Here is a 57,671-nt window from a genome sequence, read left to right on the forward strand (position 1 = left end):
GCAAAATCGCTGGTTTCGGCAAAGGTCGCCTTCGTGCCCGGTAAGGCGTTTTTTGCCGATGGCTCTGGCGCCAACACCCTTCGCGTCAGCTTCTCCTGCGCCGACGAGGCGATGATCAAGGAGGGGATTTCCCGCCTCGGTAGCCTGATCGGCGAAGAAGCCGCAGTGCTTGCCGCCTAATTATGAGAAGCTCTGCTGCGGGTTTGAGGCAGAGATAGAGATCGTGCGATAAAGAGCAGTTGCGTGGCTGTTTTAAGCTGCGTGGCTGTTCTAAATGCCGGGTTGGATACCCCACAATTTGTCGCGCAAGTCACGATCGGACAAAATTGCGTCGTTCAACCGGTCGAGACCCACTTGGCCGACAAGTGTTTTACGGCCTGACAAAAGCGAGACACCGAGCCCCGCACTTCCATTCGGCAGTGTGTAGCCGAGAGCCTCCAGGAGGGTCGGGTAAGCATCGACCATTGTCGCAGCAGTTGCATTCAAACTCGGGGTGATCCCATCCTTGAGGATGATGAAGGTGTTTCGGCGCTCCTTACTCTTCAATTGACGGAAGATTTCGTTGCGCATGGCAAGGTGGTCGCTCTGGACAACGACAACGGTGTTCTCAAGCAGGCCAGCCTTGGCCGCTTTGTCGATAAAAGCTTCGGTGAGCTTGTTTGTGCAGTAGAACGCCTGCAGTGTTTGATTTGGAAGCGACATGACGTCAGCATCGGCGAGGCAACTGCGCGAGATGTAGCCTTTGGGGCTATGCCCTCCAATTGTCGTCACCGTTAAACCAAAGGGTTTTTTTCCGCTGGAAAGAGTCGTGATTTCCTTGAATGCGGCATCGAACAAATCCTCGTCGTCGATTCCCCAAGGATTGATTCGCATTCCGAACGTGGTGACTGGTGTTGGGTAATGTGCGCCAATTTCTCCATATCCAAGACCCTTGTGATAATTGTGTGCAGCCACAAATCCATCGGTGCCTGCGAACTCCAGCATTGCGCCTTTCATGAACGTCAGCGCGTAGCCATCGCGCGCTAGAATATCGCTGAGGCACACGGCCTCTGGAAGCAGGGCGTTGACATGACCAAAGTCATTGCGGTCGATCGTGCCCAGACCAAGCAGAGGCGTGCCGCAGTAACTGGCGACATGACCGGCTAGCGTCCAGTTTGTTTTTTCCGATTCAGTGATACCGGTGGCGGAGAACCCAAGGGCTTCCAAACGTTTCAAAGGCGTCGACGTCTTTCCAAAAAGGCTTTCATCCCAAAGGGTTCTTTCAGTACTTTCAAGATAAATATGGATGAGATTTGGTTGCCGGCCTTGCGGCTTGATTGCCATTGATGGTTCGCTGAAATGGTGTATCAGGCTCAACTGATCTGACGCGTACGCGCGCATCAGATAGTTGCCAATGCCAATGCCAAAGGTAAAGGGATTGAATACAAGAAGCGGAACAGCAATCAGACCACCAAACATCTGCATTCGACGATGACCACGCGCGGCCTGCCGCCAGCAAACATAAATCAGGGCGAACGGGAGCATTTCTAGCAGAATCTGGAAAGCGACCGAAATCATGACGCCTTTTGATTCCATCTCATATTGAAAGTGAAACAGAATGGGTGCGGGGGAGAAGTGGCCGAAAATCTGGATGAAAACGCACCAGATCATCAGCATCGCCACCGGGATAAGTGGAAGCCACCATCCTATGGTCGGATGTCCGTTTGCAAATCGGCGGCCAAAGCCCAGCGCTAGCAGGATCAGAAATAGAGGTGGGAACCCGTAAAAGATAAGATTCGGGTCTTCATCAACAACCTTCAAGGCGATGTTCAAGACGGCAATTGTAAAAATTGCCGCCCAGATCATCCAATAGGAACGGGTAGGCTCGGATCGATCTGATCCCCACAGCTTGAGCATTATGAAATTTTCCGCAATCTCAGATGGTCTTTATGTTGCGGGAATGTATGTGGTGATTACTAACGATAGGTTGAAATTTCAACCGGAAATATTTCGTTGAGCGGAGAGGTGGTAGAATGTAACAGCCCAGGCTGCTCTGGCGCAGGATACGGCAGGCGTGATGTTCGGCCTGCCCTAACGCCGCATTGGAGTCGGCCCGGTTTCTCCTGATGCTGATAAGCCCACACTGGATGAGAAAGCCGTCGATATACCAGTCCTTTCGTCGCTAGTCCGCCGATACTTAGTCTCCATCTGCGAGGCAGGCGATCGCCGCCTCGTAGATCACGTCCGGCAAAACTTCGAATGTATAGGGCATGTGGACGCGCTCCCATTTCTGATGGTAGTCGCGTCCCCATGGCCCGATATTGACCACCGGGTAGGACAGAAGCCCGTCCGGTGCCTTGTCGGTGAACGCCGAGCAGGGGGTGTTGCCAGACAGAAGCTCAGTCTGTCCAGCCGCCGGACGGTGGCCGAAGAAGCTCATGTCCGAGATGCCGGCGAAGAACTGTTTGGCTTTGATGCTTGTCCCATGCCGGTTCGCGCAGGTTTCGGCGGCGGCCATGATGTTTCGTTCGAAGATTGTTCCCTGATCCCCGGCACTGTCCAGATGCACGCGCGGATAGTGCAGAGTCGAGAACCCGACAATAACCAGCGGTCCTTCGAGACCGGCTTCCGTCAGCGTCGCTGCGACGATCTGACGGGTGATCGAGAGCGGGTCTTCACCACTCGCCAGGGATTGATCGAGCGCCTTCAGACGGCTGGCGGCAGCCTCTCCGCCGTGGGAGACCGCGAGTTCGTATAGCTCGGCGTAAGTAAGGATCTGTCCCTCATGTCTTTCCGCGCGGCCTGAGCCTTGACGCTCGAAGAAGGCCTTAGCATTCCTTTCCTGAGCATCGAGCGCTGTGCGCATGGCGGATGCGGCAAGCACTTGGAATTCGGACAGAACATCTTCCGGTGTGCGTCGGTGTGTCAGCCAGTTGAACGACAGCCAGACATGGGCCGGTGTCGTCACTTCATAACCGTGGCGCACGTCCTTTGCCTCGAGGCAAACCGGCGCCGGTGAAATTTCGCCATGCGCCTCGTCACAAAGGGTGCTGTTGGTTTCCATGGCTCGCATGATCTCGGCGCTGATCAGATGGGCGCTGACGCCATCGAAGGCATAACCGGCATGGGTGGGGCGGCCGGCGACGAAGGCAAAAGGCGAGAATTTACCGACCGAGCCGAGATAGACGGCGCGGCCTTCTTCGCCATCACCGTCATCGCCGCTGGCATCCAGATTGATGCCGCCGATAATGTCGATGTCGAATTTTTCCGCGATCGCGGGCAGGGCGTCACGCAAGGCCCGCATGCCGCGCGAACGGTTCTCTTCATCCGGCGTCGCAACGAACAGCAGATTGCCGGGCGCGTCAGCCAGTTCGACAAAACGCTCCAATGCGGCGATGCCGGCGGCAAGGCCGCTCTTCATGTCGAGCAAGCCACGGCCAGCCAGGAAGTCGCCGCTCACGAGATCGGTCAATGCCTTGTCTTCAGCCGGATTGCGGGTTTTGGCCGTCAGTTCGTCGATCAATGCCTTTGTCAGCGCCTCTGGCTCACAGGCAAGCGATACCAGCGAACTGTAGTTGGCAATCGATACGGTATCGAAATGGCCTGCGAGAACCAGGCAGCGCCGGCCCTTGCCACGCACCAGCGCCAGCACGTTTTGCCGGGCGGGAGTGCCGTGGCTGTCGAGCGCCAGCAGGTTTTCCGGGTTCTGGCGGAAATAGGGTGTAGCGCCAAACAGCGCCATCAAGCGGCCCGAGAACGCGGCTTCGCCATCGCTTTCCGTGACGCTCGGCCACCGGGTCATTTCGATGGAAAGCTCGCCGGTCCGTGACAGGCTGTTGCGGAGAGGTGAGCGGTCGGCAGACGGCATTTCGGGCGATCCTCTAGCGATTCGAATAGACCCCGGCGAAGAGGTTGACGAACTCTAGCGGGCGGCTCGATGAAGCGAAATGGCAAGATTATGGAAATTTGCTTGATATTTTTGACGAAATGACAGGATATGTTGGCATAATGATCAATGGATTGATGTCATGGACAGTACCGACCGCCGTTTGCTGGCGATCCTCAGAACCGACGGCCGGGCCTCGATCTCGAAACTGGCCGAGCTGTTGAAAATATCACGCGGCACGGTGCAGAACCGCATCGACCGGTTGACTGCCGAGGGCGTCATCGCCGGCTTCACCGTGCGGATCGCCGCAGCCGAGGACCCGCACGCGGTCCGCGCCGTCATGCTGATCGAGATCACCGGCCAGAAAACCGTTTCGGTGGTCAAGACGTTGCGCGGTATCGCGGAAATTCGTGCCTTGCATACGACCAACGGTGCCTGGGATCTGGTTGCCGAAATCGAAACGGAGAACCTTGCCGAATTCGATCGCGTCCTGCGCCATGTCCGGGCGCTGGAGGGGGTGTCCAAGTCGGAAACCAGCCTGTTGCTGACAACGATTTGAGGCTGGGCCCTCCTATGCGTATGGCCCCAGCAGCGACAGGTCGGCTTCTCCCAATCTGTCCTTGGCGGTGCGGACTTGATGCCAGTAGGGATAGAGAACCGGCGGCGCGCTGACCTTGTCGAGACGTTCGCGCTCCTCGGCGGTCAGGACAAGTTCGGCGCTGGCAAGATTATCCTTGAACTGTGCTTCAGTCCGGCCACCGATGATGACGGAGGTAACGCCCTTGCGGCCAATCAGCCAGGCGAGCGCCACCTGAGCACCCGAGACATTGCGGCTTTCGGCTATATCGACGAGAACATCGACGATATTCCACAGGCGGTCCTCGTCACGGATCGGCGGTTCGTCCCAGCCGGCCAGTTGGCGCGAGCCTTCCGCTGTCTTGTCGCGCCGGTGCTTGCCGGAGAGCAGGCCGCCAGCCAGCGGGCTCCAGACAAGCACCCCAAGGCCTTGATCGATCGAGATCGGCAAAAGCTCATATTCGGCGTCGCGCGATTCCAGCGTGTAGTGGATCTGCTGACTGACGAAACGCTGGCGGTGGTCTGCCGCACTGACGCCAAGCGCCTTCATGATATGCCAGCCCGAGAAATTCGAGCAGCCGATATAGCGGACCTTGCCCTGGCGCACGAGCATATCGAGCGCGTCCATGGTTTCTTCCAACGGGGTCTGACCATCCCATTCATGCAGCTGGTAAAGGTCGATCACATCGGTCTTCAGGCGCTTCAAGCTCGCTTCGCAGGCGCGAACGAGATGATGGCGCGAAGAGCCCGCATCGTTCGGGCCGTCGCCCATCGGGAAACGGGCCTTGGTTGCGATCAGCACACCGTCCTTGCGATTTGCGCCCAGAATCTCGCCAATGATTTCCTCCGAAACACCTTGCGAATAGACGTCGGCGGTATCGATCAGATTGACGCCGGCATCCAGAGACATATCGACAAGTTTCCTGGCCTCATTGACACCAAGATCACCGACGGTCTTGGCCCAGCCCTTGCCGCCGAAGGTCATGGTGCCGACGGTCAGCGTCGAGACCTTGAGGCCGGATCGGCCAAGAAGACGATATTCCATGATGATTTCCCGATTTGTTTGGCGTGCGGAGCGTCAGCTAAGCTAGCGGCTGGCCATCAAAAAGAAAGGGGCGGCCGGACGGCCACCCCTTGATTTTGCGGACTTGGTTCAATCCCTTGCTAGCACGATGATGCGGTCGGCGGCGGTATAGAGCAGCTTTTCCGATTTGGGCGGATTGACGGTCACACCGCCCAAACGGCGCTGATCGGCATCACCTTCCCGCTGGCGGCGATAGCCGATCGCGATCTCGCCGCGCCGCAGGGCGGCAAGGCAAATGGTGTAAAAGGTGATGGGTTCGCCGATGGCGACATAGTCGCTGACCGGGCGCATGTAGATTTCCGACCCGTCCTCATCAAGAAGCTCGTCGAAAATCGCAGCCATGCGTTCGTTTTCGGAAGCCTGCGCCAGCATCAGGCTGACCAGCTTGTTGCTGACGACGAAATCGTCGGCGCGGGTGACTTCGGCCAGTTCCCGGTTGCGCACGTCAGTCATCTCGCTGACGACGCTGATGTGGCGGCCGGCGTGTTCGGCGATCTTGCGCAACTGCAGCAGCGTCACCAAAGTGCGGGTATCGGCCGGCTGCGGCGCCATGTGATCGCTGTAACCGAGAACGAGGACGTGATCGTAGCTTGGAATATCCAGCGCATCGAGTTCGGTGCGGTTGCTGGTGTCGATGACGCGGTAGTCGACCGACATGTTGCCGTTTGCTACCCGAAGTGCGGCGATTTCCTTCTCAAGCTCCGGCGTGTCCGCTGCAATCGTCAATAGTGAGTCGGGCGCGACGTAGCGCGAAAGTTCGAACGAGATGATCGGGCCGCGACGATTCCAGCCGAGAAGCAGGGTTCGTTCCGGGCCTTGTTCGCGCATTTCCGCCGGAAGGATGGCATCTTTTTCGATATGGATTTCGCTGCCCCCGAATTTGATCGCGGCATCGTCCTCGGCGATGATGACGGCGCTTTCGCCGGGCTTGAAGATACGGCCGGGCGGCGGGTTGAGATGCACCTTGCCGTCCTCGTCGCACAGACCGATCAGCGACGATGTCTCGTAGGCCATGACAGCGGCAGCAAAACTCTTGCCGGTGATATCCGGTTGTTCCAGCGTATAGATCTCGCAGCCGTCGAAATCGAGAAGCTCGGAATAGACCGCGCTCAAGCCCGACTGGCGGCTGGAATGCACGACAATGCGGGAAATCAGATCATCGGCCAGAATGAGCTGCAGCTCGTTGCCACCGACGATGCGGGCAACTTCGGCGTTCTTGCTGTCGCGGATTTCCGCCGCGATCTGGTAGGGCTTGGCACGGCGATTGGGGGCGTTCACCAGTGCCAGCACGCTCTTGATCACTTGCGAGTCCGGATCGTCGCCTTCGGGCGACAGGACGATCACGGAACGCGAGGTTTCCGGATTGACGATGTTCAGGTCGTAGAGATCAGTCGGGTCGCCGCTACGGCAGATGATCTTGGTGTTCTTGAGGTTGGCCACTTTGGTGGCGATCTCGTCCTCCATCTCCACCTTGTCCTTGTGGGCCATGATGACGATGCGCGGCTTCTTTCGACTGGTATTGGCGATGACCAATTCGGAAATCACGTCGAAGATCGATGGCGACCAGTTCAGAATGATCGTGTGATCGTTTTCCAGCACCTGCGAGCGGCCCTTGCGTAGGTCGTCCAGCTTGTTTTCAAGGCCCGAACTCAAAACGCCGATCAAGGCCGAGAACACGAAAATGCCGGCGATGGTGACGAAAAGCGAGACGCCGCGAAAGCTCCAGCCGAGATCGCCGCCCATCGTGCCGGCATCCATGGTGCGCATCAGCGATTCCCAGGCGCCTTCGATGAAACTGACTGGCTGACCGCCCTCCGGGGCAATCTGGGTGAGCGCCAGGAACGCACCGGCGATGATGATGACGACCAGCGATATGATTGCCAGCCAGCCGATCAGCGCGATCGACCCGCCGGCCATGCTCTTATCGAACTCATAGCGCAGCCGCGCGCCCCATGACGTTGTCTTGCTCATAATTTCCCCTTAGCCCCGCCATATGCGCTTCGAGCGGATCGCAGATATTTCTAATATATTCAACAGCTTTAGACGGCCGGGTGCCAATGCACCCAGTAATGTTCATCTGGCAATCCGGCTATCTATCGACATCACGCTTGGGGTCGGCTGTTTATTCTCCGCCCGCTGCGCCGGAAGTGTCATATGGCTGTCAATTGCCGCAACTATCCATCACCCCATCTGTTCACTTGGGATTAAGACGATGAAGACGTTGCTCGGTGCGTTCACTGCACTTGTTGCCGCCAGCCTGATTGCCGTTTCGGCCCATGCCGAAAATCTGGTGCTCTACACCAGCCAGCCGAACGAAGACGCCCAGGCGACAGTCGATGCCTTCAAGGCCGCCAATCCTGGCGTTGACGTCGAGTGGGTGCGCGATGGCACGACCAAGATCATGGCCAAGCTGATGGCCGAGATCGAAGCCGGCAATCCTGTTGCCGACGTGCTTCTGATTGCCGACACCGTGACGCTGCAGCGGATGAAGGAAGCCGGCCAGCTCCTGAACTACAAGTCACCGGAAGCTGCCAATTATGACACGGCGCTCTACGATGCCGATGGCGCCTATTACTCGACCAAGATGATCACCACCGGTATCATCTATAACACGTCGGCATCGATGAAGCCGGCCGGCTGGAAGGATCTTACCAAGCCAGAGGCCAAGGGCCTGATGACGATGCCGAGCCCGCTGACCTCGGGGGCTGCCCTGATCCATGCGCAGACGCTGACGGGTATCGATGGTTTCGGCTGGGACTATTACAAGTCTCTTGCCGAAAACGGCGCCACCGCTTCGGGCGGCAATGGCGGTGTGCTGAAGGCCGTCGCCACCGGCGAGAAGGCCTATGGCATGGTTGTCGATTTCATGGCCATCCGCGAAAAGGCCAAGGGCGCACCGGTCGAGTTCGTCTTCCCGGCTGAGGGCGTCAGTGCCGTGACCGAACCGGTCGCGATCCTGAAGACCGCCAAGAATGCCGATACGGCCAAGAAATTCGTCGATTTCCTCCTGTCTGAACCCGGCCAGCAGGTTTCCGTCAAGCTCGGCTACATCCCGGCCCGCAACGGTGTAGCGCTCCCGGAAGGCTTTCCGGCCCGTGACAGCATCAAGGTACTGCCGATCGATGCGGCTGCCGCCGTCAAGAATTCCGACGGCGATCTGAAGACGTTCTCCGGTATCTTCGGGACCAACTGATCAATTCTCATGCCCAGATCGTCCGCCAATCGAAGCAGCCAGCCAGCCTGGCTGCTTCCTTTCGTCATCATTGCCGTCTGCCTGTTGAGCGGGCTGCCGCTTGCACGGCTGCTTTATGCCGGTTTGCGGTTTTCGATCGAGGGGAAGGCCACCGGCCTCTTTTCCGAGCCTTCGACCTGGTTTGCCATTCGCAACACGCTAACGACCGCGACCGGGGGCATGCTGATTGCCGTTCTGCTCGGCGCCACTTTTGCGTTTATCGTCACACTTACCGATATCCGCGCAAAGGGTTTCTTCAGCTTTGCCTTCGTGCTGCCGATGATGATCCCGCCGCAGGTAACGGCGCTCGCCTGGGTGCAGATGTCAGGTCCGGCCAGTCCGCTCTTGAAGACACTCGGCATTGCGCCGCCGCTCGGCAGCCCGCAACCGCTTTACTCGCTTGGTGGTATCGCGCTGCTTTTGGGTGTCCAGCATGCGCCGCTGGTGTTTCTCGCTTTGAAGGCGGGACTTGCTGCCTTGCCGCGCGATGGCGTCGAGGCGGCACGCCTGGCCGGTGCCTCGCCGATGCGGGTGTTTCACGACATCATCTTTCCACTGGCGGTACCCGGCTTGATTGCGGGTGCGGCGATTGCCTTCGTTTCCGGCGTCGGCAATTTCGGCATTCCGGCCATTCTTGGAATTCCCGCATCGATTTTCGTCCTGCCGACGTTGATCTATAGCCGCCTTTCGAGTTTCGGGGCAGGCACGTTTGCCGAAATGTCGCAACTCTCCATGGTGATCGCCGTCATCGCCGGGCTTGGCCTCGTTGTCCAGCAACGGGCGCTGAGGGGCAGGGATTACCGCATCATCGGTCTTTCCGGCGAGAACGCTGCCTTTTCGTTCGGCCTCTGGCGCGTTGTTGCTGAAGCCGGATTTTCGGTCGTCCTGTTCGTTGTTCTCGTGGCGCCGGTCGCAGCACTGGTCGCCAGTTCGCTGGTGCCTGCCTATGGCGTGCCGTTGAATTTTCAGACCATGTCGCTCCATGCCTATAGCGAAATCCTGTTTCGTCAGTCGGTTACGCTGACAGCGTTTGCCAATTCGCTGTTCCTGGCCGGGACGACGGCGTGCGGGCTGCTGCTGTTTACTGTTTTAACCGCCTATCTGCTGACCCGCCGTCCGGGAAAACTGGCCGATATCATCACCGGCCTGATCGAAATTCCCTATGCCCTTCCGGGCATCGTTCTCGCCGTCGCCTTCATCCTGTTGTTTGCAGCTCCGCTGCCTTTGGTGAACGTGTCGATCTACGGAACGATCTGGATCATCCTGATCGCTTATTTTTCCAGCTTCTTTGCCGTCAGCTTGAAGCCGGTGGCCAGTGCCTTCCTGCAACTCGATCCGTCGCTGGAAGAGGCGGCCCGGCTTTTCGGCGCAGGCTTTTTCCGCCGCCTGCGCGACATTCTCGTTCCGCTGATTGCACCGGCGGCGGGCGCTTCCGTTATTCTCGTCTTCCTGATTGCCTGCAGCGAATTGACAGTTTCGGCACTGCTCTGGTCGGCGGGCACGCAGACGCTCGGGGTGGCAATCTTCAATCTCGACGACAGTGGCAGCTCCGATCTGGCCTCGGCCCTGTCGGTACTGGTCGTCACCATGGTGGTCATCCTGATGCTGCTTCTGGAACTGCTGGCGAAACACCTTCCGAAGGGCGTGCTGCCATGGCGCAATTGATCCTCAATCACCTCAGCAAGGATTTTGGCACAGGCCGGGCGGCGGTCTCCGATGTGTCCCTGACCGTGCGCGACGGCGGTTTCCTGGCGCTGCTCGGACCATCCGGCTGCGGTAAGACGACGGTGCTTCGCATGATCGCCGGTTTCGAACAACCGACCGATGGTTCGATCGTGCTGGGTGAACGCACGCTGGCGGATGCCAGTGGGGCGTTGCCTCCGGAAAAGCGCAACATGGCGATGGTGTTTCAATCCTATGCGCTCTGGCCGCACATGACTGTGGCGCAGAATGTCGGTTATCCGTTGAAAGTTCGTGGCATCACCGCCGCCACCTGGCAATCCCGCGTCAAGGATGCCCTGTCGGTCGTCCGGCTTGAAGAGTTTGCCGATCGGCGTCCGGCTGATCTTTCCGGCGGCCAGAGACAGCGCGTGGCGCTGGCCCGCTGCCTCGTCACCTCGCCGGACGTGGTGTTGCTGGACGAGCCGCTGGCCAATCTCGATCGTCACCTGAAGGCGGCGATGGAGGAGACCTTCCGCGAATTCCATGCCCGTTCCGGGGCGACGATGATCTACGTCACCCACGATCAGGGTGAGGCGATGGCGCTGGCGACCGACATTGCCGTGATGTCGGAGGGGCGGTTGATGCAGGTCGCGTCGCCGCAGGACATTTATGCCCGGCCGGAAGGAAGGGTCGTCGGCGGCCAAGTCGGGCAGGGGGCCATTCTTGATCTGGCGCTGCCGGATCATGGCCCGCGCCTGCTGTCCTGGTCGGTGATCGAGGTCGCCTTCCACCAGACAGCAGGGCCGAGCCGTCCGGTCCTCGTGCGCCCCGAACACGTCGTGGCCGATCCCGAGGGCGTCATGCTGCAGGTGACATCCTGTGTGTTCGAGGGCGAACGATTTTCTCTGTCGCTACGCACGGCAGGCGGGCAGCATCTCCGCGCCTACTCCCCGCATGCCCTCGACTGCGGTGTGCTGCAGCCGTTCGTCATTCGCCAGGGTTGGATGCTCTGAGGTTTCGGTTGGCGCCCAGGGGGCAGCGGATTGCTTTGGGGAGAAAGGCATTCGACTTTTGTCACCGATTGGCTAAAGTCGCCTCAATTGCATACGGAAATTGTTGATGACCCTTCGCCTTGCCACCTTCAATGTCGAAAACCTGATGAGCAGGTTCGATTTCTCCGGCTTTCGCAACCACCTCAAGCAGGATCGCGTTCTCAGGCTCTTCGACGTCAAGAACGAGGCAGAATATCAGCGGCTCGAGGAAGCCCGCACCATCGCCTATACCGATGACACGCGGCAGATGTCGGCGCTCGCCATTGCCGATTGCGATGCCGATATCCTCTGCCTGCAGGAGGCCGACAACATGGTGGCGCTGCAGGCGTTCGAATACGGCTATCTCTTTCGTATGGTCGGCAATGGCTACCGGCAAAAATACCTGATCGAGGGTAATGACAGCCGTGGCATCGATGTTGCCGTTCTGGTGCGGGAGGAAACCCGCGATGGCCAGAAGATCGAATGCGTCGATGTCAAATCGCACGCCGGCGTCACCTATGCCGATTTCGATCTTTTCAATGATGCTTTGGCGTCGACCAACGTGCCCGGCGATCGAATTTTCAAGCGCGATTGCCTGGAACTGGATTTCCGGATCGGCGGCCGGCCGTTCACGCTGTTCGTCGTTCATTTCAAGTCGATGGGGCCGGCGCGCGACGGGCTGGATGGGCGCTCGGCGACGATGCCGGTGCGGGCGGCCGAAGCCGCTGCTGTCCGCCGCATCGTCGAAAACCGGTTCGGAGCGGATAATCTGGATAACAAGATGTTCGCCATCTGCGGCGACATGAATGATTATCAGGAACGCGTCGATGTGCTCGGCGACCGGCGCAACGGCTATAGTTTCGTGCCACGGCAGGAGACGCAAAGCGCGCTTGATGTGCTGAGCCATGACGGCTTTGTCGAAAATGTCATGCGCCGGCGCCCGGAACTCGACCGCTGGACGCTGTTTCACAGCCGCGGGCCGGAGGAACGGCATCTTTGCCAGCTCGACTATATCTGGCTGTCGCAGGCTCTCGCCCAGCGTAACCCAGCCAGCGTGCCGGAGATCATCCGGGGCGGCCAGCCTTTCCGGACGATCTTTCCGCAAGGGCAGGAGGTCGAGCGCTATCCCAGAACCGGCTGGGACCGGCCGAAAGCCTCCGACCATTGCCCTGTCGTCATCTCCCTCAATGTGTGAAATTTCCGAGGCACGATTTTATGCCGCAACTGACCAGCACAACCTCTGAATGGCCCGATGAAGGCGTGATTTTTCCCGTGACCAGCATCAATGTGCGCGTCAGCGGCGCGCCGCATCCCTATTGCCTTTCCCATCAGACAGAGGTCGCTGCCAATTGGGAACGGGAGGTTGCTGCAAATCCCGCCTTGTTTGACGGCCGTATGTTGCTGATGCGAAAGGTTGAGGTGACGAACGGCGCGTTGTCGGGCGAGTGCCACATCGTTCCCTTCTCTGCGTTTTTGCTGTGGCGCAAAACTAAGCCGGCCGGGGCGGCCCTCCATCTGTTCGGCTTGCCGGTGATCGTGTCCTCCGACGGTGCCGTCATCGCCATCCGCATGGGGCAGCACACGGCCAATCCCGGCCGTGTCTATTGTGCTGCGGGGTCGCTCGATCCGGATGATGTCCGGGATGGATATTGCGATATTGACGGCAACATGGCGCGCGAGGTGCTGGAGGAGACTGGGCTGTCACTGTTGGACGCCACGCGTGTATCCGAATTTCACGGATTGCACAGCCAGGGCGTCGTCACGGTTTTTCGCGTCTATCATTTTTCCGAGACTGCGGCGGAACTGATCGAGCTTATCGATGCCCATATCGTTGCCGACCCGGAGCCGGAAATCGACGCCGCTCTTGCTATCCGCACCGCCGATCCGGGGCAACATGCCTATCCTGCCTTCATGCCACCGGTCCTGAAATGGGTTTTCAACACGATACGGTGATGCTTTTGCGCTTGCCGCCAGCTATCTGCCATGCAAGGTCTGATGGCTGAAAACAGCAAAGGAGATCCTCGTGGCGCGTCGCTATGCAATCTACGACGTTTTCACCGCCAACAGGCTGGAGGGAAATCCGCTCGCCGTTGTCTTTGACGGCGATGGCCTGAGCGATGCGGCGATGCAGGCAATTGCCGGCGAATTCAATCTGTCGGAGACGGTGTTTCTGCTGCAACCGCAGAAAGCCGGGCATGCTGCAAAGCTGCGGATTTTCACGCCCGGCTATGAATTGCCCTTTGCCGGTCATCCGACAGTGGGTGCTGCCATCGCGCTGGCCGAAGCCGGGCGCTCTTCTGAAAACGAAGACTATGACCTCGTGCAGATGCTTGAGGAAAATGTCGGTCCGGTGCGTTGCGCCGTGCGTGGCAGGCCAGGAGAGGCTACTTTCGCCGAATTCGACGTGCCGCGCAAATCGGTGCAGCTCGACGCCAAGTTCGACCGGCAGGCGATTGCCGATGCATTCAGCCTGAAGGCAACGCAGATCGGGTTTGAAAACCACGTGCCTTCGTTCTGGAGCGCTGGTGTTCCATTCGTGATGATTCCTGTTCACGATGTCAGCGCGGCAGGTGCTGTGGAGTTCGATCCAGCCTTGTGGGAGCAGATCACCCCGATTGCCGAGGGCCGGCTCGCTGCCGCCTACATCTATTGCCGTGGCGGCGTCAATCATGTCGCTCGCTTCCATACGCGGATGTTCGCGCCGGCCATGGGCATTGTCGAGGACCCGGCGACGGGTGCCGCCGTTGCCGCCTTTTCCGGTGCCATCCACTGTTTTGACAGGCTGATCGACGGGCATCACCCGTTCCTGATCGAACAGGGCGTGGAGATGGGGCGTCCATCGCTGCTGCACCTTCACATCGACGTCTCCGGCGGGGAAATCGGCACGGCCCGGATCGGCGGGCAGGCGGTGAAGATTGCGGCTGGTGAACTTTATCTTTGAAAAACAGCCTCTAAACAGCTCACACAGATTTTTTTGAGAAATCCGAAAGAAAATCGCCCGAGGAACTAGACAAGCCCTGCGAACCCCATTATACGCCGCATCACACCACAGCAATGTGGTTCTAGAGGCCGCAGACGAAGCGGTTCTGGCGGGTGATTAGCTCAGTTGGTAGAGCAGCTGACTCTTAATCAGCGGGTCGTAGGTTCGAACCCTACATCACCCACCATCTCTCTTTTGAGATCAATGAATTACGTTGATTTCCTTTATCATAAGATAAGTCGCGTATACACCGCCTAATGCTCATTAGAGCACGAATGGTAAGTCTCTGTTTCTCCCTACTGTTTTCTTTCCACGTCAACAGATTTGTGGGTAACGATGTGGCGCGCGAATTCGAACCGCCGCTCCGTGTGGAGGCGGGATGTAGCTGGGGTCTTTGCGATCGTTAAAGGCCAAGCTTCGGCGCAAGATGGCTGCGCAGGTCGCTGTAGCACTTTTGGACCTTCTTGAACGAGTCTGGCATGACATCGTTCACCGCCCGAAAGAGAATTTCCGCAGCGTCATCAATGATGCGGTCGCCGCCGGCTCTTCCGCTGTAGGTTTCCTTGTAAGGGTCTTTTCCATCATTGACGGCTTTTTCAAAAGTCCGAATGAAGTAACTATACCACGTCTCAGATTTAACGGGGTCAAGGGGACTGGCGGAATTCAGGTAATGCTCATACGCGAAAACGTACATCGAGAACAATTGCTTGAATTCGGACGGTTTTTTCGAACTCTTCGGGAAAGGATTTTGAGGCATTACGTGGTCTCTGAGACCCTTGATCAGCGTCGCAGCCTCAGTCCGGTCCATCAGGTTCCGCGGCCGCTCTATCCGGAGCAATTCTACAACCTTCCGGACGTCGCCACGCTCTTCCAGCAGTGCTGCCGCTTCCTGAAACTTGGCAATATAATCCCGGTGAATCCTCCCCAGTAGCTCGTAGGATGGGGTGACATGATCTTTGAAGAACGCTTGTCGTCGTGCCTGTGGTATTCCAACCGCACTGAGAACCAGCTTGATACCCTCAAACAACGCTCCAATTTCAAATCCGCTCATTGCCATTTACCTCCCGTAGGTTACCCCAGTAAGAGAGGGGCCAGCCGTCCAGTTCCTTCACTTCGGAAGGGACAACGTGACTGCCTACCTCAAGTGAATAATCGTAGAAAATAAGGTCACCCCTGCTGTCGATGCAGACATGAAGTTCGTCGAAAACCCTGAATGGTATCGACGCAGATGTCCCGTCTTCCCATTCAATCGCCAGTTGGTGTTCCTGAATCGAATACAGGAAATAACCTTGAGTAAAATTCGGAGCGATGTCGCGAAAACCCCATGAAGCAAAACTCCAGTAACCTTCGCCACTCGGGTCGAATAGGAGGCGAACCAATGTCCTGGTGAAGGTGTAGCCAACGAGCTGCCAGTCACAAGCTAACACCTGAAGGCGTGCTTTCTCATCGTCAATTATCGGAACAGCAGGCCTCGCAATTTTGGGACACGCGGAAGGATCAAGAACGTCCCATCCTCCAGTGCCGTCTGGCCGGACGAGTTTCTTTTGGTTTCGGTAGTTCGCGGGAACAAAGCCGAAGCGGTTCATGTATCCAAGGATGATCCTCTCGTCGCCGGTGACGGAAAGCCGCGATTGCCCGTCCTCTGGACGTCTTAACCAGAGCAGTTCGACACACGGAATGTGCCAATCGTCGCACACAGGACCGATCCTCCCATCGGAATTGTCGTAAACACAAGATATGCCATGATGTGACCGAAGTCATTTCGTCCATTGAGACTGTGTGTCACCTTCGAAAGAATGAGCAACTCAAGACAATCACTGATTATGTAGCTGCGACTGAAACCCTGCGGCAGCTATATCAAGGGCGATCTGGCTTTCGGATACGATCAATCTCGCTCGCGAGCGATGCTCTTAGGGGTAAGGTTGCATCCTTGCTGTCCGGTAAGGTTGGCTATTCTGGATGCAGCGCTCACAAGAGACCGCGCTCGCAATTACCCAGGAAAGTGCGACTTTCTGCGGTCCGCCGCGATTTGTTTGTTGGCGCGCCATACATCGGGCCGCTGGTTTTCAGCCAGCGGCCGATCGAAGACCTTGATGCCGCCTCAGACGGCGACGCGCACGATCAGTTTGCCAAAATTCTTTCTGTCGAGAAGACCGATGAAGGCGTTTGGCGCGTTTTCCAGCCCTTCAACGATGTCTTCCCGGTATTTCAGCCGGCCATCGGAAATCCAGGCTGAGGCTTCCCGGTAAAAATCGGGGCGTTGATCTGCGAATTCGCGCTGGATGAAGCCTCTGATGGTCAGGCTCTTGCGCAAGATGGCCCGCATGACGGCCGGGAGTTGGTCCTGTGTACCGGCGGCCGAACCTGCTTCGTTGTAATGCGCGATCAGGCCGCAGACCGGGATGCGGGCGAAATCGTTGAGGAGGGGAAACACCGCGCTCCAGACGTGGCCGCCGACATTTTCGAAGTAGACGTCTATACCATCAGGGCAGGCGGCTGCGAGTTCATCGGCGAAATTGCTCGAACGGTGGTCAATCGCCGCGTCAAAACCAAGCTCGCCGCGCACATAGTCGCATTTCTCACTTCCACCGGCGATACCGACAGCGCGGGCGCCAAAAATCCGGGCGATCTGGCCGACGGCTGACCCGACGGCACCGCTTGCGGCAGCGACCACGACGGTTTCTCCGGCCTTCGGTTTGCCGATATTGCGCAATCCGGCATAGGCGGTGAAGCCGGGCATGCCGAGAATGCCGAGCGCCGTTGTCACCGGAGCCTGCTGCGGGTCGAGTTTTCGCAGGTCGCTGCCATTCGAGATCGCATGGCTCTGCCAGCCGGAATGGGACAGGACGATATCGCCCGGATTGTAAGCAGCGTTGCGCGACCGCAGCACCCTTGCCACCGTACCGCCCTCTATGACCCCACCGATCTCGACCGGCTTGGCATAGGATTTGGCGTCGTCCATGCGCCCGCGCATATAAGGATCAAGGGAAAGATAGAGGATTTGCAGAAGCACTTCGCCTTCTGCGGGATCGGCAATCACCTTTTTCTCCAGCCGGAAATTTCCCGATTCCGGCTTGCCGGACGGCCGCGACGCAAGGACGATGCGGGTAGAGGTGAACTGGTCGGACATTGGTCTATCCTCACTTCTTCGAATATAAAATGTTTGTTTCAATTGGTTAGCGGATCTTGATCGTACCGCCTCCGGCGTTTCAGGCGAGGTGACTTTTTCTCCATACCTCACGCCAAAAAGAATGGCGTTTCTTATAAATCATTTTGTCTACTGATTTTATAGACTAAGTTTTCCAACTTAGCGAAGGGATCAGTGGCCCATGCCCTACCTCCTCAGTCTTCTGGACAAGAGCCCAATCGAAGAGGGCGGTACTGCTGCGGATGCCTTGCGCACCACGGTCAGGCTCGCTCAAAGGGCCGAAGAGCTTGGTTACCACCGTTTCTGGGTCGCCGAGCATCATAGCATGGCCAATCTCGCAAGTTCAGCCCCGGAAACGCTGATTGCGTATCTGCTGGCCAAGACGGCGAGGATCCGTGTTGGGTCAGGCGGGGTCATGCTTCAGCACTACAGCGCCTACAAGGTCGCCGAGACCTTCAACCTTCTGGCCTCGCTTGCCCCGGGCCGTGTCGATCTCGGCGTCGGCAAGGCGCCGGGCGGCTTTCCGCTCTCGACCCGTGCGCTTCAGGCCGGTGTTGATCCATCCGGAAAGCCGGACTTTGCCGAGCAATTGTCCGGCATCAATACCTATCTTGCCGCCGATCCCGCTTCCGAAGGTCCACATGCGACCCCGTTTCCGCCCGCGCCGCCGGAGCGCTTCCTGCTTGGCGCCAGTGTTGACAGTGCCGAGCTTGCCGCAGCCAAGGGCTGGCGGCTGGTTTTTGCGGGGCAGTTGAACGGCGATCCGGAAAATCTCCGCAAGACCTTTGACGCCTATACACGCGCCAGCGGCAAGACGCCGATCCTGGCGCTTGCCGCCTATGCCGCAGAAGACGCTGATGTGGCGCGCAAGGCTGTAAGCGATCTGCGCATCGTCAAGGTTTTCCTCGTGGACGGCAGAAGCGTTAATGTCGGCACCGAGGAGCAGGCCGCTGAATATGCGCGGCAGGCCGGCGTCGCCATCGACAGGCTCGAATCCAAGGCACCGAGCGTACTGCACGGCACCGCCGCCGAGGTGCGGGCGCAACTCGATGACCTGCACAGCCGCTACGGCATTTCCGAATTTATCATCGAAACGCCGGCGCTTGCCGCTGCCGAGCGCCTCGCCTCGATCGAACGTCTCGCCAAGGAACGGCTGTCTCTCGCCGCTTGATATCGACAAAAAGGATTTCTCCGATGGTTCAGAAACACATTCCGTTCGGCATCATGCTGCAAGGTCCCGGTGGCCATATGAACGCCTGGAAACACCCGAGCGGGCCAGCCGATGCCAGCGTCAACTTCGAGTTCTTCGTCAACACCGCCCGCCGGGCAGAGGCCGCAGGCATTGCTTTTGCCTTCGTTGCCGATGGGCTCTACATCAACGCACAGTCCATCCCGCATTTCCTCAACCGGTTCGAACCGATCTCCGTCCTCTCTGCTCTGGCTGCTTCAACCTCGAAAATCGGCCTCGTCGGCACCGTCTCCACCTCCTATAGCGACCCTTTCACCGTCGCCCGTCAGTTTGCCACGCTCGATTTGATCAGCGGCGGTAGAGCAGGCTGGAATGCGGTGACGACGCCGCTCGAAGGATCGGGCCGCAACTACAGCCGCGAGCATCCCGAACACGAGTTGCGCTACGAGATCGCCGACGAATATCTCGATGTTGCCAAGGGGCTGTGGGATTCCTGGGATGACGACGCCTTTGTCCGTAATCGGGAGACCGGTGTCTATGCCGATACGGCGAAACTGCACACGCTTGGTCACAAGGGTCGCTTTTTCCGCGTCGAAGGTCCACTGAATATCGGCCGCTCGAAACAGGGCCAGCCGGTTATTTTCCAGGCGGGTGCGTCCGATTCTGGCATCAGGCTCGCCGGTAAACATGCCGATGCCGTCTTCACCAATGGCGGGCCGATCGAGGACGCCAAGGTTTTTTACAAGCAGGTCAAGCAGAGCACGATCGCGCAGGGGCGGCGTGCGGCCGAGATCGGCCTCTATCCGGGCATCGGGCCGATAGTCGGCGCAACGACGGAGGAGACGGAACGGAAATACCAGGCGATCCGCAATCTCGTCACCATCGAGGAAGCGTTGCTCTATCTCGGCCGGTTTTTCGATCATCATGATTTCAGCGTGTACCCACTGGACGAGGCCTTTCCGGATATCGGCGATATCGGCAAGAACAGTTTTCGCGCCACCACCGACCGGATCAAGAAGACGGCGCGTGAGAAAAACCTCACCCTGCGCGAAATTGCCCTTGATGCGGCCACGCCGCGGACGACTTTCATCGGCACTGCCGAGCATATCGCCGACGAGATCATCCGCTGGGTCGAGGAGGGGGCTGCCGACGGTTTCATTCTCGGGTTCCCGGTGATTGCCGAAGGGCTCGACGATTTCGCCACCCATGTCCTGCCGATCCTGGAACAGCGTGGCTATTTCAATCCGGCGCTCGAGGGCGCGACACTGCGGGATCATCTGGGACTCGAATACCGCGAAAGCCGCTATGCAGCCCCCACGGAAAACGTCGAACGTGGAAAGGCGGTCGGCGCCTGAGGCGCCGGGAGCGGCCATGAACATCATCGCACAGACCCAACGCCTGAACGATCCGGTAGAGCAAGGCATCGCCGCCTATCTCGACGAGATCATCGCGCTTCGCCACGACCTCCATCAGTATCCGGAGCTTGCCTTCCAGGAGCGGCGGACCAGCAAGCTGATCACTTCGCATCTGTCCTCCTGGGGATACGATGTCACCACCGGCATCGCCGGAACAGGTGTTGTCGCAACGTTGAAGCGTGGCGCTGGCGAACGCCGGATCGGCATCCGGGCCGATATGGATGCCCTGCCGATCGAGGAGGCAACTGGGCTTGCCTATGCCAGCAGCAATCCGGGTGTCATGCACGCCTGCGGCCACGATGGCCATACGTCCATTCTCCTAGCCGCCGCCCGTTATCTTGCTGAAAGCTCAACGTTCGACGGAACGCTTCACCTGATCTTCCAGCCGGCCGAGGAAATCGGCGCCGGTGCCCGCAAGATGATTTCGGAAGGACTGTTCGAGCGCTTTCCGGTCGATGCGATCTTCGGGCTGCACAATTGGCCCGGTGTGCCGCTGGGTCAGTTCGGCTTTGTCGCCGGGCCGGCGATGGCATCCGTCGATCAGGCGAAGATCCGCATTGTCGGCAAGGGCGGTCATGGGGCAGAGCCGCACCGCGCTATCGATCCGGTGCTGGCCTCCGCATCCTTCATCACGGCGCTGCAGAGCGTGGTCTCGCGCAATGTCGATCCGCAGGAAATGGCAGTGGCGACAGTCGGCTCTATCCACGCGGGCTCGGCCTCCAATGTCATTCCGGAGAGCGTCGAGCTGAAACTCACCATGCGCGCCTTTACCGAAACCGTTCGCCAGCAGTTGCAGGAACGCATTCCGGCGCTGGCGCGGGCGCAGGCGGAGAGTTTTGGCGCCGTCGCTGATGTGGATTACAGGCTGGGTTTCCCGGCGCTGATCAACCACCGCGAAGAGACCGATTTTGCACGCAGTGTCGCACTCGCCACTTTCGGCCCGGCAAGGGTGGAGGAGGGGTTCAAGCCGCGCACGGCGAGTGAGGATTTCGCCTTCATGCTGCAGGAAAAGCCCGGCAGTTACCTGTTCGTCGGCAATGGCGACACAGCGCCCCTGCACAGCGCCCATTACGATTTCAACGACGCGATCATCGCGCCCGCCGCCCGCTACTGGGTGCGCCTGGCGGAAGCTTTTCTCAACTAGATCTCAACAGCCACAGTTTGAACAGGAATGGCGAAAATGAGCGATACGTTTGTCTACACCACGCCGCTTGATCCCCGCGCAAAACCGCTGATCGATGAACTGACCTACGAGTACGACAGCCGTTACGGATCGTATTTCAGCGCCGCCGGTGCAGTCGAAGAGATGAACCGCTATCCGGCCGAAGCTTTTGCGCCGCCGCATGGGAATTTTCTGCTGCTTCAGCGCAACGGGGAGACGATCGGCGGCGGTGCCTTCAAATATTATGACGAGCGCACCGTCGAGTTCAAACGCATCTGGACACGCTCCGACCTGCGCCGTCAGGGCCTTGCCGTCAAGGTTTTGATCGAACTGGAGGAACAGGCGGCGCGTCAGGGATTTTCCCGCATCTACCTGACCACCGGCTTTCGCCAGCCGGAGGCCGTCGGCCTCTATCTGAAATACGGTTACACGGCGCTGTTCGACGTCGATGCCGACCCGGAAATCTACAAGTCTCTGCCCTTTGAGAAAGAGATCGGCCATCTCGCGGTCGCGGGGCTGCCGGGGGCCGTGGCAGCGGAGCAACCGTTCCCGCGTGCAGCCGGACAGCGCTGAGCAATCAGAAATTTCACCACTTACTAGGGGGCAGCAGATGGCGCTCACGTCAGATTTCGCAGGCATCGAGCCAGGCCGTAGAGCGGCCGGGCACAGCCAGGACTATTCGCGCTACCGGATTATTCCCGCGCGCCATCCCGGAAGGCTGGTGGGTACCGTATTCGCCGGCCTCGTCATTGCTGCAATTCTCTATTCGACCTTCACCAACCCGCGCTGGGGCTGGAATGTCTTTGCCGAATGGTTCTTTGCCGAACCGGTTCTGGCGGGTCTCGGCCGGACGTTGTTGCTGACGGCGCTGGCAACCGTGTCCGGCTCGGTGCTGGGGACGGCACTGGCGCTTGCCCGGGTGTCGAAATCGCCGTTGTTGTCCGGCCTCTCATGGGGCTATGTCTGGCTGCTGCGCTCGATCCCGCTGATCGTGCTGCTGCTGGTTCTCAACAATCTCGGCTACCTCTACGAGACGATCAAAATCGGCGTACCATTCACCGATGCGGTCCTGTTCAATTATCCGACCGTGCAGTTGCTGACGCCGTTTGCCGCCGCCTTCCTCGGGCTTACGCTGAACCAGTCTGCGTTCTTTTCGGAAATCGTCCGGGGTGGCATCCTGTCCGTCGATCAGGGCCAACTTGAAGCCGCCGCCGCCCTTGGCCTGCCGCGCCGCCGCCAGGTGTTCCGCATCGTCCTTCCGCAGGCGATGCGCTCGATCCTGCCGACCGGCTTCAACGAGATCATCGGTCTGGCGAAAAGCACGTCGATGGTCTACGTGCTTGCTCTGCCGGAGCTGTTCTACACGGTGCAGGTTATCTACCGCCGCAACCTTGAAGTCATCCCGCTCTTGATGGTGGCGACGGCCTGGTATCTGGTGATCATGACCGTGCTGTCAATCGCCCAGCACTATATCGAGCGGTACTTTTCCAAAGGCGCGGTGCGCAATCCGGTGCCTCTGCCTTTCCAGGCGTTCTTCACTCGCTTTCGCCAGCCACTGCCGCGGCAGGTCGCCGGTGCAAGCGCCCCGACCGTCCGCAAAACCGGTTTTCGCGATGCGCCTTTATTGAGAGCCGGTGCTACCGTCCGCATCCATGGCATTTCGAAAAGTTTCGGTGCCTTGAAGGTGCTGGATGCGATCGACCTGACACTTCCGGCAGGAAGCGTCACCGCTATTCTCGGACCGTCCGGCTCCGGCAAGTCGACCCTGTTGCGCGCTATCAACCATCTGGAACGTGTCGATAGCGGCTTCATCTCCGTCGACGGTGATCTTGTCGGCTATCGCCAGAACGGCGAAACGCTCTACGAACTGAAGGAAAAGGATATTCTGAAAAGCCGTGCCGACATCGGCATGGTGTTCCAGAACTTCAATCTCTTCCCGCATCTGACCGTGCTGGAAAACCTGGTTGAAGCGCCCATGCAGGTCCGGGGGACGGATCGCGCCGAGGCCGTCGAGCTGGCGCGGGAGCTTCTTTCCCGCGTCGGCCTGACGGACAAGATCGATGCCTATCCCCGCCAGCTTTCCGGCGGCCAGCAGCAGCGTGTTGCCATCGCTCGCGCCTTGGCGCTGAAGCCGAAGGTGCTACTGTTCGACGAGCCGACATCGGCGCTTGACCCGGAGCTGGTCGGCGAAGTGCTTGATGTGATCAAGGAATTGGCCCGTACCGGAACGACACTGGTGATCGTCACCCACGAAGTTGGGTTTGCCCGCGAAGTGGCCGATACGGTGGTGTTCATGGAGGGCGGCCACATTCTGGAGGTCGGCCCACCGGCCCGGATCTTCAATCAGCCGAACCATCCGCGTACCCGCGAATTCCTCGCAAAAGTTCTCTAGCAGATTTCCGGCCGCCTAAGCGTACGGGATGGGACTGACATCAACTGCAACCATAAGATGAAAATGGAGACGGGACACATGACATTCTTACACAATGCTAAACTTCTGATGGCAGGCGCCGTTACGATCGCGGCCCTTGGGCTGGGCTCCGCACATGCGGCCGAGAAGTTCGACCTGAGCCCGGATATTTCCAAGCGGGTTCGTGCCGAAAAAGACGAAGCGGCGATCAAGGCGATCGCAAGCGACTTCAAATTCGTCACGCCGGGCAAGCTCACCGTTGCCATCAATGCCTGGGATCCGCCGATCGCCACCTATGCTTCGGACGCCAAGACGGTTGTTGGTGCCGATCCGGACCTCGCTTCGCTTCTGGCGGATTCGTTGGGTCTTGAGCTCGAACTGGTCTCCGTTGCCTGGGCAGACTGGCCGCTCGGTGTTGCCTCCGGCAAATATGACGCGGTCATCAGCAATGTCACGGTGACCGAAGAGCGCAAGGAGAAGTTCGATTTCTCCACCTATCGCAAGGATGTGCTGGGCTTTTACGTCAAGGCCGACAGCAAGGTCACCGAGATCAAGGAGCCGAAGGATGTCGCCGGGCTGAAGGTGATCACAGGGGCGGGCACCAATCAGGAAAAGATCATTCTTGAATGGGACCGCCAGAACGTTGCAGCGGGTCTCGCGCCGATCGAGGTGCAATATTACGACGACCGTGCGGCCGCCGAACTGGCGCTGCAGTCCGGCCGCGCCGATGTCGAGTTCAATCCGAACGCAACGCAGGCCTATAGCGCCTCGATCAAGAGCCAGACCAAGCTCGTTGGCATCGTCAGCGGTGGCTGGCCACTGGCGGCCGACATCGCGGTCACGACCCGCAAGGGCGCCGGTCTTGCCGATGCGGTGACGGTGGCGATCAACGACCTGATCAAGAGCGGCAAGTATGGCGAAGTGCTGAAGCACTGGAGCCTCGAAGCCGAAGGTGTCGATCAGTCCTACACCAACCCAGCCGGCTTGCCGAAGAGCGGTTCGTAAAACGGTACGAGGCGGCCCGGTGCTACCTGTGGCGCCGGGCCGGACAATCCATGGAGACAATGACAATGAGTGATAGACCCGCTTTCCGGACGTTCCTGATCAGCGCACTTGCCTCGACGCTGACATTTTTCGGCGTGGCTCAAGCGGACGAGGTATTCGACCTCAGCCCCGAACAACCGGCCCGCATCCGGGCGGAAAAGAATGATGCCGCCATCGCCGCGATCTCGAAGGATTTTGCCTTTGTCTCGCCCGGCAAGTTCACGGTCGCGGTCAGTCCCGGCGGGCCGCCGCTCGCGACCTATGCGACCGATGCAAAGACCGTTGTCGGGGCAGACCCGGATTATGCCTCCGCCATTGCCGATAGTCTGGGACTTGAACTGGAACTCGTTCCAGTTGCCTGGATCGACTGGCCGCTTGGCCTGGCATCCGGCAAATACGATGCCGTGATCTCCAATGTTGGCGTCACCGAGCAGCGCAAGGAGAAGTTCGATTTCTCTACCTATCGCCAGGGCCTGCACGGTTTCTTCGTCAAATCCGATAGCCCGATCAGTGCGATCAAGGAGCCGAAGGATGTCGCGGGTCTGCGGATCATCGTCGGTGCCGGCACCAACCAGGAGCGCATCCTGCTCAGATGGAATGACGAGAACGTCGCTGCTGGGTTGAAGCTGCTGGAGTTGCAATATTATGACGACGAGGCGGCGAGCCTCCTGGCGGTATCGTCGGGCCGGGCCGAGGTCATCGTCCAGCCGCATGCGCAGCTCGTTTACATTGCTGCACGCGATCACAACATCAAGCGCGTTGGCACCCTGAGCGCCGGCTGGCCGGATCGTTCCGACGTGGCTATCACCACGAAAAAGGGCAGTGGGCTGGCGGACGCCTTAACGGTCGCCACCAACGGGCTGATTGAGAAGGGTGTTTACGCCGGGATTCTTGATCATTGGCACCTCGCTGAGGAAGCCCTGCCAAAATCGCAAACCAATCCGCCCGGTCTGCCGAAATCGTGAAGCCAAAAAATCGAAGGAAGACACGATGAGCAGCATCGCCATCAACCATATCGGCTTTCTGACGCCGGGCAATTATCCCGCCGGTGATCCGTTGTCCGGATTGGAAAAGACGCTGAAGCTTCTCGAATATGGCGAGGAGATCGGTTTTCAGAGCGCCTGGGTGCGCCAGCGGCATCTGGAGCCTGGCATTTCGTCGGCGACCGCGTTTCTGGCGGCGGCAAGCCAGCGCACCAGCCGCATCCAGCTCGGGACGGCGGTTATTCCGATTGGTTATGAAAGTCCGTACCGGCTTGCAGAGGATCTTTCGACGGTCGATGTTCTCTCGCGCGGACGGCTGAATGTCGGATTGAGTGCCGGCCGACCGCTGCATGCCGACCTGATCGCGCCGCTGGTGTTCGACGGTGATTGGGAAAAGTTCGACTTCTCCCACGAACGGGTGCTGCGCTTCGCCGATAACCTGAAGAGTAATCCTGTCGGTGACGAAACAACCGTCATCAAGACGCCCTTCGGACCGCAGCGGCCCCGCCTGCAACCTCATGCCAGGGGGCTGACCGACCGCCTCTGGTATGGCGGCGGTTCGCTACGCTCGGCCGCCTGGGCCGGGCGTAACGGTTTTAATCTTCTGATCGGCAATGTCACGACCGGTGAGGAGACCGATGATTTCTTCGTCGCGCAGTCGCGGCAGCTGGCGGCCTACTGGGAGACCGGCGGGCTCGGCAGGCGTGTCGGGCTCGGGCGTGTCATCATTCCCACTGACAGCGCCGATGCGCAGACCCGCAAGCGTTATCTCGACTATGCGGCGGGGCGAAACGAACGGACGCTGACCCCGCAAGGCGAGCGCCGCACACTCTATGCCCGCGACATTGTTGGTACGTCTGAAGACATTCTGGAGCGGCTGTTTGCCGACCCGATCCTGCCGCATGTCAGCGAACTCAGGCTTGAGCTTCCCTATGAATTCGAAGACGCGGAGTACTGCCAGATTATCCACGACTTTGTCAGCCTTATTGCGCCCCGGCTCGGCTGGATCAACGGCGTTGACCGGCAGAGGCGGACGGCCTGATCAAGGCACAGGTTTTTTCCCATCTCGATACACAGGAATAGCAGGCATTGACCAAAACAATTGAGTACTTCTTCTCCATCGGCTCGCCATGGTCTTATATTGGCTTTGACGCATTTGTTGACCTTGCGGAAAAGAACGGTGTCGAGATCAAACCCTATCTGACGACCGTCGTGGAAGAGAATGGCGGGATCTTTTCACGCAACCGTCCGCAAGTGCGGCGCACCTACTGGATGCGTGATCTGAAGCGCTGGGCGGGCGTGCGGGGTAAGACGCTGATCCTTGAGAACCGTCCGGAGTTGAGCGATCCGGCACCCGCTTCGCTGATCATCATCGCTGCCTATCTCGATGGCAAGGACTGGATCAGCCTGACCCGCACGCTGCAGCATGCCTTTTGGGGGGAGGCAAAGGATATCGGACAGCCGCAAGTCCGCGAAGCAATCGCAAATGCGGCAGGATTTGACGGCGCGGGCCTCCTGCAACGGCAGGCGGATGAAGACGTGCGGGCGAAATGGGCCGCTGACCGCGTACATGCGCTGGAAAGTGGCGTGTTCGGTTTCCCGACATTCCTTTACGACAGTGAGATTTACTGGGGGCAGGACAACCTGCCGTTTCTGGAGCGCCATGTCGCTGGCGACAGACCTTAGCCGCATGAGAATTCGGATCGGCTGACGCCTCCCGGATCGCCGCCAACGAAACGCGGGACAGCTGAGCGGCAACGGCCGTATGCCAAGCAAAGATCGGACCTCATCCGCAATTGCGCGGGCGGCTGCGTTTCCTCATCCCCCGCGTCGGCGTGGCGGCGTAAGCTCGCTGAACTTTACGAGCGGATCAGATAAACCTTCGTTTTCTAGACAAGTTTTCGCCAGGAAGCTTGTTGTTCACGCCGAACTGGCTAAAAGGAGCGGGATCAACCAAGCGCACTTGTCTTGAGAGACGATGGCGCCACTTTCCGTATCCGGCTGTTCGCTTCGCGGTTGAACGCCGACCAGGGACCCGACATCATGCGCGATCTCGTCGCCCGCTTCTTTTCCTATTACCGGCCGCACCGGCGCCTGTTCCTGCTGGATTTCTCCTGCGCGGTGACGTCCGGCTTGCTGGAGCTGGGTTTCCCCATCGCCGTCAAGCTGTTCATCGATGTGCTGTTGCCGACCGGGCAGTGGGGTTATGTCGCGGCGGCTTCGGCTGGCCTGATGCTGATCTATCTCGTCAATGGCGGGTTGATGGCTGTTGTCACCTATTGGGGCCATATGCTCGGTATCAATATCGAGACCGAGATGCGCCGCAAGGCGTTCGACCACTTGCAGAAACTGTCCTTCGGCTATTTCGACAACCAGAAGACCGGCCATCTTGTCGCGCGGCTGACCAAGGATCTCGAGGAAATCGGCGAGGTTGCCCATCACGGGCCGGAAGACGTGTTCATCGCCATCATGACGCTGATCGGGGCGTTTCTCCTGATGTTCTCGGTCAATCCGAAGCTGGCGTTGATCACCGCCCTCGTGCTGCCGCTGACGGCGTGGCTGACGACACGATACGGTGGCCGGATGACCCGCAACTGGCAGGCGCTCTACAATCGTGTCGGTGATTTCAATGCCCGCATCGAAGAAAATGTCGGCGGCATCCGCGTGGTGCAGGCGTTTGCCAATGAAGACCATGAGCGCGGGCTGTTCGAGAAGGACAACCAGCGTTACCGCAAGACCAAGCTTGATGCCTACCGGATCATGGCCGTCTCGACGACGCTAAGCTATCTCTCCATGCGTCTCGTCCAGATGGTCGTGCTGGTGGCCGGCAGCTACTTCGTTCTGAATGGCGAGCTGACGGCCGGTGGCTTCGTCGGGTTCCTGCTGCTGGTCGGTGTGTTCTTCCGTCCGGTCGACAAGATCAATTCGGTCATCGAGACCTACCCAAAGGGTATTGCCGGTTTTCGCCGCTATGTCGATTTTCTCGATACGCGTCCGGATATCGCCGACAGGCCGGGTGCCCGCGATGTCGCCGGGCTGAAGGGCAATATCCGCTATAACAAGGCGAGTTTCGGTTATCGGGAATCGAAGGCGATCGTCAAGGATTTGAGTATCGACATCCGTGCCGGCCAAACGGTGGCTTTCGTCGGCCCCTCGGGTGCCGGTAAGACGACGATCTGTGCCTTGCTGCCGCGTTTCTATGAGGTGACCGGTGGTTCCATCACCATCGATGATATCGACATTCGCGATATGAGCCTGCGGTCGCTTCGCAATCATATCGGCATCGTCAGCCAGGATGTTTTCCTGTTTGCAGGCTCCCTGCGTGAAAACATCGCTTATGGCCGGCTGGATGCCACCGAGGCGGATATTGTCGAGGCGGCCCGCAAGGCGCGGCTTGAAGGCGTCATTGCCGACCTGCCACAGGGGCTCGACACGGTTGTCGGCGAACGCGGTGTGAAACTGTCAGGCGGCCAGAAGCAGCGCTTAGCGATCGCTCGCATTTTCCTGAAGAACCCGCCGATCCTCATTCTCGACGAAGCGACATCGGCGCTCGACACCGAAACCGAACGTGCCATCCAGCAATCCTTGGCAGAGTTGTCGAAGGGACGAACCACGTTGGTGATCGCCCATCGGCTGGCAACGATTACCCAGGCTGACCGCATTCTCGTCGTCAACGAGGGGGCGATCGTTGAAGACGGAAGCCATGCTGAACTCCTGAGCATGAACGGGCTTTATGGCCGCCTCAGCCAGATGCAGGCCGGGTAGGACGCGCCGCGCACGGGAACCTTGGCGGCGGTCGGGCGTTGTGTCCACTGTTCAACAAGGAGAAGAACATGCGGTGGATTTCAAAGCCTTTACTCGCGGGGGCGATGCTTCTGACGGGAGCCGGCTTCGCTTCGGCCGGTATGATGGCAACGACGGCGACGGACCTGACGGTCTATTCCGGACCGGGCGCGGACTATCCCTCCGTTGGTATCGCCACGCGCGGCAGCTCTGCTGCCCTTGACGGATGCCTTGAAGGCGAAAGCTGGTGCCGTATCGACGTCAACGGTTTGCGCGGTTGGGTTTACGCACAGGAATTGACGGTCGATTATGACGGTGCGCCCGTTGTTGTCCAGGAACGCCGTGCCGATCTTGGTGTTCCGGTGGTGAGCTATGAAAAGACCGTGGTCGTCGATGGCCCTGCTTCGCCGGCACCTGGCGATGAACTGTTGGGCACCGTCGATAGCAGCGGCGCAATTATCCCGCCGCCGGAAGTGCGGACCTATATCGATGGCGCGCCGACGGAAACAGTTACGTATGACGGTGACATCGTCGTCGGAGCCACGCTCCCCGGTGACATGGTGATCACGCAGGTGCCGAATTACCAATACAGCTATGTGCGCATCAACGATCGGCCGATGCTGGTCGATCCGCAGAGCCGCCGGATCGTTTATGTCTACGAGTAACCAGAGCGCAGAACGGGCCGCGGAAAACGCGGCCCGGTACAATATTGTTCCGGCGCGGGGATCGTCATGACCTCGCGCACGCTTATGATTGCTGTCATTGCACTGATTGTCGGTTCGATCCTGAGTATCCTCGCCGTTCAGTATTTCTCGCCAAACGAAGGTGCCAATAGCACCGTGCCACCCGACCCACTGACGGTCGCACCGGAAAATGCTGCCGAGGAGACGAAATAGGTCGGAAGCCTAGCATTATTGAGGGCTCGCCCAGCCTTATGCCCCGATTGCAAAATCCCGCCGCAGGGCTGCCTCACACGCTCTGGTCAAAGCCGCGGGGTCGCGTTCTCCACTCTGATAGAGCCGGACAATGGCAGCGGCACAGATTTGCATGTCCGCGTCTGAGCCCGTGGTCTGATGCGTTTTGCAAAACTGCTCGAAAACCTGCCGCAGCGCGTCGATATCCTCACTGCAAAGCGCATCGGCCTGCGGATTGAAATATGCCATTGTTGTTCCTCCTTTGAGGATGGACCTGCTGTCCGGGTACGGTCATTGCTGAAAGCGTGGCCGTGATGCCTGCAGTGTAGCGCGATTTGAGTTTGGCGCTATTCACTAAGACATGTGTGCCGCCGCCCCGATAGTTTTTTTCGTCAGGCAACCTTTTGCGTTTTCATGCTTTTTCCCCAGACAAGGGAAAATGCTATGGCCGCGTTCTACTTCAAGGTAATCGACAATGACGGCACAATTCCGGCCGATGATGCTTTCGATTTTCCGGATCTCACCGCAGCGATCCGCCAGGCCAAGATCGTACTGGCTGAAATGGCTCTCGACGGATTGCCGGAGGATCCGGTCAAGGCTCTGGAGATCGAGGTGCTCAATGCCGATCACAGGCCAGTCGTCAGGATGAAGCTGGAATTGCAAATCCTGTGGTCTACCGGGTGAACGCCGCGGTTCCGGTATTTTCTGCTTCGATTGCCTGTACGGCTTTCAGTATCGCCGGAACAACGAGCTGCGCCCCTGAAGCGGACGGGTGATCATCGTCGATATAAAATACCTTCTCCGCACTCAGGCTGTTGATGCAGCGATCCTTGATGAAGCTGTTGCAGAAGGTATCGGCGGGGCGCACGCGGAACAGGTTGGGATGGGAGAGCGCATCGAAGGCTGCGATGACTGCACCGTTTCGTTGCTGGTAGCGATCGTAGCTTGTGCTGAATTCGAGATTGCTGACACCGGACATCGCGCTTTTTGCAACGACGTCCGGAACGTTCCATCCGGCCTCCGGGAGGGGGTAGACGAGCACGACGTTATGGCCGGTGGCGAGATAGGCTTGGATGTCTGCCACATATTGCTTCAGCACCCGCGCCTTGCGCGCCGGGTCATCCTGCTTGGCCTGTTCATCAAGCCGGTCGAACAGATCGACATAAGTGGGTTGTAGCGATTCGATGCCACCTTCACCATTGTCAAAGGGCGTTCCCTCGACATAGAGGCTCCAGCGGCTGGCCATGATGATGGTTTGCATGCCGCTCGTGCGGATGTAATCCTCGATGCCAGTGAAAAACGGGTTGCAGCGAAACTTGTATTTCGGATTGGATACGTAGAACCCGGAAAAGCCGACACAGGCTGAATGCGCCATCACATAGAGATCGATATTGGCCGCATCAAAGCTGCGCAGAGCTTCGCCGCCAAGGGCGCCGGCATGCGAATCGCCGATCAGGATCGTCTTGCTGCTGGCCGAGTGTTTGGTCAGGCATTGCCGGACAGGATGGGGCAGGGAGGCTTCGCCCTTATCGAACAGGCAGGTATCCATGACGGGATCGTGATGTTCCTGCTCGGCAAGGGCTGTCAGCGCGGCTTGCGGCAGGCGAAACTGCAGGCCGTTGCTTGATGTGCCGTAGAAACCGATGCTTATGAAAAGCAATGCCGCGATACCGCTGGTAGTGAGAATGCGGGCGGGTGTCGGCAGAAGCCGCGCCGTTCCTGTGGCGCGGAACGGCGTTTCGACAAACCGCCAGGACAGGTAGGCGAGGCCAATGGAAGCAAGGGCGAGGAAACTCATCAGAACCAGCGATGGTTCCGTGATGCTGCGGATACGCGCGAAAGCAAAAACCGGCTGGTGCCAGAGATAGAGGCTGTAGCTGATCAACCCGATGCCCACCATCGGGCGGGTCGAGAGCAGCCGCGCGGTCAGGGTGCCTTGCGCGCCAAAGAGGATGATCAGGACCGCACCCATAACGGGGACGAGTGCATAGAGTGAGGGAAAAGGCGTCGTCTGATCATAATCGAAGATGGAGAAGATGATGATGGCCAGTCCGGCGAGCGACAGGGTGTTGCTCCTGTACTGTTTGCCGCCAGTCAGCAGGAAGGCGCAGAGCGAGCCCGCCAGTAGTTCCCAGGCGCGCGTGTTCGGCAGGTAGAAATTGGCCGTCTCGAAATTGATCGAGCCGTATTGGGCAAGCAGGAGGCTGGCCAGGGCCACGGCGCTGATGGCGATGATCAGTGCCCGCCGTCCGAAACGCCACAGCGCCATGACAAACAGCGGGAACAGCATGTAATACTGCTCCTCAACGGCAAGGCTCCAGGTGTGCAGCAGCGGCTGTTCTTCCGATGCGGCCGCGAAATAGCCGCCGCTTTGGTGCCAGAAAAAGAAATTGGAGGCGAACAGGCAGACGGCGATGATGCTGCGGGCAAAGCTTGCCATCTGCTCTGGCAGCATCCACACCCAGGCGAACGGCAGGCAGCATAAAAGTACGAAAAACAGCACGGGCAGGATGCGGCGAGCGCGGCGCTCGTAGAATTTGAGCAGCGAGAAATGTCCCTTGTCGCGTTCTGCGATGATGATCGAAGTGATCAGATACCCGCTGATGACGAAGAAAATATCGACGCCGACAAAGCCGCCACTGAACTGTTGAAAACCGGCATGAAATAGCACCACAGGTATAACAGCGACGGATCTGAGCCCGTCGATTTCGCGGCGATAGTTCATGGCTGGCCCCGGCGAGATCCAAATGCTGGATGGTTTCGCAGGATGCGACTGCTTGATGGCAAGGATCAAGTCCGTCTTTCGAAAAAGAATGAAAAACCAAGAACATATGTTAGCAGGAGAGGCTTTTAGGCAGCACTAGGCGCCGCTGGGTGCCTCTCGCTGTGGCGTTAAATCCCTGCGGCAGGTGCCTAAGAGCAGTTGCTGCTAAAACTGGCGGGACTTTGCTGCTGCAGGCCCCGCCAGATTTGTCGTCTTCAGTCGCGGAACAGTTTCCAGCGTGTCGGCCGGAAAGCGATGCGCGAATGGTCGGATGTGACTTTTTCTGGCGGCAGTTCGATCTCGACCTTGCTGTTGGCGGCGCCGATGTCGAGTTCGACATGACGTGTTCCGGCAACGCGGCGGGTCATGGCGACGAGACCCGCGATGCAGCCACCGTTACCATCGAGAAGTTCGATATCATGCGGGCGGAAATAGAGCTGGGCCGGACCGTCAGCCTCACCCAGTGCACTCACGCCGATCGAATGCTCCTTGATCCAGAGCTGGCCGTTTTCGACCCGCACGGGCAGGATGTTGGACTGGCCGATAAAGCCGAAGACGAAGGGTGAATTCGGTGTGTCGTAGATTTCGTCCGGTGTGCCGATCTGTTCGATCTTGCCCTTGCTCATCACGACGACGCGGTCGGCGAGTTCCAATGCCTCATCCTGATCATGGGTGACGAAAACCGTCGTATGGCCGGTGCGGTCATGGATTTCGCGCAGCCAGCGGCGCAACTCCTTGCGCACCTGCGCGTCGAGTGCACCAAAGGGCTCGTCAAGCAAAAGGACATTGGGTTCCACCGCCATCGCACGGGCGAGTGCTACGCGCTGGCGCTGGCCGCCTGATAGCTGAGCCGGATAGCGTTTTTCAAGGCCGCTGAGTTGAACGAGGTCGAGCAGTTCGAGCGCGCGCTTGCGGATCTCATCTTTGGAGGGCCGGCGGCCGGCCGGGCGGATCGTCAGGCCGAAGGAGACATTGTCGAGCACAGTCATGTGGCGGAACAGGGCATAGTGCTGGAACACGAAACCGATATTGCGCTGCTGGACAGTCTTGCGAGACGCATCTTCGTTGCCGAAATAGACGGTGCCTTCGGTCGGGCTTTCCAGGCCTGCAATCAGCCGCAGCAGCGTCGTCTTACCGGAGCCGGAGGGCCCAAGCAGGGCAATCAATTCGCCCGAACGGATATCGAGCGAGACGTCGTTCAGCGCCGGAAAGCGGCTGAATTCCTTGCGTATGTTTTGAACGCGAACTTCCATATGGACTTGACCTTTCAGTGCCGACGGCTCGCCGCGATCTGGGCGCTGTACTTCATTTCAAGCAGCGACTTCAGAACGAGGGTGAGGAGCGCCAGCAGGGCGAGAAGCGTTGCAACGGCAAAGGCAGCAACGAAATTATATTCATTGTAGAGAATTTCCACCTGCAGCGGCATGGTGTTGGTCAGTCCGCGGATATGTCCGGAAACGACGGAGACTGCGCCGAACTCGCCCATCGCCCGGGCGTTGCAGAGCAGGACACCATAAAGCAGGCCCCATTTGATGTTGGGTAGCGTGACATACCAGAAGGTCTGCCAGCCGCTTGCACCGAGTGACAGGGCTGCTTCCTCGTCGCTGGTTCCCTGTTCCTGCATCAGCGGGATCAGCTCTCGGGCAACGAAGGGGAAGGTGACGAACACTGTCGCAAGCACGATGCCGGGAACAGCAAACAGGATTTGTATGCCGTGGCTTTGCAGCCATGGTCCAAGCAGGCTGTGGGAGCCGAACAGGAGGACGAAGACCAGACCGGAGATGACCGGCGAAACCGAGAAGGGCAGGTCGATCAGGGTGGTGAGGAACGCCTTGCCCTTGAATTCGAATTTGGCAATCGCCCAGGCTGCGGCAACGCCGAAAACCAGATTGAGCGGCACGGCGATGACGGCTACGAGCAGCGTCAACTCGATCGCTGCAAAGGTTTCCGGGTCCGACAATACGGTGAAAAATTCGCCGGGGCCGTTGCGCATGGCTTCCGTAAACACCGCTGCGAGCGGCAAAACGAGAAACAGCGCGACGAAACAGAGCGCGATGCCGATCAGGCCGTAACGCGCAAACCGGCTTTCGGAGGTGGCGACCCGGACCAGTTCAGTGTTTCCGGTGCCGGTGGTTGTAGCATCATGCGCCATAACCGTACCTCTTTCTGCTCCAGGCCTGGATCATGTTGATGATCAGCAGCATGGCAAACGAGATGATCAGCATGACGGCGGCGATGGCGGTTGCGGCCGGATAGTTGAATTCTTCCAAGCGAATGACGATCAAGAGAGGGGCGATTTCCGAAACGTAGGGCAGGTTGCCCGCGATGAAGATGACCGAGCCGTATTCACCGACGCCACGGGCAAAAGCCAACGCAAATCCGGTCAACACCGCTGGCGCAAGGCCCGGCAGAAGCACGCGGCTGATGGTCTGGAAGCGATTGGCGCCCAGCGTTGCTGCGGCCTCTTCCACTTCCTTGTCGATTTCTTCCATGATCGGCTGCACGGTTCTGACGACGAAGGGCAAGCCGACGAAGACGAGCGCGAAGACAATGCCGATGGGCGTGAAAGCGATCTTGATGCCGAGCGGTGTCAGAAGACTGCCGATCCAGCCGTTCGGAGCGTAAAGTGTTGTCAGCGCGATACCGGCAACGGCGGTGGGCAATGCGAAGGGCAGGTCGACCATGGCGTCGATGACACGCTTGCCCGGAAACCGGTAGCGCACCAGCACCCAGGCAAGGATGACACCGAAGACGACATTGATAAGGGCCGCGACAAAAGCGGTGCCGAAACTGATGCGTAGCGCGTTGATCGTGCGCTGGTCCGTGGCGAGTGTCCAGAATGTACCCCAACCCAATGCGCTGGAGCGCCAGGCAAGGCCGGATAGAGGAATGAGAATGATGAGTATGAGCCATGACAAAGTAACGCCGAGCGCCAATCCGAATCCCGGAATGACGCTCGGCTGCCTGAATTGCCACAGCGGAGCTGTGCGTGCGGTCATGTAGTTTTATTGCCCCGGCTTGTAGATCTGGTCAAACAGTCCACCGTCCCCAAAATATTTTGGCTGAGCTTCCTTCCATCCGCCGAATTCGTCAATAGTGACGAGCTTCACATCGGCAAATCGCTTGATGTCATTCGGATCGGCGACTTCCGGCTTGAAGGGGCGATAGTAATGTTTTGCCGCAATCTTCTGGCCGACATCCGAATAGAGGTACTGCAGATAGGCTTCCGCCACTTTGCGCGTGCCCTTGGCATCGACATTGCCATCGACCAGCGCCACCGGCGGTTCAGCCTTGATCGAGATGGATGGCGTAATGATGTCGAAATTGTCCGGGCCGAGCTCTTCGAGAGAGAGATAGGCCTCATTTTCCCAGGCAAGCAGAACGTCGCCAAGGCCACGCTGTACGAAGGTCGTGGTCGAGCCACGTGCGCCGGTGTCGAGGACCGGGACATGCTTGAAGAGTTGCGTCACATATTCCTGTGCCTTGGCATCGTCGCCACCATTGGCGGCACGCGCCCAGGCCCAGGCCGCCAAGAAGTTCCAGCGGGCACCACCCGAAGTCTTCGGATTCGGCGTGATAACCTGGATATCATCCTTGACCAGATCACCCCAGTCCTTGATGCCCTTCGGGTTGCCCTTGCGCACGAGGAAGACGATGGTCGACGTATAAGGCGCGCTGTTGTTGCCGAATTTGGTCTTCCAGTCCGCCGGAATCTTACCTGTTTCCTTGGCGATGGCATCGATATCGGCTTCGAGCGCCAACGTCACCACGTCAGCCTCCAGTCCGTCGATCACCGCGCGGGCCTGCTTGCCCGATCCGCCATGTGACGCCTGAATCGTCACCGTCTCGCCCGTATCCGCCTTCCACTTTTCAGCGAAAGCCGCATTGAAATCCTTGTAGAGTTCGCGCGTCGGGTCGTAGGAGACATTGAGAATGGTCGTATCGGCAAAAGCAACGCCGAGCCCGCCGATCTGGATGCTGGAGGCGAGAAGTGCCACCGTAATGAATCTCGTGAGTTGTTTCGCTCGCATGCCTACCTCCGTTGTTAGCAGGTATACTCTATTCATTAGGTGGAATATTATAACGCAGAACTTTCCTTTTCCTAGATCAGCCGGAGAAAGTCCTGCCCTCGGCAGGGGCCAATATCGAAATCATTTGCCTCAAAATGGCCATGATGAGCGCCTTCGCGAAACGACGTTACCACGCCAGCGCCGATCTAGAAACGTCAATCATACGGGAAGCCGATGAAGCCTCGGCGCCGCGCGACCAGCTTGAGCGACCGGTCGGGCATGACCACGTAGGTCTCTTCGATCCGCTCGCCGTAAGGGCCGTAGAAGTTGTTGTGCAGGGTGCTGCCGACCGGCGCTTTCCTGAGCTTGGTACGAGGCTGGCCGCCATAGGTAATGCTGCCGGGGATCGGCTCCGGTCCGCGATAGGATCCATCGTAGGATTGCGTCTCGACGCAGGATGCAAGAAACAGGGCGGCAAGGGCCGCAACGATCATTTTTTTCATTGTCGAACTCCCAACCGGGATCACCGGATCCCTTCCGTCTTTGACATAACGTTTCTGTACTGATTTTCCAGCCAGTGCATTCAGGCTGCCTATTTACTGCGAGACCGGTACACCGGATCTCACGGGTGACAGGCGAGGCTCCCTGAATGCCCGCAAATGAATGCTCGTAAATTGGCAACATCGAACAGTGGGTTCTCAGGAGAGATGTCATGGCAAATGCGCGCGAAGGTGTTATTCGCCGTGGTAACGCCGAAATTGCATGTGAAACAGGCCGCCAGCACGATAGCCGAGCGATAACGTCTCGCAGCGCTGGTGCGGGATTGAATAAGGAAAGAAACTATGGCGGACGCCGTCGATATATGCGCACCGGAAGATGTCCTGTCGTTCTGGTTCGGCGAGTTGCAACCGCAGGACTGGTTCAAGCCACATCCGGCACTCGATAGCCAATGCGAACAGCGTTTCCGGTTGACGCATCGGGAATTGGCGCGCGGGGTACCGCCGGAATGGCGTGCCACGCCGATGGCCCGGCTTGCCACCATCGTTCTGTTCGATCAGATGCCGCGCAACATGTATAGAGGAACACCGCTGGCCTTCGCGACCGACGGTCTGGCCTTGCGGGAGGCATCACTCGCGCTCGAGGCGGGAGCGGATCGGGGCCTCTCCGTTGATCAGTGCGTCTTTCTCTATCTTCCGTTCGAACATTCTGAAAACCTTGTCGATCAGACGCGATCGGTGGCGCTTTTCACCGATCTGGGTGATGCCAATTATCTGGATTATGCCATTCGTCACCGCGAGGTTATCCGCCAGTTTGGCCGGTTCCCACACCGCAACGCGATTTTGGGACGTGTGTCTACGCCGGCGGAAGTGACGTTTCTCTCTCAACCCGGGTCAAGTTTTTAACTTCTCGGGGAAAGCCGATTTTGCATCTGGCCGCGGGCCGGCTTATGGAGCGCCAAACTGTCCGCGCCGCGTCCTGATTCTGTTTCAGGGTGCGTCTGCCGGAAAAGGGATATGTAATTGCCGATGATGTCGAAACTCTTTGCCGCCTTTCTATGTTTGTGGATGTTTACCGCATCGGGTGCCGTCATGGCACAGGAGCAGGCCGCCAAGCCCGCGCCGCAACCGGCCGCTGCGGTGGCGAGCCCACAGGCGCAGGCTGCCGAGCAGTTGGAAGTGGCGCGCAAGAACCTCGCAAGGCTTGCCGATCAGATAAAAAATGCCGCCGATGACGATAGTCGTCTCGCCGAGTTGAAGGTCGAGGTTGATGCGGCGACCAAGCAGATCATAGCGATATCGGTCGCCACCCGTCCGCGCTTAGACGAAATCAAGGCGCGGCTTGCCGAATTGGGCGATCCGCCAGCGGAAGGCGCGCCGCCGGAGACGGATGTCGTTACGCAGGAGCGCAAGCGTCTTCTTGCAGAGCGCGGCGAAATCAACGCCCTGACGGGAACGGCTGAGGACCTGTCGGTTCAGGCAACCAAACTGTCCAACGGCATTACGGCCACCAGGCGCGCGCTGTTCAGTAATACCCTTCTTAAGCACACCGACATCAATGGGCCGATGGTGATGGATGCGATCGCCTCCCTCTCGCTGGAGCGGCAAGCCTTTACCCGGACAGTTGGGAGCTGGTTGACGTTCGCCTGGAATTTCAAACGCTTACAATTGCTGTCGGCCTTGTTTCTCTCGCTCTGTGCAGCACTTGTCCTGCTTGCCGGCATGCGGAAGCTGTTTTTTCCATTGATCCATCGTGAACTTCTCAGCGAAGAGCCGGGCTACATTACCCGGCTGTCGGTGGCGTTCTGGTCGACGATGATTCCCACATTGGCAATGGGCGCTTTTGCCGCGACCAGTTATTTTTTCCTTCAGGTTTTCAAGGTGCTGCGGCCGGATATTGCGCCGATCATCTCGGCTATATTGGCAATTTCCGTCGTGCTGGTGTTTGTCTCGACGCTGTCAAACGCGGTTCTGGCGCCAAAGCAAAATACCTGGCGGCTGGTGCGGGTTTCCGATCATGGGGCCCGCCTGCTGGTCTTGTCGATCTTTGCCATGGCACTCGTCAACGTGCTGGACTATGTGGCGGGGACGATCAGCGAGGTTATGGGTTCGCCCGTCGTCTTCACTGTCGTCAAGAGCCTGATTGCTACGATCATCATCGGCCTGATCCTCATGGCGATGTCGCTGATCAAGCCGATCGTTCCGGCAGGTGAAACGCTGGACGGTCAGGGCAGGCCATGGCCACGAGCGGTCAAGCTGCTGTTCGTTCTGACCGGTATAGCGCTGATCCTCGCGACACTGGCGGGCTACGTCGGTCTCGCTCGCTTCATCGCCACCCAGATTGTCATCACCGGCGCCATCCTGGTGACGATGTATATTGGCATCCTGACCGGCAAGGCCGTTGCCAAGCAAAACGCGCTCGCCGATACGGTCGTTGGCCGCTATCTCGAAAAGCGGTTTGGACTGGAACAGGTTGCGCTCGACCAGACCGGTTTGGCCGCTGGACTAGGCATCTACATGCTGGTGGTCCTGTTCTTCATTCCGCTGATCATGTTGCAATGGGGTTTCCAGATCGCCGATATCGAGGCGTGGGCGTACCGCATTTTCACTGACATCAACATTGGCAGCATCAAGATCTCGATCGTTGGCATCCTGGCCGGGATACTGCTGTTTGCTGGTGGATATGTCGTCACACGCTGGTTCCAGCGTTGGCTCGACGGCAATGTGATGGCGCGCAGCCGCGTCGATACGGGGGTGCGAAACTCCGTCAAGACCGGCATCGGCTATCTCGGAATCGGCCTAGCCGGGCTCATCGGCGTTTCAGCGGCAGGGTTTGACCTGTCGAACCTTGCGCTTGTCGCCGGTGCCCTGTCTCTCGGCGTTGGTTTCGGCCTGCAGAACATTGTTTCCAATTTCGTCTCAGGGCTCATCCTTCTTGTCGAGCGGCCATTCAAGGTGGGAGACTGGGTGGTGACAGGAACCACCGAAGGTTTCGTCAAGCGCATCTCGGTTCGCGCAACCGAGATCGAGACATTCCAGCGTCAGACGATCATGGTGCCGAACTCGCTGTTCATCAACGCCTCGGTTGGCAACTGGACGCACAAGAACAAGCTTGGCCGGTCGGATATCCCGGTGACCGTCAGCTATAACAGCGCGCCGCGGCAGGTGATGGACACGCTGCTGCAAATTGCCGGCGATCATCAACTGGTGTTGAAAAACCCGGCCCCACAGGCTGTCTTCGCCGCCTTCGGCGATTCGACCATGACCTTCGAATTACGGGTCTACCTGGCGGATATCGTCAACGGCAACGGTGTCCGCAACGATCTCCGGCTGGCGATCTATGAACGGTTCAAAGAGGAAGGTCTCGGCGCACCCTTTCCCAAGGAGGAACTGGAGCCGGAGTCATTGCCGCCAGGTCCGGAATCCGACGCTGCGGCCCTGCAGGCGGAGAATGCTGGCCCTGCCACGATAACGCCGCTACCTGTGGAAGCCTTCAAGCGCAGTGGAACGCAGCGGCGGCCCCGGCGGGTTACCATCGACGGGGCTGCTGAAAAGGATTGAAATCCCACCTGCAGAGAAACAAGAGCGATGGTTGACAAGTGTCAGCCATCGCAACTGTGCCGGTGATGTGGGCTTCTCCGTCGTGAAGCCTGCCTGCTCGCGGATCTCTACGATTTGCGCCCAAGACGCCTCTGGTCGTGCAGCATGATGATTATGTCGTAGACAGGCTCTAGTGTCAGCGGCGCAAACTCTAAAATCCGTTTTCAGTATTCAATCAGGGTCGTGGGCAATGGCAGAATTTCCGCAAAAGGCGAAGGTCGTCATCATCGGTTTGGGTGGCATCGTGGGCGCGTCGATCGCCCACCATCTCATCGAGCGCGGATGGGACGATATCGTGGGTATCGACAAGTCGGGCATCCCGACCGACATCGGCTCGACGGCGCATGCGTCGGATTTTTGCTACACGACGAGCCACGACTTCCTTTCGGTCTGGACGACCCAATATTCGATCGATTTCTACGAGAAGATGGGCCACTACGCGCGCATCGGCGGCCTCGAAGTTGCGCGTACAGGCGACGACACCTGGATGGAAGAGATCAAGCGCAAGCTTTCCTCCGCCAAGGCTTTTGGCACCCGCGCGCATTATGTCTCGCCATCCGAAATCAAGGCAATGTTCCCGCTGATCGAGGAAGATCAGGTCATGGGCGGCATGTTTGATCCGGATGCCGGCCTTGTCGTGCCGCGCTCACAGACGGTTGCGGGCAAGCTCGTCGATGCTGCCGAAAAATCCGACAAGCTGCAGGTCTATGGCAACACGCCGGCCAAGTCGTTGATCGTCGAGGGCGGCCGCATCAAGGGCGTCGTCACCCACCGCGGCACGATCATGGCAGATCATGTCATCGTCTGCGCCGGCATCTGGGGACGCCTCATTGCCGAAATGGTTGGCGAAGACCTGCCGGTCATGCCGGTCGACCATCCGCTGACTTTCTTCGGCCCCTACAACGAATTCGAAGGTACAGGTAAGGAAATCGGCTTCCCGCTTTTGCGCGACCAGGGCAACTCGGCCTATATGCGCGACACCGGTGACCCGAAGACCACCGAAGGCGGCCAGATCGAATGGGGGTATTACGAAACCACCAATCCGCGCCTTTGCCACCCGCGCGACATTCTCGAAAAGCATGAGGCGCGTCTGTCACCATCGCAGCGCGATCTCGACATGGAGCAGATTCTTGAGCCGCTCGAGCGTGCCATGGAGCTGACGCCTATCCTCGGTGAACTCGGCTACAATGAAAGCCACTCCTTCAATGGTCTGTTGCAGGTGTCCGCCGGTGGTGGCGCATCCTGCGGTGAGAGCCAGAAGGTGCGGGGGCTCTGGTACTGTGTCGCCATCTGGGTCAAGGACGGCCCTGGTTACGGCAAGTTGATCGCCGACTGGATGACGGACGGACGCACCGAGATCGACCACAACTCGATCGACTATGCTCGCTTCTACCCGCATCAGCTCGAAGAAAAATTCATTGAGGGCCGCACTTACGAAGCCGCGCAAAAGATCTACTTCCCGGCCGTGCACAATCGCGAGCCCTATGCCACCGGCCGCAATATCAAGCGCTCGCCGTTCTACGAACGTGAAAAGCAGCTCGGTGGCTACTTCATGGAACTGGGTGGCTGGGAGCGTGCCCACGGTTATGCCGCCAATGAGCATCTCTTGGCAAAGTATGGCGACAAGGTCCCCGTGCGGGAAAACGAGTGGGACAACCGCCACTTTTGGCGAGTCTCGAATGCCGAGCATCTGGCGATGAGCGAGGATTGCGGCATCGTCAATCTTTCGCATTTCCACATGGTGGATATCGAGGGCCCGGATCATGTCGAGCTGCTGGAGTGGCTGTGCGCTGCGAAAATCGGCGGCGACGGCAATATCGGCAAGGGCATCTACACCCACTTCCTCGATGACGAGGGCATGGTGCGGGCCGACTTCACCGTCATCCGCATGGCCGACCGTTGCCGCCTGATCAACGGTGCCGATGCAGGCCCCCGCGACTTCCACTATATGCGCCGTATTGCGCAAGATCGTGGCCTCAACGTTACGATCACCGATGTGACCGAGAAATTCATCACCATCGGCATCTGGGGGCCGAACGCACGCGATACGCTGAAGAAGGTCGTGGCGGATCCCGCCGGCCTCGATCCGGAAAACTTCGCCTTTGCCGCGATCAAGCAGATCGAAATCGGCGGCAAGCCGGTTACCGCCTTCCGCATCTCGTATGTCGGCGAGCAGGGCTGGGAACTGCATATGAAGTATGAGGACGGCCTTGCGGTCTGGGATGCGCTGCGCGCGACCGGCGTCATGGCCTTCGGTGTCGAGACCTATGCCAACTCGCGCCGCATGGAAAAGAGCCTGCGTCTGCAGAACGCCGACCTTCTCACCCAATACAACCTGATTGAATCGGACCTTGCCCGCCCCAAGGTCAAGGAAGCGGATTTCCGTGGCAAGGCGAAGCATCTGGAATACAAGGCGCGCGCGCATCAGCCCGCCATGCTCTGCACGCTGGTCATGACCGAAAATACCGACAAGGCCGGGGTGAAGCGCTACCCGCTCGGCAATCTGCCGGTCATGGATCCGGAAACCGGCGAAGTCCTCATCGATGAACTCGGCCGTCGATCCTACACGACCTCCATCGCGTTTGGCCCGACCATCGGCAAGAACATCGCACTCGCCTATCTGCCGCACGCCTATTGCCAGGAAGGCCGCAAGCTCAACATCGAGTATTTTGCCGAGACCTATCCGGTCGAGGTTGTCGGGATCGGCTACAAACCGCTTTACGATCCGGAAAACCTGAAGCCGAAGAGCTGATCTTCGTCGGCTTTCAAGACTTGGATATGGCGCATCTATTCATTTGAACGGATGCGCCATTTTTCATGCCGGCGTTTTGGTGCGCATTGCCGTTGCATTCAAAGTGTAGCTTGCGATGAACGCTGGTTATCCAGGCTATTCAGCCCCTATTCAGCCGCCCTGCAATATTTATCATGCAATTTCACTCGTGTGCGTTAGTCTAATGCGGGGTGAAAAAGGCGTCTTGTCTTTTCCGGGACTATCGCCCGGAATTGCAGGGTGCCCAAAAAAGGGGCGGCGCCAAGGCGCTGATTGGCAATGAAAACATTCGTAAGTGCATGGGTTCTGACTGTCATGATGACGCTTCCGGCATGGTCAGCCACCGTGACCAACAAGGATGCCGAGGCTGCGGTGCTTGTCGTCGTCGAGGGCGAAAGCCGAATGGAAGTCGCCATCAGCGCGGGCGGCACGGAATCGATCTGCCCGAGCGGCTGTTTTATCACGACGCCGAGCGGCGACCGCATCGGCCTGCAGGGCGATGAAAACATCGAGATCCAAAACGGCTCCGCCGTCGTCAAATAACATCGCTCCTGATTGGTTCGGCTGTTGGTGCGCACGCCTGTTTGGGTGCGTAGAGGTGCGGTTTTGCCCGTCTTGTTTTGCAGGAATGCAGTCTGCTAATTCAGCGCCGATTAACGACTGAGAAAACCTTTCTGCGTAGCTTGGCCTCGGGGACAATCTTTTCAGATAGGCAATCAATGTCATTTTTTGGCGTGTCCGGAATGTACTATTCCGGTGAATCCTTGCAGCAGCACCGCATCGTGCTCGCCGAGGATTCCAACCTCTTCTCCGCCATGGTCTCCAAGAGACTGAAGGAACTTCTCGACATCGATGTGATCGTCTGCCGCGACTATGACGACCTGCAGTTTTCGATCGAGAATGCCTCCTTTCCGGCGACGCTCGCCATTTCCAACATCAATCTGCCGGGTGCCGAGAACGGCGAGGCGCTGTCCTATCTGATCGATATGAGTGTGCCGACGATCGTCTTTACCGGTACTTTCCAGGAAAGCACCCGCGAGACCATCCTTGCCAAGGATATCGTCGATTATGTCATCAAGGACAGTGTTTTCGCGGTTGATATGCTGGCGGAATCCGTCTGCCGCTTCCTGACCAATCACAAGCACCATGTGTTGATTGTTGACGACAGCCCGACGGCACGCGCGCTCTTGACGACACAGTTGAAGCGCTACAATTTCCGCACCAGTTCGGCTGAGAGCGGAGCTGCAGCGCTTGAATTGCTGAAAAAGCACCCGGATATTGGCCTGGTGATCACCGATTACAACATGCCCGATATTGACGGATTCGAACTGACCCGCCGCATTCGTGGCGCCTATGGTCCGCACCAGCTGCGCATTATCGGCGTGTCTTCTTCCGTAAACCGGCTCTTGTCTGCACGCTTCCTGAAGGCGGGCGGTAACGATTTCATGCTGCGTCCGTTCGTCAATGAAGAGTTTTACTGCCGCGTGAACCAGAACCTTGATACGCTGACCAAAATCCAGACTTTGGGTGCAAAGATCGCAAAGAAAGCCTGAGCATACTATCTTATTGCTAAATTAGAATTTTAGACTGCCGGAAATGTGACATTTTTGTGTTTCCGGCAGCAAAACGTAATCATTCGACCTGATGATTTAACCAAATCGCAAGTGCATGCCAGTTGAATGGAGTGGAGGGACAAGGGGTCTCGCTCTGCTTCGAACAGGGCGACTATCCGCATAACGATAATATTATGAGAGCCAGCGTTTGGTGACAGGAACGCCTGCGGCTCACTATGGGATTGACGAAACGTGAGCTTTCGCAAGGCGCCGGCGCGGGGGAACCATATCCAGAAGCATTCGGGTAAACGAATGCTTCTGGTCGAGGATTCTCGTATGTTCGCGACGGTTCTCAAACACGGCCTGGAAGCCGCGCACGGCGTCGAGGTCACGCATTGCGCCTCCCTGGAAGCGCTTCGCCAAGCTGTTGAAGCGGGCGACTGTGACTATTCGGTCGCCGTTCTAGATCTTAATCTGCCGGATGCGCCCAACTGCGAAGCGCTCGAATATGTAATTTCCCAGAACATCGCCGCGATCGTTTTTACCGGGTCGTTCAACAGCAGCACGCGCGAGGATATCCTCTGCCGCAGGGTTGTCGACTGCGTCATCAAGAGCCAGCCGGATTCGATCAGCCATGTGATCGCAGTCGTCGATCGGGCTCTGACCAATGTCAAAACGAACGTGCTGCTGGTCGATTCCGATCCCGCGTCGCGTGCGGAGCTTTTGGGGCAGCTGCGGCAACAGCAGTTTTGCGTGACGCCGGCGAGCGGCGGAACCGAAGCGTTGCATCTGCTTGATACCAGCGATTGTTTCGATCTGGTCGTCACCGATTTTTCTCTGTCGGACATGTCCGCCTATACGCTGCTTGGCGAAGTCCGTCAGCGATATGGCGAGGATACGCTCAGCGTTATAGCACTTGCTGGCGCGGATGACCGTCAGCATGCGGCACGGTTCCTTCAACGAGGCGGTACCGAATTCATCCAGAAGCCGTTCCTGACCGATGAGTTCAATAGCCGGGTATTTCAGGTTGCCAGCATTCAAAAGCGTATCCAGGCTCTGCATGGCATCGCTGCGCGCGACTATCTCACCGATATCTACAACAGGCGCTATTTTTTCCAGCATGGGCCGCGGCTGGTCGAGCAGTGTTTGCGCCGCGGCGAGACGACCTCGATTGCAGTTCTTGACATCGATCATTTCAAGCGCCTGAACGATACCTATGGCCACGAAGTTGGTGACCTGGTGCTGAAGGCTGTCGCCAAACGGCTGCGTGGCCTAGTCGGAGAGGATCATCTGCTGGCCCGTCTTGGCGGCGAGGAGTTCGGAGTTCTGTTCAACGGGCTTGATGTCGCGGCTGCCAGCGATTTCTGCGAGATGTTGCGGCTCGATCTGGCGCAGGCAAAGGTGATTGCCGACGACGAGGAACTGTCCGTTACCGTGTCGATTGGCCTTGCGACGATCGAAGGGCTTGAAACCTTCGACAACTACCTGAACGCCGCCGACCAGTTTCTTTACATGGCGAAATATGATGGACGGAACCGGATTGTCTCCGAGCTGACCCTGCTCAAATCCATGGCGTCATAAGCTGAAACGGCACCGGCAAGATACCGGCACCGTTCCCTGTCCTGAAATTGCGATTGGCTACCGCGCGGCCTGTAGGGTCAGCTTGCGCTCGGCGCGCTCTTGCTGCGGCGAGCGGTTGTAGAGTTCGCGATAACACTTGGAAAAGTGCGAGGCCGAAACGAAGCCGCAGGCGACCGCCACTTCGACCACCGGCATGGCAGATTGCACCAGCAGGTGGCGGGCGCGATCGAGGCGGATCTCCAGATAGTAGCGGGCAGGGGAACGGCCCATTTCCTGGCGGAACAGGCGCTCGATCTGACGGCGCGACAGGCCCGCGCCGTCGGCGATCTCCAGAAGCGACAACGGTTCAGAGAGGTTGCCCTCCATCAGTTCGATGATCGACAGGACCTTGGCGTTCTGGACGCCGAGGCGGGCGCGAAGCGGAAGCCGCTGGCGGTCATGCGGTCCGCGCACGCGGTCCGTCAGAGCCTGTTCGCAGACGCGGTTGACGAGGTTCTCGCCGAAATCCTGGTCGATCAGGTTCAGCATCATGTCCAGCGAGGCGGTACCACCGGCGCAGGTGTAGATGTTGCTGTCGATTTCATAAAGATCGGCATACACATCGACCTGCGGGAAAGTTTCTGCAAAGCCGGGCAGGTTTTCCCAGTGAATGGCGCAGCGCTTGCCCGTCAAGAGGCCCGCCGAGGCCAGCACATGAGCGCCCGTACAGAGGCTTCCGACCGAGACGCCGCGATTGTAGACTTCGCGTAGCCAGGCATTGACGGACTTGTTGTTGAAGTCCTCGACATAGATGCCGGAACAGACCAGTACCATTGATGGGCGGTTTTCACCGCCGAGAAATTTCCGTTCGTCGGCAAGCGAGGTATTGACCTCCAGGCCAATGCCGCTCGATGACAGCACCTGGGTGCCGTCCGTCGAGGAAAGGCGCCACGTATAAGCCTCGTAGCCGAGCATACGGTTGGCGATGCGTAGCGTCTCGATCGCCGCAGAAAATGGCAGCATCGAGAAGTTGGGCACGAGAAAGAAGACGAGAGATCGCTTTTTGGTCAGTGGCTTGTTCATCGAAGGTCCCATGCGCCGCAGATGTCGCATTTGTCACGTGGAAAAGCCTGAGCGAGCTTTCCTGAATGCGACATTGGCATGGACGCCAGCGACTGGGAAGAAATAAATACCGCGTCTTTCACGTCATGTGCCGCAGAAAGCGGCGAAATGGTCAGAAAACTACCAAAAGCTTCGTTATCCATGACGGAAATGTCGCATTCTGGTCTTGCCTCTCGGAGTTGTACCTCTGGTGTTTGGCGCATTTGCGGATGTGGAGTAGACCGTTTGCGACCCGCATCGGCGGCTGTGAGAGGTGTCGGAAATAGGCCATGCGATTTGCGTTGTTCGCAACAGGCAAAAAGGGCATTCCGCCGTTCTGGCCGAAATGCCCCTTGCTACATAGGATTGACGGTTGTTCGACCTGGCTGACCGCCACAGGCTGTTTTTGCCGGCATCATGTCTTCGATGCAGTACCATTGGTCCTGTCGGCGGAGGGGAAGCCGATGTCCTTCAGCGTATCGTAAGAGAGGCCTGCCAGGGCCCGCTCGGTGCGATAACGCTTCCACGAGGCGACGGCGCGCGCACGCAGGCTGAAGAGAGGCGAGGCGAAGGACGAATGTCTTGCCTTTGCGCTGTGTTCTAAACTGAAGAATGCCATTGTTCTGGTTCCTTTTGACTGGGAGGTATCAAAAGGTCGCGACCATGAGAGAGTAATGCCGGATAGCCACTCATCATTCAATCGAATATAATTGATCTCTTACATCAAATATCATGATGTATGGAGATTGCTGGAATGCCCGTGCGGCCTGGTTGAGAATCCTGGAAGAAACGCCCGCTTGCGGTGATTTTTCTAGGATTTTTCATCGTTTTTTGCGGGGGATCGTCAGCCGGTAATAACCTACTTTGACCGGCAGTCTGTGCAGCCATGGCCGTCTTGACCAGATCGAGAGCCGCCTCCGGCGGTGTTCCCTTCGACATTTCGGTCTTAACGCGCCGCAGCCAGAGTTTTAACTGTGTATCGCTGAAAATTGGACCGGATGTCATTTGTGGGTCTCTGAATCGAATAGAAGAGAATCATGCTCATGTTTTTTACACTGTCAAACCATGTGCTTTTGCTGTGAGATTCTACGGGCGTTTTGTTGCTTCAACTGGTATTTTTCATTGATGATTATCCGTAGTTGAAAATAAGCACTAAAATAGACAACGTTAAAGTGTCAATTGTGACAAGGCTGGAGCCGTATAATGAAACCACAGTCTCATATCGTTGATCTTCTCAATGCTGCTAAATTGATGGCGGATAACCAGTCCAACACCCTGTTGAGCTACATCATCAATATGGCGATGATCGAAGCTTCGACTGGCGCTGGCATCAGGAAGAACGAAGACGGAAAGACTGGCGTTGACGCAGCCTGAAGCTGCTCAATACCGACAACAATCAGGTGGCCATTAAACACCAATAGCCGATGGCTGATACCATCGGGACTTTTGAAGGGCTGGTCGCGAGACTGGCCTTTGTTCGTTTGCAGCAGTTTTGCCGCAGGATCGCCGGCAGTTGCTGCCTGCCGGCGATGGTTGCAGCACGTCAGCACGCCGTGCTGCGTAGCTGGATCAATCCTCTTCCTGGAACACCGCCTCACGCTTGGCCTTGACGGCGGGCAGGAAGACGACGACCAGCACGGCAAGGGCGATCAACAGCAGGATGGCGCTGATCGGCCGTGTAACGAAGGTCGTTGCGTCGCCGCGCGACAGGATCATGGCGCGGCGCAGGTTTTCCTCCAGCAGCGGTCCAAGAACGAAGCCGAGCAACAGAGGTGCCGGTTCGCAGCGCAGCTTGACCAGCGCATAGCCGGCCAGACCGAAGAACGCGACGGCATAAAGGTCGTAGACGTTGGAGTTGACGCTGTAGACCCCGATCGAGCAGAAAGCCATGATGATCGGGAAAAGCACGTAGTAGGGGATCGTCAGCAGCTTTACCCACAGGCCGATGAGCGGCAGGTTCAGCACGACCAGCATCAGGTTGCCGATCCACATCGAGGCGATGATGCCCCAGAACAAGGCGGGTTGCTCGACCGCGACGTTCGGGCCGGGGACGATGCCCTGGATGATCATCGCGCCAACCATCAGCGCCATTACCGGGTTTGCCGGAATGCCAAGCGTCAGAAGCGGGATGAACGATGTCTGGGCGCCGGCATTGTTGGCCGATTCCGGGCCGGCGACACCAGCGATCGCGCCGTGGCCGAACTCCTCCGGTGTCTTCGATATGCGTTTTTCGACCGTGTAGGAGGCGAAGGCAGCAAGAATGGCGCCACCGCCGGGCAGGATGCCGAGCGCCGAACCGATGACCGTACCGCGCACGACCGGCGCAAACATCCGCTTGAAATCGTCCCGGGTCGGCAAAAGGCCGCTGACCTTGGCCATCAGCACGGTGCGGGTTTTCTCACCCTCAAGATTGCGCAGGATCTCGGCAACGCCGAAGACGCCGACGGCGACGGCAACGAAGTTCAGCCCATCGGCATATTCACGGATGCCAAGCGTGAAGCGTGGCGTGCCGGTGTAGATGTCCGTCCCGACCAGCCCGAGCAACAGCCCGAGCGCAACCATCGCCAGCGCCTTGACGATCGAGCCGTGCGCCAGCGCAATCGAAGAAACGAGGCCGACGATCATCAGCGAGAAATATTCCGCCGCGCCGAACTGAAGGGCAATTGCCGTCAATGGCAGGGCGAAGATCGCCACCAGGAAGGTCGAGACCGTTCCGGCGAAGAACGATCCGAGCGCTGCGATCGAGAGAGCGGCACCGGCCCGGCCTTTACGCGCCATCTGGTAGCCATCGATAGCGGTGACAGCGGATGAGGATTCGCCGGGCATGTTGATCAGGATGGCGGTGGTCGAGCCACCGTACTGCGCTCCGTAGTAGATGCCGGCGAGCATGATCAGCGAGGAGACAGGCTCCAGCTGGAAGGTGATCGGCAGAAGCATGGCGATGGTAGCAGTGGCGCCGATGCCGGGCAGAACGCCGATCAAAGTACCGAGCAGCACGCCGATCAGGCAGAAGAGGAGGTTTTCGGGTGAGCCGGCGGTGGTGAAGCCGAGGGCGAGATTGCTGAAAAGTTCCATCGTGATGTCCTACAATCTGACCCAGGGGCCGAAGCGCTGGAAGGGCAGGCCGAGCGCATAGCTGAACACAGCGACCGAAAAGAGCGTCAACGCTGCCGACAGCGCAAGCGCCGTCAGCGGTTTCATGCGCTGCGAAGCAAAGCAGGCGATCAGTGCGGTGAAGAACAGCGACGGCACGAAGCCGAGGCCGCGCACAGTCAATCCGAAAAAGATCGGCGCCGGCAGGATGAACAGCATGCCGCGCCAGGCAATCGGCCCGAGCGGCTCGCCCTCCACACGGGTTGATTGAACAATGATGACGATGCCGAGAAGCGTCAGGATGGCTGCAAGAAACAATGGGAAATAACCGGGGCCCATCTTGAACGCCGTACCGAGTTCAAGCCCGAGGCTTTGATAGATGAAAAAGCCGCCAAGTCCGATGAAGAGCGCACCGCAGAGCGCATTGGTGGTGTCGAAGGATAAGGATTTCATGATGCCTCCTGTGTTTCAGCCCGGCCTCCAGTCCCCACCAGCGTATCGCGTGGCCGTCAAAATGACATTGGGCGGATGCCTCCCCCTTTCAAGAAAGAGGGAGGCGGGAGGGCATAGGACTATCGTGGGCGTGATCAGTCGGCGTATTGGCCGGCGGCTTCGATCACCGGCTTCCAGCGGGCGATTTCGGTCTCGAGTTTGGTCTTCAGGGCGGCCGGTGTCGCTTCGGCTTCCGAAGATGGAACCGTGCCGAGTTCGGCGAAGCGTGCGACGACGTTCGGGTCCTTGAGGGCGACTTGAAGCGCCTTTGAAAGGCGTTCGGTGGCTTCTGCCGGTGTGCCCTTCGGCGCGTAGACGCCGTGCCAGATGCCGACCTGGAAGTCAGCAAGACCGCCTTCGACAGCTGTCGGGACGTCCGGCAGGACCGGCAGACGCGCAGGCGAGGTGACGGCATAGGCCTTGATGGTGCCGCCGACGATCTGCTTTGTGGTGTTGGTGGTTTGGTCGCACATGATATCGACCTGGCCGCCGAGCAAGTCGGTCATCGCCGGGCCGGTTCCCTTGTAGGGGACGGTGACGAGCGGCGTTTCGATGGCGCTCATGAACATCATGCCGCAGAGATGCGAGGCAGCGCCGATGCCGGCATTGGCAACGGTGACCGTGTCTTTGTTGGCTTTGACGTAGTCGATCAGGCCCTTGAGGTCCTTCGGCTCGAAATCCTTGCGGGCGACAATGGTCATCGGCACGTCGGTGACGAGACCAACATATTCGAAGGCGTTCAGCGTGTCATAAGCAAGCTTGCGGTAGAGCGTGGCGCTGGTGGCCATGCCGATATGGTGCAGCAGAACCGTGTAACCATCCGGATCGGCCTGTGCGACGCGGCCAGCACCCAGCGAACCGCCGGCGCCGCCGACGTTTTCAACGACGATCTGCTGGCCGAGATCCTTCGACATGGATTCGGCAACGAGGCGCGCAACCGTATCGGTTGGTCCACCGGCCGAGAAGGGAACGACCATGGTGATCGTGCGGTCCGGATAGGACTGTGCGTGTGCGGAGATGGAAATGAGGGAAACGGCAGCAAGGGCCGTCATGCCAAAGATGGCTGTCAGGGTTTTCATCGAAGTCCTCCCGGATGAAATATGTTGCCAGCCGGCGCAGCTCCTCCCGCGCCGATTCTGGATGCTTTATTTGTGAAGGTGAGCCCTCATGCGGCAACTGTTCCACGCCGGCTTCAGCCGGTTTTTGCAAACAGTGCGGCGCAGCATGGGTAAGTTTGGGGACATACGCCGGAAAGTATGGGTGGATTTCCACCCATTGCGCCGTCAAAGGGCGTAGTCGTCGTAATCGATGGACAGCTTTTTATCCAAACCGTATTTCTGCATTTTCTCGTAAAGCGTCTTTCGCGATATGCCCAGAAGCTCATAAACGGGCCGCAACGCGCCGCCATGGGCGGCAAGCGCGCTGGCGATGATGCCGCGTTCATAATCGGCGACCTTGTCGGCGAGGCGTTGTTTTTCGGGCTGTACCTGTCCTTCATCCGGCCTCAGGTCGAGCCCGAGGACCAGCCGGTCGGCCGCGTTGCGCAGTTCGCGGACATTGCCCGGCCACGTGCGTTCGGCAATCTCGGTGATCAGGCTCGGCGGCACATCGATATCGCTGCGCACATAGCGGGCGGCGGCCTCTCTGACCAGCTGCAGGAACAGGAGCGGGATATCGGCCTTGCGCTGCGCCAGCGAGGGAACGTGCAGTGTCGCGACATTCAGCCGGTATAGGAGATCGGCGCGAAAACGCCCGGCTGCCACTTCCGCCTCGAGATTGACCTTGCTAGTGGCGACGAAGCGCACGTCGAGCGGTACGATCTCGTTGGAGCCGAGGCGGGTAATCACCCGTTCCTGCAGCACCCTGAGAAACTTGGCCTGCAGGTCGAAGGGCAGGGAGCCGATCTCGTCAAGCAGGATGGTGCCCCCGCGCGCATGTTCGAATTTGCCGTAGCGTGGCCTGATCGCCCCCGGAAAGGCCCCGGCTTCATGGCCGAACAACTCGCTTTCAATCAGGTTTTCCGGCAGGGCCGCGCAGTTGATGGCGATCAACGGGCGGTCGGCGCGGGCGCTGATATCGTGAAGCGCCCGGGCAACAACTTCCTTGCCGGCGCCGGTTTCGCCGATGATCAGCGTATCTGCGTCAGTAGCGCCGATGGCGCGCAGCCGGTAACGCAGGTCGACCATCGCCTGTGTGCGGCCGGGCAGCCGTGCCTCGATATCGTCCCTTTTGCCGGCGACGGCTCGAAGGCGGCGGTTTTCGAGGACGAGGCTGCGCCGGTCGAGCGCGCGGCGGGCAATTGCTGCCAGATGCTGGGCCGTAAATGGCTTTTCCAGGAAATCGTAGACACCTGCGCGCATCGCCTTGACGGCGAGCTGTACGTCGCCGTGGCCGGTCACCAGGATGACCGGGATTTCTGCGTCGACCTCGCGGATGCGCTGTAACAGCGTCATGCCGTCCATGCCGGGCATGCGGATATCGCTGATGACGACGCCGGAAAAGCTGTAGCCGATCAGTTCCAGCACATCCTCGGCGCTGGAAAGCGTATCGACCTCCAGTCCGAACAGGCCGAGCGCCTGCGCGGTGGAGCGGCGCATATCTTCTTCGTCGTCAACCAGCAGAACGCGTGCATCACTCACTCGGCGGCCTCCCGGGCGGCGGTTGCGGCCTCAAGCTCTATGCGAAACATGGCGCCTCCCTCCGGATGATTGGTGACGGAGAGACTGCCGCCGAAGTCCTTGACGATATTGTAGGAGATCGAGAGACCGAGACCCAGCCCCTTGCCGACGCCTTTGGTGGAATAAAACGGGTCGAAGATGCGCTCCACGATCGCACCCGGTACACCCGGTCCGTGATCCCTGATCGTCAGGATAATCTTCCCGTCCTGACGTTCCGCCAGGACATGGATGCGCCGGTCGTCTAGACCTTCGACCGCATCCGCTGCATTGGTGATGATGTTGACGAGGACCTGTTGCAGCCGGACGAAGCCGGCATGGACCATGACGGTGTCTTCGCCAAGTTCGACTTGCAGATCGGCATCGGCGGTCTTCAGGCGGGCGGAGACGATCTCCAGCGTATCGGCGATGACGGCACCGAGCGCCACGGATCCGAGCTTTTCGTTCGGTTTGCGGGCAAAGTTGCGCAGGTGGCGGCTGATCGAGGCCATGCGGTCGATCAGTCCGGAAATACGCCTGATATTGTCGCGGGCCTCGGGTACGCGTTCCAGATCAATCAGCATCGCCGCGCTATCGGCATAGGTCTTGGCAGCGGCCAGCGGCTGGTTGAGTTCATGGGAGAGGGCGGCCGACATCTGGCCGAGACCTGCGAGCTTACCTGCCTGGATCAGGTCCGCCTGCGTCTTTCGCAACTCCAGTTCGGTCAGCCGCCGCTCGGCGATTTCTTCCTCGATGCGCTGATTGACGAGGGCCAGATCGGCCGTGCGCTCCTCGACCCGGTGTTCCAATTCGTTGCGCGCCTCGGCCTGCATGCGCATGCGCTCGGCAAGGCGAGCACGGCGTTGCATGATGATGGCCAGCCCAAGTCCGGCGAGGCCAAGGAAGAGCACGACCGCAATGATGGTGGTTCGTGCCTGGGTGCGAACGGATGCGGTGTCCATCAGCACGTTCACGGTCCAGTCCGCCTCCGGCATATATTGCGACAGGACCAGATATTCCCGGTGTTGCGCGGTGGTCATGGTCATCAGTTCGTGGCCGTCGAGTGTCGAGCGGGTGATCGGTAATGGCGTGATGTCCGCCTCGGCGTAGCGCCGCGATGCCCCGGTCCGTTTCAGACGCTCGCTGTTCAGCGGCAAGGTGCTGGAATAGAGCCATTCCGGGCTGCCGGTCATGAAAACGATACCCTCGGGGTCGGAGACGAAAATCTTGTACTCGCCGCCGCGCCACGAAGCCTCGATGGAGCTGATATCGACCTTGAAGACGATCACGCCTCTAATGCTGCCGGTCACGAGGATTGGCGAGGCGAAAAAGTAGCCGCGCACAAACGAAGTGGTGCCCAGCGCGTAAAAGCGGGATTGTTTGCCCTTGGCAGCATCCTGGAAATAGGGGCGGTAGCTGAAGTTCTGGCCGACAAAGCTTGTTTTCAGATCGTAGTTGCTGGCCGCAATGGTGTCTCCGTCGAGGGTTATGACGTAGATATCGGAGGATTCCAGCAGGCCGTTGATCTCCTTGAGGTAGACATTCGCCGCATCGCGCAACGTCTTGTCATCCGGGTGTGTGATCAGTTCCTTGATATCGTCATGATCGGCGATCAGGGCCGGTAAGGGTTCATAGCGGCTGAGGTGGCCGCTCAGCGCCGAGACTGCAAGGCGCAGAGCTGAGCTTGCCTGCAGCGACGCCTCGTCCATATAGCTGCGCGTTGCCCATGCTCCGCCCTGAAAGATCACGGCAAACAGCACAAACGGCGCAAGGCATAAGGCAGCGAACAAGCGAACTTTCACGGAATAAAGGCTCCTCCCTCGTTTCCGGCCAGTGGCTATGCGCCACCGGCTACGAGTTTAGAGGCCCACGTCGGAGTTTCCAAGGCTTGTTATCGGACTGCCGGCGCTTAGCGCTGTTCCAACGCAATGACTGTACCATCGGAAAAAGCCAGATCCTGTTGTAGACTGGCGGGCAGATGGGCGATTTCGCGTCGCGTTGCCTTGCGCGTTTCCGCGATTTTGCGGGCTTGGTGGCCATGGCTCAACTGCTCCACCAGCGGCGCAAACATTTGGCGCATCGAGAATGTGAAGCCACCGGAGCAAAGCCGAACGGAGGTCGTGTCAACCGGTGTTGTGTCGTGATGCAGGGACATGGGAAGCTCCTTTCGTCGTGTCTTCGATGTTTGCAACTTGACTATCGGCCTCCTTTGAGGTTCAATCAAACGAAATGAAGTGATGTTCTTATTCAGAAAATCTGATCCGTGAGGCTCCCATGAATATGATGCTACGGCATGTCCTTCCGCTTCTCGAACTGGACATCCTGAAAACGTTCGTCGCCATCGCCGAGACCGGAAACTTTACGACGGCCGCCGAAACGGTCTACCGGACCCCATCGGCGGTCTCGATGCAGATTAAGAAACTTGAGGAAATGCTGGGCTGCGTTCTCTTCCTGCGGGATGCGCGTTCGGTATCGCTGACGCCGAAAGGCGAGGTGCTGCTCGGGTTTGCGCGGCGCATGCTGGCGCTCAACAACGAGGCGGTGTCGCGTTTCCTCTTGCCTGACATGAACGGCGTTGTCCGTGTCGGCGCACCGGAAGATATCGGCGAGCGCATCCTGCCTGAAGTGTTAAAGCGGTTTTCCGAATCCTATCCGAACGTCACGGTCGACGTCACCATCGGGACCAGCACCGTCATGCGCAAGCGTGTCGATGAACACCGGATGGACATCGCCATCTTCAACAGCATGGCCGGCGAGAACACCGGCGGCGGCGAAATCCTCGTTTCTGAAAGGCTTGTCTGGGCCGGGACGAAATGCGGAACGGCTCATGCACGCGACCCGCTGCCGATCTCGATGTGGGAAGATGGTTGCGTCTGGCGTGCCGACGCCGTGGAGAAGCTGACACAGTCCGGCCGCAAGTTTCGCGTGGCATTTTTAAGCGCCCATACGACTGGACAGCGCGCTGCCATCCAGGCGGATCTGGCGATTGCGCCACTGCCGCGCTACCTTGTCCAGGGTGATCTCGTGGCGCTTGGCGAAGCCGAAGGCCTGCCGGAGCTTGGTCACTACAATATCGGTCTGCAGGTGGTCGACAATGCT

At 58.7% G+C, this 57,671-nt stretch carries 52 protein-coding genes and 1 tRNA gene (2 of these 53 running past the window's edge); 30 read left to right on the forward strand and 23 right to left on the reverse strand.

Going from position 1 to position 57,671, the window contains the following annotated elements; genetic code table 11:
* On the forward strand, positions 1–180 hold the 3' portion of the coding sequence (locus ACSQ3J_RS09945; RefSeq protein ID WP_060506146.1) for a PLP-dependent aminotransferase family protein. It extends 1,050 nt beyond the left edge of the window; 180 of the gene's 1,230 nt are visible here — the last part of the coding sequence; its start codon lies beyond the left edge, outside the window; its stop codon occupies positions 178–180.
* 90 nt (positions 181–270) lie between these two features.
* Here the strand turns inward: ACSQ3J_RS09945 and ACSQ3J_RS09950 are convergent, their stop codons facing one another.
* Both ACSQ3J_RS09950 and ACSQ3J_RS09955 read right to left on the reverse strand, forming a co-directional pair.
* Positions 271–1,896, reverse strand: a complete 1,626-nt coding sequence (locus ACSQ3J_RS09950) for a sulfatase-like hydrolase/transferase (RefSeq protein WP_436039058.1) — start codon at positions 1,894–1,896, stop codon at positions 271–273.
* A 280-nt stretch (positions 1,897–2,176) separates the two neighbouring features.
* On the reverse strand, positions 2,177–3,847 hold the full coding sequence (locus ACSQ3J_RS09955; protein ID WP_436039059.1) for a M20/M25/M40 family metallo-hydrolase: 1,671 nt from the start codon (positions 3,845–3,847) through the stop codon (positions 2,177–2,179).
* Positions 3,848–4,007: 160 nt separating this feature from the next.
* Between ACSQ3J_RS09955 and ACSQ3J_RS09960 the strand changes: the two genes are divergently transcribed.
* On the forward strand, positions 4,008–4,424 hold the full coding sequence (locus ACSQ3J_RS09960; protein WP_060506149.1) for an Lrp/AsnC family transcriptional regulator: 417 nt from the start codon (positions 4,008–4,010) through the stop codon (positions 4,422–4,424).
* A 12-nt stretch (positions 4,425–4,436) separates the two neighbouring features.
* Here ACSQ3J_RS09960 and ACSQ3J_RS09965 read toward each other — a convergent pair whose 3' ends face one another.
* Both ACSQ3J_RS09965 and ACSQ3J_RS09970 read right to left on the reverse strand, forming a co-directional pair.
* A complete protein-coding gene (locus tag ACSQ3J_RS09965; RefSeq protein WP_060506150.1) occupies positions 4,437–5,486 on the reverse strand; it encodes an aldo/keto reductase in 1,050 nt (349 codons plus the stop codon).
* Positions 5,487–5,594: 108 nt separating this feature from the next.
* The gene (locus ACSQ3J_RS09970; protein WP_060506151.1) at positions 5,595–7,496 is read right to left on the reverse strand and encodes a CASTOR/POLLUX-related putative ion channel; all 1,902 of its coding nucleotides are present in this window, start codon (positions 7,494–7,496) and stop codon (positions 5,595–5,597) included.
* Positions 7,497–7,737: 241 nt separating this feature from the next.
* On the opposite strand from ACSQ3J_RS09970, the gene ACSQ3J_RS09975 reads away from it, so the two are divergent.
* From ACSQ3J_RS09975 to ACSQ3J_RS10005, 7 genes are all read left to right on the forward strand, one after another.
* Positions 7,738–8,718, forward strand: coding sequence for an ABC transporter substrate-binding protein (locus ACSQ3J_RS09975; RefSeq protein WP_060506152.1), 981 nt, complete (start codon positions 7,738–7,740; stop codon positions 8,716–8,718).
* A 9-nt stretch (positions 8,719–8,727) separates the two neighbouring features.
* The gene (locus ACSQ3J_RS09980) at positions 8,728–10,422 is read left to right on the forward strand and encodes an ABC transporter permease (RefSeq protein ID WP_060506153.1); all 1,695 of its coding nucleotides are present in this window, start codon (positions 8,728–8,730) and stop codon (positions 10,420–10,422) included.
* A complete protein-coding gene (locus tag ACSQ3J_RS09985; RefSeq protein ID WP_060506154.1) occupies positions 10,410–11,432 on the forward strand; it encodes an ABC transporter ATP-binding protein in 1,023 nt (340 codons plus the stop codon). Before ACSQ3J_RS09980 ends, ACSQ3J_RS09985 begins: the two co-directional genes overlap by 13 nt.
* Positions 11,433–11,538: 106 nt before the next feature.
* Positions 11,539–12,645, forward strand: coding sequence for an endonuclease/exonuclease/phosphatase family protein (locus ACSQ3J_RS09990; RefSeq protein WP_060506155.1), 1,107 nt, complete (start codon positions 11,539–11,541; stop codon positions 12,643–12,645).
* Positions 12,646–12,665: 20 nt separating this feature from the next.
* Complete coding sequence (locus tag ACSQ3J_RS09995; RefSeq protein ID WP_060506156.1) at positions 12,666–13,403, forward strand: hypothetical protein; 738 nt, start codon at positions 12,666–12,668, stop codon at positions 13,401–13,403.
* 70 nt (positions 13,404–13,473) lie between these two features.
* Positions 13,474–14,391, forward strand: coding sequence for a PhzF family phenazine biosynthesis protein (locus ACSQ3J_RS10000; RefSeq protein ID WP_060506157.1), 918 nt, complete (start codon positions 13,474–13,476; stop codon positions 14,389–14,391).
* Positions 14,392–14,541: 150 nt separating this feature from the next.
* A tRNA-Lys gene (locus tag ACSQ3J_RS10005) sits at positions 14,542–14,617 on the forward strand.
* A gap of 216 nt (positions 14,618–14,833) precedes the next feature.
* Here ACSQ3J_RS10005 and ACSQ3J_RS10010 read toward each other — a convergent pair.
* From ACSQ3J_RS10010 to ACSQ3J_RS10020, 3 genes are all read right to left on the reverse strand, one after another.
* Positions 14,834–15,481, reverse strand: a complete 648-nt coding sequence (locus ACSQ3J_RS10010) for a hypothetical protein (RefSeq protein ID WP_060506158.1) — start codon at positions 15,479–15,481, stop codon at positions 14,834–14,836.
* Positions 15,468–16,127: a hypothetical protein gene (locus ACSQ3J_RS10015; protein WP_060506159.1), complete on the reverse strand. Its 660-nt coding sequence runs from the start codon at positions 16,125–16,127 to the stop codon at positions 15,468–15,470. Before ACSQ3J_RS10015 ends, ACSQ3J_RS10010 begins: the two co-directional genes overlap by 14 nt.
* Before the next feature lie 404 nt (positions 16,128–16,531).
* Positions 16,532–17,560: an NADP-dependent oxidoreductase gene (locus ACSQ3J_RS10020; protein ID WP_060506160.1), complete on the reverse strand. Its 1,029-nt coding sequence runs from the start codon at positions 17,558–17,560 to the stop codon at positions 16,532–16,534.
* Positions 17,561–17,759: 199 nt separating this feature from the next.
* Here ACSQ3J_RS10020 and ACSQ3J_RS10025 point away from each other — a divergent pair, with 199 nt between their 5' ends.
* The 13 genes from ACSQ3J_RS10025 to ACSQ3J_RS10085 all read left to right on the forward strand — a co-directional run bounded on the left by ACSQ3J_RS10025 (position 17,760) and on the right by ACSQ3J_RS10085 (position 31,162).
* A complete protein-coding gene (locus ACSQ3J_RS10025) occupies positions 17,760–18,749 on the forward strand; it encodes an MsnO8 family LLM class oxidoreductase (protein ID WP_060506161.1) in 990 nt (329 codons plus the stop codon).
* Between the two features lie 23 nt (positions 18,750–18,772).
* Positions 18,773–20,122 (forward strand): LLM class flavin-dependent oxidoreductase, encoded by a 1,350-nt coding sequence (locus ACSQ3J_RS10030; protein WP_060506162.1) that lies wholly within the window; start codon positions 18,773–18,775, stop codon positions 20,120–20,122.
* Positions 20,123–20,138: 16 nt separating this feature from the next.
* Entirely contained in the window at positions 20,139–21,326 is a 1,188-nt protein-coding gene (locus ACSQ3J_RS10035; RefSeq protein ID WP_060506312.1) for a M20 aminoacylase family protein, read from the forward strand.
* A 36-nt stretch (positions 21,327–21,362) separates the two neighbouring features.
* Positions 21,363–21,917, forward strand: coding sequence for a GNAT family N-acetyltransferase (locus ACSQ3J_RS10040; RefSeq protein WP_060506313.1), 555 nt, complete (start codon positions 21,363–21,365; stop codon positions 21,915–21,917).
* Between the two features lie 37 nt (positions 21,918–21,954).
* Positions 21,955–23,736 (forward strand): amino acid ABC transporter permease/ATP-binding protein, encoded by a 1,782-nt coding sequence (locus ACSQ3J_RS10045; RefSeq protein ID WP_082512281.1) that lies wholly within the window; start codon positions 21,955–21,957, stop codon positions 23,734–23,736.
* Positions 23,737–23,814: 78 nt separating this feature from the next.
* Complete coding sequence (locus tag ACSQ3J_RS10050; RefSeq protein ID WP_060506163.1) at positions 23,815–24,759, forward strand: ABC transporter substrate-binding protein; 945 nt, start codon at positions 23,815–23,817, stop codon at positions 24,757–24,759.
* Between the two features lie 59 nt (positions 24,760–24,818).
* Positions 24,819–25,763: an ABC transporter substrate-binding protein gene (locus ACSQ3J_RS10055; RefSeq protein WP_436039232.1), complete on the forward strand. Its 945-nt coding sequence runs from the start codon at positions 24,819–24,821 to the stop codon at positions 25,761–25,763.
* Positions 25,764–25,788: 25 nt separating this feature from the next.
* Positions 25,789–26,823, forward strand: coding sequence for an LLM class flavin-dependent oxidoreductase (locus ACSQ3J_RS10060; protein WP_060506165.1), 1,035 nt, complete (start codon positions 25,789–25,791; stop codon positions 26,821–26,823).
* A 47-nt stretch (positions 26,824–26,870) separates the two neighbouring features.
* Positions 26,871–27,467 (forward strand): 2-hydroxychromene-2-carboxylate isomerase, encoded by a 597-nt coding sequence (locus ACSQ3J_RS10065; RefSeq protein ID WP_060506166.1) that lies wholly within the window; start codon positions 26,871–26,873, stop codon positions 27,465–27,467.
* A gap of 357 nt (positions 27,468–27,824) precedes the next feature.
* Entirely contained in the window at positions 27,825–29,546 is a 1,722-nt protein-coding gene (locus ACSQ3J_RS10070) for an ABC transporter ATP-binding protein (RefSeq protein WP_060506315.1), read from the forward strand.
* A 68-nt stretch (positions 29,547–29,614) separates the two neighbouring features.
* Entirely contained in the window at positions 29,615–30,229 is a 615-nt protein-coding gene (locus tag ACSQ3J_RS10075; RefSeq protein WP_060506167.1) for a DUF1236 domain-containing protein, read from the forward strand.
* Positions 30,230–30,295: 66 nt separating this feature from the next.
* Positions 30,296–30,460, forward strand: a complete 165-nt coding sequence (locus ACSQ3J_RS10080) for a hypothetical protein (RefSeq protein WP_156393893.1) — start codon at positions 30,296–30,298, stop codon at positions 30,458–30,460.
* A 462-nt stretch (positions 30,461–30,922) separates the two neighbouring features.
* A complete protein-coding gene (locus ACSQ3J_RS10085) occupies positions 30,923–31,162 on the forward strand; it encodes a DUF6894 family protein (protein WP_060506169.1) in 240 nt (79 codons plus the stop codon).
* On the opposite strand, the gene ACSQ3J_RS10090 is transcribed toward ACSQ3J_RS10085, so the two are convergent.
* The 6 genes from ACSQ3J_RS10090 to ACSQ3J_RS10115 form a co-directional block, all read right to left on the reverse strand.
* Positions 31,152–33,203, reverse strand: a complete 2,052-nt coding sequence (locus ACSQ3J_RS10090) for an acyltransferase family protein (protein WP_156393894.1) — start codon at positions 33,201–33,203, stop codon at positions 31,152–31,154. The two genes, ACSQ3J_RS10085 and ACSQ3J_RS10090, sit on opposite strands and share 11 nt — an antisense overlap.
* Before the next feature lie 254 nt (positions 33,204–33,457).
* Positions 33,458–34,495, reverse strand: a complete 1,038-nt coding sequence (locus tag ACSQ3J_RS10095) for a sulfate/molybdate ABC transporter ATP-binding protein (RefSeq protein ID WP_436039060.1) — start codon at positions 34,493–34,495, stop codon at positions 33,458–33,460.
* Positions 34,496–34,509: 14 nt separating this feature from the next.
* Positions 34,510–35,394 (reverse strand): sulfate ABC transporter permease subunit CysW, encoded by an 885-nt coding sequence (gene cysW / locus ACSQ3J_RS10100; protein ID WP_060506172.1) that lies wholly within the window; start codon positions 35,392–35,394, stop codon positions 34,510–34,512.
* Positions 35,384–36,241 carry a sulfate ABC transporter permease subunit CysT gene (gene cysT / locus ACSQ3J_RS10105; RefSeq protein WP_060506173.1) on the reverse strand — a complete coding sequence of 286 codons (858 nt, stop codon included), beginning with the start codon at positions 36,239–36,241 and terminating at the stop codon, positions 35,384–35,386. Before cysT ends, cysW begins: the two co-directional genes overlap by 11 nt.
* 6 nt (positions 36,242–36,247) lie before the next feature.
* The gene (locus ACSQ3J_RS10110; RefSeq protein WP_436039061.1) at positions 36,248–37,273 is read right to left on the reverse strand and encodes a sulfate ABC transporter substrate-binding protein; all 1,026 of its coding nucleotides are present in this window, start codon (positions 37,271–37,273) and stop codon (positions 36,248–36,250) included.
* A gap of 194 nt (positions 37,274–37,467) precedes the next feature.
* Positions 37,468–37,755 carry a hypothetical protein gene (locus tag ACSQ3J_RS10115; protein WP_436039062.1) on the reverse strand — a complete coding sequence of 96 codons (288 nt, stop codon included), beginning with the start codon at positions 37,753–37,755 and terminating at the stop codon, positions 37,468–37,470.
* A 339-nt stretch (positions 37,756–38,094) separates the two neighbouring features.
* Between ACSQ3J_RS10115 and ACSQ3J_RS10120 the strand changes: the two genes are divergently transcribed.
* From ACSQ3J_RS10120 to ACSQ3J_RS10145, 6 genes are all read left to right on the forward strand, one after another.
* Positions 38,095–38,655 carry a DUF924 family protein gene (locus tag ACSQ3J_RS10120; protein ID WP_060506176.1) on the forward strand — a complete coding sequence of 187 codons (561 nt, stop codon included), beginning with the start codon at positions 38,095–38,097 and terminating at the stop codon, positions 38,653–38,655.
* Positions 38,656–38,817: 162 nt separating this feature from the next.
* A complete protein-coding gene (locus ACSQ3J_RS10125; protein ID WP_436039235.1) occupies positions 38,818–41,310 on the forward strand; it encodes a mechanosensitive ion channel domain-containing protein in 2,493 nt (830 codons plus the stop codon).
* Positions 41,311–41,539: 229 nt separating this feature from the next.
* The gene (locus ACSQ3J_RS10130; protein ID WP_060506178.1) at positions 41,540–44,101 is read left to right on the forward strand and encodes a GcvT family protein; all 2,562 of its coding nucleotides are present in this window, start codon (positions 41,540–41,542) and stop codon (positions 44,099–44,101) included.
* 297 nt (positions 44,102–44,398) lie between these two features.
* A complete protein-coding gene (locus tag ACSQ3J_RS10135) occupies positions 44,399–44,662 on the forward strand; it encodes a hypothetical protein (RefSeq protein WP_060506179.1) in 264 nt (87 codons plus the stop codon).
* 176 nt (positions 44,663–44,838) lie between these two features.
* Positions 44,839–45,672, forward strand: coding sequence for a response regulator (locus tag ACSQ3J_RS10140; RefSeq protein WP_060506180.1), 834 nt, complete (start codon positions 44,839–44,841; stop codon positions 45,670–45,672).
* A gap of 336 nt (positions 45,673–46,008) precedes the next feature.
* Positions 46,009–47,253 carry a GGDEF domain-containing protein gene (locus ACSQ3J_RS10145; protein WP_162246397.1) on the forward strand — a complete coding sequence of 415 codons (1,245 nt, stop codon included), beginning with the start codon at positions 46,009–46,011 and terminating at the stop codon, positions 47,251–47,253.
* Positions 47,254–47,310: 57 nt separating this feature from the next.
* Here ACSQ3J_RS10145 and ACSQ3J_RS10150 read toward each other — a convergent pair whose 3' ends face one another.
* The 4 genes from ACSQ3J_RS10150 to ACSQ3J_RS10165 form a co-directional block, all read right to left on the reverse strand.
* Complete coding sequence (locus ACSQ3J_RS10150) at positions 47,311–48,315, reverse strand: GlxA family transcriptional regulator (protein ID WP_060506316.1); 1,005 nt, start codon at positions 48,313–48,315, stop codon at positions 47,311–47,313.
* Positions 48,312–48,497, reverse strand: a complete 186-nt coding sequence (locus tag ACSQ3J_RS10155) for a hypothetical protein (RefSeq protein WP_156393895.1) — start codon at positions 48,495–48,497, stop codon at positions 48,312–48,314. The genes ACSQ3J_RS10150 and ACSQ3J_RS10155 overlap by 4 nt, the downstream gene beginning before the upstream one ends.
* A gap of 251 nt (positions 48,498–48,748) precedes the next feature.
* A complete protein-coding gene (locus ACSQ3J_RS10160; protein ID WP_060506183.1) occupies positions 48,749–48,952 on the reverse strand; it encodes a DUF1127 domain-containing protein in 204 nt (67 codons plus the stop codon).
* Between the two features lie 104 nt (positions 48,953–49,056).
* Positions 49,057–49,338 carry a hypothetical protein gene (locus tag ACSQ3J_RS10165; protein WP_156393896.1) on the reverse strand — a complete coding sequence of 94 codons (282 nt, stop codon included), beginning with the start codon at positions 49,336–49,338 and terminating at the stop codon, positions 49,057–49,059.
* Between the two features lie 198 nt (positions 49,339–49,536).
* On the opposite strand from ACSQ3J_RS10165, the gene ACSQ3J_RS10170 reads away from it, so the two are divergent.
* Complete coding sequence (locus ACSQ3J_RS10170; protein WP_156393897.1) at positions 49,537–49,707, forward strand: hypothetical protein; 171 nt, start codon at positions 49,537–49,539, stop codon at positions 49,705–49,707.
* 195 nt (positions 49,708–49,902) lie between these two features.
* Here the strand turns inward: ACSQ3J_RS10170 and ACSQ3J_RS10175 are convergent, their stop codons facing one another.
* From ACSQ3J_RS10175 to ACSQ3J_RS10200, 6 genes are all read right to left on the reverse strand, one after another.
* Complete coding sequence (locus tag ACSQ3J_RS10175; RefSeq protein WP_060506185.1) at positions 49,903–51,408, reverse strand: tripartite tricarboxylate transporter permease; 1,506 nt, start codon at positions 51,406–51,408, stop codon at positions 49,903–49,905.
* Positions 51,409–51,417: 9 nt separating this feature from the next.
* Positions 51,418–51,879, reverse strand: coding sequence for a tripartite tricarboxylate transporter TctB family protein (locus ACSQ3J_RS10180; RefSeq protein ID WP_060506186.1), 462 nt, complete (start codon positions 51,877–51,879; stop codon positions 51,418–51,420).
* 134 nt (positions 51,880–52,013) lie between these two features.
* A complete protein-coding gene (locus ACSQ3J_RS10185; RefSeq protein ID WP_060506187.1) occupies positions 52,014–52,997 on the reverse strand; it encodes a tripartite tricarboxylate transporter substrate-binding protein in 984 nt (327 codons plus the stop codon).
* 204 nt (positions 52,998–53,201) lie between these two features.
* Positions 53,202–54,557 (reverse strand): sigma-54-dependent transcriptional regulator, encoded by a 1,356-nt coding sequence (locus tag ACSQ3J_RS10190; protein ID WP_436039063.1) that lies wholly within the window; start codon positions 54,555–54,557, stop codon positions 53,202–53,204.
* A complete protein-coding gene (locus ACSQ3J_RS10195; RefSeq protein WP_060506189.1) occupies positions 54,554–56,374 on the reverse strand; it encodes a sensor histidine kinase in 1,821 nt (606 codons plus the stop codon). The genes ACSQ3J_RS10190 and ACSQ3J_RS10195 overlap by 4 nt, the downstream gene beginning before the upstream one ends.
* 107 nt (positions 56,375–56,481) lie before the next feature.
* Positions 56,482–56,727 carry a hypothetical protein gene (locus tag ACSQ3J_RS10200; protein WP_060506190.1) on the reverse strand — a complete coding sequence of 82 codons (246 nt, stop codon included), beginning with the start codon at positions 56,725–56,727 and terminating at the stop codon, positions 56,482–56,484.
* A 119-nt stretch (positions 56,728–56,846) separates the two neighbouring features.
* On the opposite strand from ACSQ3J_RS10200, the gene ACSQ3J_RS10205 reads away from it, so the two are divergent.
* On the forward strand, positions 56,847–57,671 hold the 5' portion of the coding sequence (locus ACSQ3J_RS10205; protein ID WP_060506191.1) for a LysR substrate-binding domain-containing protein. 60 nt of this gene lie beyond the right edge of the window; only the first 825 of its 885 coding nucleotides appear in the window; its start codon is at positions 56,847–56,849; the stop codon falls past the right edge of the window.

The organism is Rhizobium sp. LjRoot98 (assembly GCF_964252935.1).
In the GTDB taxonomy this organism is placed as follows: Bacteria; Pseudomonadota; Alphaproteobacteria; order Rhizobiales; family Rhizobiaceae; genus Pararhizobium.

Coding starts and splice junctions, on each gene's coding strand:
- ACSQ3J_RS09950 (WP_436039058.1), bottom strand. CDS start 1,896: ATGCTCAAGCTGTGGGGATCAGATCGATCCGAGCCTACCCGTTCCTAT.
- ACSQ3J_RS09955 (WP_436039059.1), bottom strand. CDS start 3,847: ATGCCGTCTGCCGACCGCTCACCTCTCCGCAACAGCCTGTCACGGACC.
- ACSQ3J_RS09960 (WP_060506149.1), top strand. CDS start 4,008: ATGGACAGTACCGACCGCCGTTTGCTGGCGATCCTCAGAACCGACGGC.
- ACSQ3J_RS09965 (WP_060506150.1), bottom strand. CDS start 5,486: ATGGAATATCGTCTTCTTGGCCGATCCGGCCTCAAGGTCTCGACGCTG.
- ACSQ3J_RS09970 (WP_060506151.1), bottom strand. CDS start 7,496: ATGAGCAAGACAACGTCATGGGGCGCGCGGCTGCGCTATGAGTTCGAT.
- ACSQ3J_RS09975 (WP_060506152.1), top strand. CDS start 7,738: ATGAAGACGTTGCTCGGTGCGTTCACTGCACTTGTTGCCGCCAGCCTG.
- ACSQ3J_RS09980 (WP_060506153.1), top strand. CDS start 8,728: ATGCCCAGATCGTCCGCCAATCGAAGCAGCCAGCCAGCCTGGCTGCTT.
- ACSQ3J_RS09985 (WP_060506154.1), top strand. CDS start 10,410: ATGGCGCAATTGATCCTCAATCACCTCAGCAAGGATTTTGGCACAGGC.
- ACSQ3J_RS09990 (WP_060506155.1), top strand. CDS start 11,539: ATGACCCTTCGCCTTGCCACCTTCAATGTCGAAAACCTGATGAGCAGG.
- ACSQ3J_RS09995 (WP_060506156.1), top strand. CDS start 12,666: ATGCCGCAACTGACCAGCACAACCTCTGAATGGCCCGATGAAGGCGTG.
- ACSQ3J_RS10010 (WP_060506158.1), bottom strand. CDS start 15,481: ATGAGCGGATTTGAAATTGGAGCGTTGTTTGAGGGTATCAAGCTGGTT.
- ACSQ3J_RS10020 (WP_060506160.1), bottom strand. CDS start 17,560: ATGTCCGACCAGTTCACCTCTACCCGCATCGTCCTTGCGTCGCGGCCG.
- ACSQ3J_RS10025 (WP_060506161.1), top strand. CDS start 17,760: ATGCCCTACCTCCTCAGTCTTCTGGACAAGAGCCCAATCGAAGAGGGC.
- ACSQ3J_RS10030 (WP_060506162.1), top strand. CDS start 18,773: ATGGTTCAGAAACACATTCCGTTCGGCATCATGCTGCAAGGTCCCGGT.
- ACSQ3J_RS10035 (WP_060506312.1), top strand. CDS start 20,139: ATGAACATCATCGCACAGACCCAACGCCTGAACGATCCGGTAGAGCAA.
- ACSQ3J_RS10040 (WP_060506313.1), top strand. CDS start 21,363: ATGAGCGATACGTTTGTCTACACCACGCCGCTTGATCCCCGCGCAAAA.
- ACSQ3J_RS10045 (WP_082512281.1), top strand. CDS start 21,955: ATGGCGCTCACGTCAGATTTCGCAGGCATCGAGCCAGGCCGTAGAGCG.
- ACSQ3J_RS10050 (WP_060506163.1), top strand. CDS start 23,815: ATGACATTCTTACACAATGCTAAACTTCTGATGGCAGGCGCCGTTACG.
- ACSQ3J_RS10055 (WP_436039232.1), top strand. CDS start 24,819: ATGACAATGAGTGATAGACCCGCTTTCCGGACGTTCCTGATCAGCGCA.
- ACSQ3J_RS10060 (WP_060506165.1), top strand. CDS start 25,789: ATGAGCAGCATCGCCATCAACCATATCGGCTTTCTGACGCCGGGCAAT.
- ACSQ3J_RS10070 (WP_060506315.1), top strand. CDS start 27,825: ATGCGCGATCTCGTCGCCCGCTTCTTTTCCTATTACCGGCCGCACCGG.
- ACSQ3J_RS10075 (WP_060506167.1), top strand. CDS start 29,615: ATGCGGTGGATTTCAAAGCCTTTACTCGCGGGGGCGATGCTTCTGACG.
- ACSQ3J_RS10080 (WP_156393893.1), top strand. CDS start 30,296: ATGACCTCGCGCACGCTTATGATTGCTGTCATTGCACTGATTGTCGGT.
- ACSQ3J_RS10085 (WP_060506169.1), top strand. CDS start 30,923: ATGGCCGCGTTCTACTTCAAGGTAATCGACAATGACGGCACAATTCCG.
- ACSQ3J_RS10090 (WP_156393894.1), bottom strand. CDS start 33,203: ATGAACTATCGCCGCGAAATCGACGGGCTCAGATCCGTCGCTGTTATA.
- ACSQ3J_RS10095 (WP_436039060.1), bottom strand. CDS start 34,495: ATGGAAGTTCGCGTTCAAAACATACGCAAGGAATTCAGCCGCTTTCCG.
- cysW (WP_060506172.1), bottom strand. CDS start 35,394: ATGGCGCATGATGCTACAACCACCGGCACCGGAAACACTGAACTGGTC.
- cysT (WP_060506173.1), bottom strand. CDS start 36,241: ATGACCGCACGCACAGCTCCGCTGTGGCAATTCAGGCAGCCGAGCGTC.
- ACSQ3J_RS10110 (WP_436039061.1), bottom strand. CDS start 37,273: ATGCGAGCGAAACAACTCACGAGATTCATTACGGTGGCACTTCTCGCC.
- ACSQ3J_RS10115 (WP_436039062.1), bottom strand. CDS start 37,755: ATGAAAAAAATGATCGTTGCGGCCCTTGCCGCCCTGTTTCTTGCATCC.
- ACSQ3J_RS10120 (WP_060506176.1), top strand. CDS start 38,095: ATGGCGGACGCCGTCGATATATGCGCACCGGAAGATGTCCTGTCGTTC.
- ACSQ3J_RS10125 (WP_436039235.1), top strand. CDS start 38,818: ATGTTTACCGCATCGGGTGCCGTCATGGCACAGGAGCAGGCCGCCAAG.
- ACSQ3J_RS10130 (WP_060506178.1), top strand. CDS start 41,540: ATGGCAGAATTTCCGCAAAAGGCGAAGGTCGTCATCATCGGTTTGGGT.
- ACSQ3J_RS10135 (WP_060506179.1), top strand. CDS start 44,399: ATGAAAACATTCGTAAGTGCATGGGTTCTGACTGTCATGATGACGCTT.
- ACSQ3J_RS10140 (WP_060506180.1), top strand. CDS start 44,839: ATGTCATTTTTTGGCGTGTCCGGAATGTACTATTCCGGTGAATCCTTG.
- ACSQ3J_RS10145 (WP_162246397.1), top strand. CDS start 46,009: ATGTTCGCGACGGTTCTCAAACACGGCCTGGAAGCCGCGCACGGCGTC.
- ACSQ3J_RS10150 (WP_060506316.1), bottom strand. CDS start 48,315: ATGAACAAGCCACTGACCAAAAAGCGATCTCTCGTCTTCTTTCTCGTG.
- ACSQ3J_RS10155 (WP_156393895.1), bottom strand. CDS start 48,497: ATGGATAACGAAGCTTTTGGTAGTTTTCTGACCATTTCGCCGCTTTCT.
- ACSQ3J_RS10160 (WP_060506183.1), bottom strand. CDS start 48,952: ATGGCATTCTTCAGTTTAGAACACAGCGCAAAGGCAAGACATTCGTCC.
- ACSQ3J_RS10165 (WP_156393896.1), bottom strand. CDS start 49,338: ATGACATCCGGTCCAATTTTCAGCGATACACAGTTAAAACTCTGGCTG.
- ACSQ3J_RS10170 (WP_156393897.1), top strand. CDS start 49,537: ATGAAACCACAGTCTCATATCGTTGATCTTCTCAATGCTGCTAAATTG.
- ACSQ3J_RS10175 (WP_060506185.1), bottom strand. CDS start 51,408: ATGGAACTTTTCAGCAATCTCGCCCTCGGCTTCACCACCGCCGGCTCA.
- ACSQ3J_RS10180 (WP_060506186.1), bottom strand. CDS start 51,879: ATGAAATCCTTATCCTTCGACACCACCAATGCGCTCTGCGGTGCGCTC.
- ACSQ3J_RS10185 (WP_060506187.1), bottom strand. CDS start 52,997: ATGAAAACCCTGACAGCCATCTTTGGCATGACGGCCCTTGCTGCCGTT.
- ACSQ3J_RS10200 (WP_060506190.1), bottom strand. CDS start 56,727: ATGTCCCTGCATCACGACACAACACCGGTTGACACGACCTCCGTTCGG.